This is a genomic window from Methylobacterium isbiliense (assembly GCF_022179325.1).
GTDB classification, from domain to species: Bacteria; Pseudomonadota; Alphaproteobacteria; order Rhizobiales; family Beijerinckiaceae; genus Methylobacterium; species Methylobacterium isbiliense.
In genome coordinates, this window is the sequence record NZ_BPQQ01000028.1 from 1 (window position 1) to 42322 (window position 42322).

Consider the following 42322-nt stretch of genomic DNA (forward strand, 5'->3'; position numbering starts at 1 on the left):
CACACTCAAATCCGGATAGCCAAAATATCGGAAATGGTCGAGGCGAGGGCGGGCGAAGGTCCGCCCTTCGTCATGGGGAGGCTGGCTCGGGCAACTGCTCGCAATCCGAGGCCTCTGATTCAGGCTTCGGAGACGCCCGCCTTGGCGCCCGCGATCGTCGTCGGCAGCTTCGCGTCGGCGCAGAGGGGCAGGCCGGCGGGCCAGCGGAACGAGGTGATCTCGGAGCGCTTGAAGGCCGCGATGGTCCAGGCGTCCGACTGGTTGCCGCCCAGGCCGAACACGGTGTCCTTGTTGGCGCCGACCACGAAGAACACGTGCCCCTGCCACGAGGAGTTGCCCCGCCGCTTCGTGGCGATGCACCCGAGGACGGGCTCCTTGATGCCGACGCCCCAAGCCTCATAGCTGCGCGCCGCGAGGCTGCCCGACGGCTTGAAGCCGGCCCGCGCGAGCATGGCGCCCACCGCCGCGGCGCACCACGCCACTGAGTCCTGCTTGATCCCGGGGAAGCCAGCGTCCGCGAACAGCTTCACCACCCGCGGGTTGTTGGCGGCGCCCGCGCCTTCCTTCACGCCGAGCTCGGCCTCGGCCAGCACCAGCCACCCGGGCCTCTCCACCGGGTTGCGCCGCTCGGTGACGTCCACCTTCTGGAGCGCCGCCTGCGTCAGCGGCCCGGCGATGCCGTCCGCCACGAGGCCCGCCGCGCGCTGGAACGCGGTCACGGCGGCGATCGTCTTCGGTCCCGCGTCGCCATCTGCGCCGCCGGGTCCAAGGTCGTAGCCGCGCGCGATCAGCGCCCGCTGGATCTCAGTGACGACCATCAGGATCTCCTAAAGCCTATCCGCAGCAAAAGTGGTTTCCATCTCGCCGCAGGATTTTCGGGCGTGAGGATTGCCGACAACACCCGACAGCTTGCGCACCAATGAAATCCGCAATAGATATTGAGACTTCGCGATAGCCTGCCTGGCCCAAAATTATCCGGTGGAAGTAAATGTTCGCTAAGATTACGAGCCTCGGGGCGTGGTGCTCAACCGCACATCAAATCAAGGCGGCGGGCCTGAAAAGATCAAAGTCGCTGTTCGATTGGAACTTCACGCCCGTCAACACCACTCTCAATCTTATCGAGAATGACTTTCACGGCTTTTTCGAGCGCGAGCGCCTTCAGATTGTTCCCGACCGATACACGGTGCGGGAGGCGTCGGGCATGTACGTCCACCATATCTTTCCGCGTGACGTAGAGGGCCGCATTGACGCGGATCAGTTTGATGCCGCGTATCCTGCCGCGCGCGACACCGTTGCGGATCTGATCCAGGGGTGGCGCCAGGATTTAATCGACCCGGAGCCCCGCTTGTACGTCTGGGCGCTGACGCCGGAGTGGACGGTCGGCACGACGGCTCGCGCCGCCGCCGAGCGGTTCATGTCGCTGATCGGGGCTCGCGCCGCCCACCCGGCGACACTGCTCGTCGTGCAGGAGGAACGGTGGCACGAGCCGGATTGGGGACTGCCGAACGTCTTGCAGAGAGCGGTTCCGCCCTACGTCGGACCGGAGCACATGCGCTGGACAGGACACGAGGAAGGGTGGCGAGCCATCTTCGCCGGGCTCGCGCTGGCCCCCTCCCTGTCGCACGCGGCGTAAGTCACTCACGGGTTCAGGAGCGTGATGTACTTCCACCCGCCATTGATATAGACCCACAGTTTCTGCCCGCTGCTTGCGACGGCGAACGGCGCCGTCCCTCCGATCACAACAGGGGATCCTGTCGGGTCTCCGGGGATGACCGGCATGTAGGGGAACCCGGTTGTCGAGTTAGCTGGTAGAGACGGCCTGCCGAGAACAAGATTTCCCGTGCCATCATTATTGCCGATCAGTAGATTGTGCGTGGCGGTTGAGTTGTTGGTGATCTGATACGACGAGTTGGCCGAGACGTTGTTTGCGGCCATCGTGAGATAATCGACGCCCGAGCCGATGAGGATGCCGCCGACGTTCACGCCCCACTTGCCTGCGGGGCCGATGTGGTTGCCTGTCACGGTGATCCGTTGCAGGTTCGATCCCAGGACGATGCCGGCGCCGCCGTTGCCCGAGATCTGGTTTCCGGTGAGCTGCAATCCATCTACGGCCACAGCGCCAGTCGTATCGATGCCGATGCCGCTGTTGCCGTAGATTTCGCAGTTCGCCAGATGAACGCCCGATGTTACGCCGTTGATCTTGACACCGACACTGTTTGACGACGCCCACGAACCCGTCATCATCACATTTGTGATGGCCCGCGTGTTGTCCGGCCCGGCATCAAGCCACATCCCCGGACCTGTTGATGTGTCGAAATACGATGCGGTGATGATGAGCGACGTGATGACGAAGTTCGGGTTGGGCTTCACCCACAGGGGCGTGCCCATCTTCTGAAGCTGCGTGCCGGTGATGATGATGCCGGCGCCGCCCGTGATGTAAATGCCGGCTTTCGCATCCTGCCCGCCTGCATTCTCCATATAAGGCGCGTAGATGTCGCGCGCCTCGGCGGGGCCGTCTAACTGAATGCCTACGCCTGTCGCCGGCGCAATATTGGTGATCTTTGGGCGCCAGAAATTCGTTCGCCCACCCTTGCTATAGATGCCACTATGACCGCCACCGATCTCAAGATTTATGATTACGAGGTCCGCAGATCCGCCGGTCGTATTGTCATGGATGGCCCAAACCTGTGTGGCGGTGGGGGCGCCGTACTGCGCGATGCGAAATTCGGAAAATCTGTGATAGTTCTCTTCCAGCTCGAAAACGTTGAAGGTGCTCGATGTCGTGATGATTTGTGAGACGTGCTGACCCGCCCCGCGCACATGGATGATGGGCTTGCGCAGTCGGAGCGGGGCGGTGACGACGCACCCGCCCTGCGGCAGCCAGACATCCCCCCCGTAGGTCGGATGGACCGCGTCTAGCGCGGCTTGAATAGCGACCGTGTCATCGGTGGCATAGTCGCACTTCGCGCCGTGGTCCTTGACGTTGATGATGTCGAGGAGGCGTTGGGCCGCCGATCGGGCAACGCCGCCGGTCCTCGGCACCGTAACGGACAGGGGAGAGCCGTCGCATGTCGAGCCGGCGGCGCAGGTGATGCCGCCGCCGAGGCGTAGGCTCTTGGCCGTGATCGGCGGGGTCTTGGCCGGATCTACCTGCGCCAGGACGGGAGAGGCGGCGAGTAGTGCCGCCAGGAGAAGGAGGAAGCGCATCAGGTGTTCGTCCCGGTGATCGCGAGGGTGTAGCCGCCGGAGGCGTCGCCCATCCGCCAGGGCTGACCAGGGCCGAGGCCGTCCGGTGATGTCGGAAGAGAGAGGACCCAGGCCGTGACCAAGGCGCCGATGCCGGTCTTGTCGGCCTTCAGCGCCAGGGCGGCATCGACAGCCGCCGCGTCGGCCTTGTTCGTCGCCAGCTTCCCGAGCGTGTCGTTTGCCGTGGCAACGCCGCCGCGCACAGTCGAGACGGCATTGGCCTCCGCCGCATTGGCTTTCGCCGTGGCGTCCGACGCGGCTGTCGAGATGGCCGCCGTCCGAGCCGTGTCGGCCTTGGTCGTCGCGTCGTTGGCCGCAGCGCTGATCGCCGCATCCCGGGCAGTGTTCGCCTTGCTCGTCGCATCCGCAGCCGCGGCTGAGATTGCAGCGTCCCGGGCGCTGTCCGCTTTCGCCGTGGCGTCCAAACCCGCCGTCGTGATCGCGTAGCTCTGAGCGGCGGTCGCCTTGGTCGTCGCGTCGGAGGCGGCCGTGTTGATGGCTGCGGCCCGCGCCGCGTCGGCCTTCGTCGTCGCGTCGGCGGCGGCGGCACTGATGGCCGCGCTCTGCGCGTTGGCGGCCTTGGTGCTGGCGTCCGTCGCCGCGGCAGCGATGGCGGCCGCCTGTGCATTGCTCGCCTTCGTGGAGGCGTCGGTGGCCGCGGCAGAGATCGCCGCCGCCTGCGCGGCGCTCGCTTTCGTCGTGGCATCCGTCGCTGCTGCCGAGATGGCCGCAACTCGGGCGGCCTCGGCCTTTGCTGTCGCGTCCGCGGCCGCCGCCGAGATGGCGTTCGCCTGGGCTGCGCTCGCCTTCGAACTCGCGTCCGTCGCAGCGGCCGTGATGGCGTCGGACTCAGCCGCATCCGCCTTGCTGGTGGCGTCCAGTGCCGCGGCCTCGATCGCAGCATCGCGCGCGGCTTCGGCCTGGGTGGCAGCATCGGCCGCAGCGGCTGTGATAGCGGCGTCGCGGGCCGCATTGGCTTTCGCGCTGGCATCCGTGGCAGCAGCCGCGATGGCCGCGGCCTGGGCCGCGCTGGCCTTCGTGGCGGCATCTGCGGCCGCAGTGGCGACGGTCTGCGCATCACCGGCCGTCAGGGCGTCGGACAGGCCCTTGAAGGTCTTGCGCCCCGCCGGCGCGCCGCCGTCGAGCGCTGCGATCTTGGCGTCGGTGTAGCTCTTGGCCTCTGCCGTAGAGGCACCGCCGCCCACGTCCGTCACGATGACGTCGACGGTCACCGCCACATCGCTCACCGTGAGGTCGAGCATCTGCAGGCCCGGCCCCGGCTTCGGCGCCGCGATGCCCGTCACCGTGCCGGTCAGATACGTCTTGCGCTGGAGCGTGGACGGATAGCGGATCAGGTCGAAGGTGCCGACCCGGCCGAGCGCGATCTTGCTGGCTTCCTCCAGCGTGAGCGCGCGGCGCAGGACGGTCTGGTCTTCCGTGCTGTCGAGGATCAGCCCGGCCGGCGAGGTGTCGTCGGTACGCGCTGAGATCGTAAGCGCCCCCGACTTCAGCACGAGGCCAAACACTTCCCCCGGTCCAAGCACGAGCGGCGCCTTCTCGGAGCCGTTCATGGTCCACAGCCTGAAGATGAGCGGCGTCGTGTCCCCCTTTTCGAGGACAAGATCGGTGCGGGCAGGCTGCATGATGTCTACTCCGCCGCTGCCGCTGCTTCCGTCATCTGCCGGAAGATTTCGGTCGGCATTTCCATGACGCGCGGCGGCTCAGAGCCCTCCACGACGTAGCGAACCGTGCCGAACTGATCGCTCAGCACGACGTAGACGGCCGCCGCCGGATCGCCCGGCATGACGAAGCGCTGGTCGCGGGCCAGATCAGGTTGCTTCTCAATGGCCATCGCGGCGCCCTCACGAGATGACGTTGGAGAGTTCGGTCGCGCTGAGAGCGCGCGGGAAGTAGACCACGCGGCGCAGAATGCCGTTGAGCTGCGAGCCGCCGTTGTAGTGCCCGAGATCGAGCGTGGTCAGACCGGATGGCACGGCGCCCGAAGCGGTCAGAGCAGAGCCATAGATGTAGTCGTTGCCGCCGCCCAACTTGACGCCGACCCACCCGGCGCCGGAATACGAGAAGCCGGCGCGCACCGAACCGAATTGCGGCGCCCCGTACATCGTCATTCCGAGACCAGGGGCGCTTACCGCAATCGCGGGTCCGAATTGACTGCGGGACAGACCCATGACGCCGCCGCCGTTATTGCGCACAGCCAGGATCTGTTGGTCTGCAAACGGGGAAGCGTTGGTGATGATCTCAGCGAAGAAAGAGCCTTCCAGCGGATTGAACCAATCACCCATTGGCAAGGAGGCCGTCTCGGCCGCCCGCGTCAGGCCCGTCGCGTCGGACCGGATCAGGGAGGTGGCGGCATCCCGCGCTTCGAGAGACGCCGCGAGCAGATCATAGCCAGTGGTCGGATCGGACGGCCACCGCCGCAGGCCGACCGCCAAGCCCGAATTGCCGTTGGTGTTGTAAGCTCCAATGATGCAGCGCCACGAATTGCCGGGCGCCGGGAGCATGCCGTAGTACACGCCGGATGCTGACACGACGCGACCGAGCACCAAGTCGAAAACGACACTGCCGCCCTGGTCGCCTGATCCACCAGCGAGATAAACATTGATCTCGATGTATCGAGCGCCGCCCAGGACCGCGCGGGCCACGAAACTTGCGGTGTACGCGGCTGCTCCCGTGGCGATGCCGACTGTTCTGCTGATCGACCCCGGCGTGGCGCCGTTGTCCACGACGCGAGTGCCCGAGTTGATCCCGGAGAGGCCAGACACCGACGTCGAGAACAGCGACACGCCCGACTTGCCCCACACCCCATCGGTGAAGGTCTCGGTCCGGCTCCACATGTCGGTCGATCCTGGCTCGATCAGGAGGCCGAGCGGCAGCCCCGAGTGCGGGTCGTAGGCAAGGCGCATCTCATCCGCGGTCGCCTGCCGAAGCAACCCGCCGATGTCATAGTTCCACGCCGCGCTCTCGCGATCGAAAGCAAGAGCCGCCTCGACGGCAGACTTGGACTTGCCGACGAGCGCCTGCCCGGTGACAAAATTCAAATCGAGCGACGCGCTGGCCGGCGTCAGCGCGCCGAGGCGCCCGAGAGCTACCATTGAAAATACTCCGAATGAACTTGGGTCAGGCCGCGATCAGGCGCGAGAACTGCACGGACCAATTATGCTGCTGGCCGCCGCCAACGATGGAGACGTGCGCCGCGCTGTCCCGCACGCACCCGCGGGCGCCCGTGAGCGGGCCGTCGTTCGTGTCCGCGTTGTCGTTGTCGCGGCGCTGCGCATAGTTGACGCGCAGATAACGAGAGGTTGGCGCCACGGCGAGGTCAATGTTGAGACGCGGCGCCCCAAGGAACTGCGTTGAAGGAACTGCGACGGAGACGGACGAGATCGGCACGACATTGCCCAAGTCGTCGTACACCCAGAAGCCGTAGCCGCCTCCGGTGCCGTTCGGAGCCGCAGCCGCGCCCGAGACGGCAATGACGTTGCCGGAGGTGTCGAGCACCAGGGGCTCCACGGGCACGCGGAACGTGGCACAGAGGCGGGCCGCGACGCCGTTCGGCGGGGTCGCGCGCCAGACGTCGATAGGGGTCAGCGCCGGAGAGCGGGCCGAGCCGTACTGCCGCATGAACACCGCGCGCGCGAACATCTGGCCCATTTCGTATGCGCCCCGGCTCGTCTTGTGGATGTGATCGGCCGAGTTGACGGCAAACGAATACGTTGGCCCCACGAGACAGATGAGAGGATTGCACGCCGCGGCGCGGATCTGGGCCTCTTGCAGCCGCTGATAGACTGTCGCGTCCCACGGGTTGATGTGGTTGGTCTGCGAGACGTAGAGGATGACAGGCTCGGTCTGGCCCGTGATCGCTTGGATACGCGCCTGCAGCCTCTGCTGGAGCTGGTGCAGCATCAAGTCGTAATGGTCGCCCCAACCGGCCGAAACGTCATTCTCGCCCTGTATCCAGAGCACGCCCGGCACGACGAGGCGACTACCCTTGAGGCGCTGCTGCTGATACGCCTGATGGATTGACCGCATTGCGAAGGTGAACTGCTCGGAACCTTCGGTGAGCTGGTAGTAGCTTCGCCCTCCAAGGGCCGAGATGAAGCTCGCGATGCGGAAGTTGTTGTTGGGGATCGCGGCATCCAGGTCGCGGATCAGGTGGCTCGCAAAGCCGCTGGCAATCGTTTCGTACTCAACGATGTCAACCCCTTCCCGCATGTCGATGAGATCGGAGAGCGAGCCGTAGGTATGCAGGCCTCCCGCCGGCATGAGCTGCCGGCCAGGGTAGGCGGTGGTGGTGGAGATGACCGCGCCAGTGGTGGCGCCGACCGCGAGCGACTGACCCAAGATCGGATAGAGCGCGATCGTGCTGGCAGCGTCGGGAATGACGATGCTGCGGGCGCGGGCCTCGTCTATCGCGAATGCGGTCGGCACAGGCCCCTTGGTGGACACGTCCAGTTGCGACAGCAGTCCGAGCGCGGTGCGTGACTGCGTGCGCGCGAGGATGGCCTCTGCCAGTTGCGCCCGTGCGAGTTCGGCCGCGTCGGCCGCCTGCCGGTCCGTTGTCTCCTGCGTGATCTGCGCGGCGAGTTCCGCCACGAAGTTCGGATCGACGCCGGCCAACCCCGCCAGATAGGCGACGAACACCTCGATCGGCTGGCGCCGAAGCACCATGACGCCACCGCCCAGATCGACGTGCCCCAGCACCTCGCGCAGGTTGCTGTTGTTCAGTTCGAGGTTGGTGGAGCGGATACCATCGGCCATGCGGCGAATCCCAGGACTGGAGAGGGCGCTCGGAAGCGACCCGGTCAGAGACGGTGCGGAGAGAGGCGGTGCGGGGTCAGGAGACGGTCACGTCGACCGGGCCGACAGGGACGCTCTCGATGGGGTCGTCCAGGCTGTCGAGCGCGACCGCCCAGAAGCGATAGGGGCCGCTGATGTGCCCGCTGAAGTCCACGGTCAGCGGCACGTTCGGGCCGCTGGCGACCGGCTCTCGGAATTTCGAGGCGGAGGAGAACGGCAGCGAGGAGTTGTACGTGGCGTAGAACTGGACGCCGACGGTCTGCGGGCTCGGCCCGCTCGTGACGCGCAGGCGGATCACCCCGGGGGCGGGGGACTCCGCGGACAGGTTCTCCGGCGGCGAGGGGGCATCTGGGTCGGTTGCGGCGACCACGTGGGTGAGGGGCGCCGTCCAGTCGCCGGCCGCGCCGTTCGTCCCGACCGCCCGGCCCTGCAACTCGACCTCGTCGCCACGATCGTAGCCCGGCAGCACCACCGCGCCCGCGGCGGCGGCCGCTGTCGTCGTGCTGTAGGCCCCACCGCTGCCGAGCGGTCGGTGCTGCACCTGGAACGAGGCGACGGGCAGCGTCTCGGCCGGGTTGGCGCGGAGCAGCACCACCACCGGGAACGGGTTCTCCGGCGTGGCGGCATCGGCCGCCAGTCGACCGGACTGGATCTCGTCTATGATCGGCACCAGCGGCGCGCCGGCCGGCTCCTGCGCCTCGCCGCCGGCGCGGCCGCTCCACGGCGGCGGGATCTCGGCATCGACCAGCGCCTCGATCTCCGGCGCGTGGTCGATCAGCGTGAGGCGGGCCGTGAGGTCGGTCATGGCCTCAATGCCCTTCACCGTGACCGCGAAGGATTCCCGCGCTGCCGGGCCGAAGAAAGCGAGGTTGCCCGCGGCCGGAGCATCGCCCGCGCCGGTGAGCGTGACGGACTGCGTCTCGCCGGGCACCGTAGCAATCGTGCGCAGGAGGCTCGATCCGTCGGCGCGCCGGAAGCGGATGGCGTAGGATCCGCCCTCCTCCATCTCGACCACATCGTCCAGCCACACGGTCGATCCCGACACGGACCGCACGCGAGCCGCTCGCATCGTCCGGTCGAGGACGTCATGCGAGAGTTGCGCGCGGTCGCCGCGCGAGACCTGCAGCGCCTCGAAATCCTGGTTCACCACATGGGTGTCGCGGCGGTAGAGCATCTCGTAGCCGCGGCGCTTGCCCTCCCGCCAGACCTGATCCGGGCTCGTCACGCCGGGCAGGTCGAGCTTCTCGGTGATCGTGACCGGCCCGGTGTGGCCCGGCAGCGGCACGATGCGCTCCGCCCGCGCGAAGGCATTCGTCTCGTCCAAGAACGAGATCCGGAAGGCGTGCGGCAGGATCACATAGGGCCGCTCGCCCTGGTAGCCCCACGAGTTCCGCGGCGAGATGTGCGCCGTCACCGTGTCGAGCGCCCGGTCGATCACCACGCCCCAGGCCGTGCCGCTGTCGTGCGGGCTCGCGCGCCCGGCCGCCGCGATGTCGGAGAGCACGTCGAGGACGGAAGCCTCGTAGTTGTGCACCCGGTTGTAGGTGAGCCCCTTGGCCACACAGAAGGCGTGCCAGTCCTGCAGCGCCGCCACCTCGTCCACGGTGAACGGGTAGGTGATCGCCGGGCCGGTGAGCACGTGGCGGAACAGCGAGGCCGGGTTGTTGGTCTCGCGCGGGGTCCACGTGCCGGAGTCCGCGTCCCAATCCGGGCAGATGGACACCACGTCGCCGTTGAGCGCGTCGAGCATGCCGTTGAGCTGCCCGGTCGCGCGGATCCGGACGTCCGTCGTGACCAGCGGCTTGTCGAAGTCGATCGGGTACTCGGGCCGGAACGAGCGCAGCACCGACCAGACCGTGCGGCCGTGGCGCTGCACCTCCTTCTTGGCTTGGTCCGCCTCGTCCCAATCGATGGTGGTGCGCAGCAACTCGATCTCGTACCGCCCACGCTCGGGAAACGTGATCGGGATCGTGCGGGTGAGCGCGCTCGCCTTCTTGGAGGTGATCGAGATGGCTGGACCCGCGGTCCAGGCATCGGTCCCGCTCCGGCGGTAGCGGCAGGTCAGGGCAACCGTGAAGTTCTGGTAAGCGCCATCCTTGTTCACGGCGAAGATGCCGCCCGGGGCCGTGATGTCGATCTCGCAGCCGGTGCAGTCCGAGGCCGTGGTCCGGATCTGCGGGCCGCCGGTCGGCACCGCTGGCGTCTTCAGTTCGACGGACAGCGCCTCCTCGATGACCTGCTTCGTGTAGAGCGTGTGCGGCGGCTCGTCCGGCAGCCCATAGCGGGTCTCAATCTGCACATCTGCGAAGCGCTCGATGGGCGTCTCGCCGATGCGGAGGTTGCGGATGACGAGCGGCGCGTAGCCCCACAGGAACTTCGCGACCACGAAGCGCTCGTCGCCCACCGCCTGCGTGTAAGGCGTGGCGGCGTAGACCGGCGCGACCCGGATCTTGCCGAGGATCAGCGGCACCGGCGCGTCGGGCGTCAGCTGGTTCTGGAAGCCCTGGATCGCGTAGGTGGGCTTGTTCTGCGCGTCCTGGCGCGGCGGCACCAGGGCGTTGACGAGGAGCGTGCCGGCGAGCAGCGCCGTGCCGGTGATGAGGCCCTGCGCCAGCGAGTTGCCGATGCCGAGGGCGCCCGCAAGCGCTGGGGCGTAGAACTGGCCCAGCGCCAGCGCGCCGACCGTCACCGCGATCGACAGCACGTTGCGCATGATGTCGCCCTGCGGCACAGGGCGGATCACGAGCTGCGCGCCGGGCTTCGGGCGGACCTGCGCCCAGATGGCCGGGATCACCTCCTGCTCGCCGATGGTGACGCGCAGGAGCGCACGGTGAGCCGGCAGGAGCGCCGGGTAGGCGCGCGTGACGATGTCCGCGATGCTGCAGCCGGGCGCCACCGTCAGGGCGTGCCGGCGCGAGGCGTCGAAGACGCTGTCGAGCGCGAGGACCGAAACGTCAGGCGGCACGGGCGCGCTCCATCATCTCGGCGTGCCGGTAGATGCCGGACAGACGGTGCGCCCAGCGGCCGGCGCGGTAGTCCACAATGGCGCTGTCCTGCCCGTGCGTGATGTGCAGCATGCGCCCGGGGCCGCAGATGAGGCCCACGTGGGCGTCGAGGCCGGCGACGGCGAACACGGCCACATCGAGATCGCGGGCGTCCTCCAGTGCCACCGGCGCCCAGGCCGGCCCGGAGGTCGCGCCGCGGATGATCGCCTGCACCTCGGCTTGCTCGGCTGAGCACGCGAACCGGTCGCCGTAGGAGGGCAGGACGATGCCGGCCAGGTCGCGGTAGACGATCTGGCATAGCCCCCAGCACGAGACGCCCGCGCGCGTGTCGCCCTTCTCCAGCCAGGGCAGGCCGACGTAGCTGGTGCTCCAGTGGTCCTGCATTGGCCTACCTGAAGAGACCCGGGAAGCGAGCCTTGGTCATCCGCCCGGCCGGCATCGGCTCGGACGTCAGCGGCTCGCGCGAGATGTCGAGGGGGACCTGGGAGGCGTCCCAGGATCCGCGGATGCCGCGGAGGTTGGTGTAGCGGGCCTCGACCACGTCCGGCGTGTCCGCCATGACGATGGTGAGGTCGACGTAGACCGGGTCGAGGATCGCCCGCAGCGGCGCGACCATGTCCCGGGTCACGTTGGCGAACACGAGTGTGGTCTTGGGCGCGGTCCGGTCCTGATCGTCGGGCCAGATGGCCGACATCTGGATGAACTCGTAGACGTTTCCGCCGTGACGGAAGCCGTAGACGAGGGGTTCGGTCGAGACGCGCACCGTCCAGTCCGTGGCGAGCCGGAGGGGCGTCACAAGCGTGCTGTGGCGGATCTCCGTCAGCACCACCGGCACCTGATCCGTGCAAGGCGCATTCACCGCCTGCCGGGCGTTCAGGCTGATGAGGCGGGGCATCAGGGCAGCACGGCGAGTTGCATGTTGACCTGCATCAGCAGGCCGGTGACGGGGATCTGCGTCGGCACCGTCTCGCCGAACAGGCAGAGCCACCACGCCGTGTTGAGGAGCGGCCGGCCCTGGTCGTCGAGCAGCACGACACCATCGTCGGTGAGCAGCGGGCGGCCGTCACGGCGCGGGTCGGGGAGAAAGAAGGGCAGCGAGCCGCCGGCGATCTCCTCCTCGAAGAACCGCTCGAACCGCGCGACGTCGTCTTCGGACCCCCGCCAGGACAGCGTGACCGGCTTGACGACGGCGGAGAAGCGTCGGCGCACTTTCGGCGGACCGGCATCCATCGGCGTGCGGAGCCGCCCATCGCCGAAGCCAAAGGATGAATCGGCCGCCCGGAAGCGCTGCGGGAGGTCGGCGGGCCAGACGGGGATCATCGGACGGCGACCGTCGGCTGAGCGCGGGCTTGGCGCATCTGCGGGCTATTCCACGTCCCCGCCACGAGCTCGCTCACCACGATCTCCGGGCGCCGCGGGTCGGCGGTCGGCCGCATCGTGACCTGTGCGTTCGGCACCTGGTTGATGATGTTCGGGGCGAGCACGACCTGGGGCGGCGGGTTCGAGTTGGCGGCGCCCATCAGCTGAACCGGCACGAAGCGGTTGCCGGAGAGCGGAATGACTGCCTCGCGCTGACCGGGCTCCTCGCCCGCAAGCGATGGTCCGCTTGTCACGCCGCCCTCCGCGAACTTCGGCAGCGCCGCGCCGCCGAGGATCGACGCGAGGCCGGAGAGCAGCCCGCCCCCGCTCGACCCCGAGCCGCCCATCAGCCCGCCGAGGATGCTGGAGATGACCCGGTCCGACGCGAGGGTCAGGAAGCGGTCGGCGATTCGGCCGGTCAGGTTGCCGATCGACGAGACCAGCGAGACGCCCTGACGCGCGTCGGTCAGGAACCCCGAGAGCGCGCCGTTGGCCGCCGACTTGATCTCGCGGAAGCCGGCGGTCATCTGCTCGGTCGCGATGATGCTCTGCGCGGCGGCCGAATCCGTGTCGCCAACGACGGACCGGGCGCGCGAGAAGGCGGCGGCCGTCGCCGAGTCCCGCCCGAGCTGATCGCGCTCGAACCCGGAGTCGAGGCCGTACTGGAGCATCCGCTGTCCCGAAATGATCCGGGCGCGCTCCGCCGCTTCCGCCCGGAGCGAGGCGGCGTATTCCTTCGAGACGTCTACTCCGCGCCCCTGCTCGCGGATGATAGCCTGTTGGGCTTCCGTGCGGGCGCGCAGGCCCTCGGCGTCGCGCCCGTTGGCCTCCGTCGCAAGCCGGAGCGCTTCGGCGTCCTGGCGGATCGCCGTGCGCCGCTCGCGCTCGGCCGAGACGAGATCGCCGGCCTCAGGGCGACGCTGAAGCACTTCCGCGATGAAGCCTCGGGTCTCGGCGGGGAAGCGCGTCACGTCGCCACCGACCCTGTTCACGCGACCTTGGCCCCAGTTCCAATCGCCAATCGCGAGCGCTTCGTTCCCATTGCGCGCGTCGAGGCGCTCACGAAGCATACGTGCGGCGCCGAAGGCGGAGCTCGTGAAGTCGCGAGGGTTGACACCCATGGCGGCGGCAGTCTCGGGCATGAACTGGAACGGCCCGATCGCGCCTGCGGGACTGAGCGTTCTGCCGCTGATCACATCCGGTCTGAACCGCGACTCCCGCCGGAAGATAGATGCGAGGAAATCCGGCTCAAGGCCTTGGCTGACCGCCGCATCGTAAACCGTGTTTCGGTACTGCTCGGGCACGTCACGGATACTGGTCCCGTAACGGCCAGCAGATCGATAGGTCTGCTGGCGCGTCGTGTCGTTGCCGAGGTCGCGGATCCGCTGAAGCGCCTCCCGCTCGGCGACGGCGCGCAAGGATTCCTCGCGCGCGTTGGCGATCGCCTGGAGCTCGCGCGGGCCCAGGTTGTCGTTGGCGAGCTGCGGGTTGAACCGCTCCAGCACCGTATCCCGGGTCGCGTTCGGGTCGAGCCCGCGGTTTATGAGCGCCTGCCGATAGGCCTCCTCGCGCTCGGCGACCGAACGGGCCGGCCCCGCCATCGTCGCGGTCCGGTTCTGCAATTCGGCCGCGCGCACGGCGGCCGCGGTGCCCGCGTCGCCGAAGCGCTCGACGTCCATCCGCAGCGCCATCGCCTGCCGGCTGATCCTCTCGAACGCCGCCTCGGTCGCCGCGAGCGCGGAGGCATCGAGGCCCCACTTGATCGGGTCGGAGATCGCCGCGCGCAGCTTCTGAGCTTGGTTCGTCAGGTCGCGCAATTGCTCGCCGGCCGGGTCGAGCGAGCGCCGCAGGTTGCCGATCTCGATCGAGTTGAGATTGGCCTGAACCTGCTGCGTGCGGCGGTTGCGGTCGTCGCGCTGCATCCGCAGCTGGTCGACCTCGGCCTGGATCTGGGCTTGAAGCGACGAGGCGGGCCCGAACAGCCCGGGCCGGGCGTTGTTGCGGCTGACGTTGCCCAGGCGCGCCTCCGCGTTGGCGAGCTGCTCGTCGAGCGAGCCGCCGGTCACCGCGCGGTCGACGGCCTGCCCGATGCGATCCCATGTGTCGGAGACCGCCGTGCCGGCGGCTTGGGTCAGCCTCGCCCAGCCGGTCGTCAGTTCGCTCGCGCGGGCGAGCGAGCCATTCATGGCGTCGATGAGGATCCGCTGCGCGCCGAGCCGGTTGCCCTGCGCCGCGAGCGTCTCGATGTTGCGCTGCTGCGTGTCGTTGAGGATCCCGAGCCGCTGGTTCAACTCCGCGGCACCCTTCGCGGGATCCGCGAACGCCTTGGCGAGATCGCCGCCGGCCGCCTCAAGATCCTGCCCCGTCGTCGCGGCATAGTCCCGGGTCCGGCGGATCAGGTCTTCGAGGACGTCGCCGCTGATCTTGCCCGTCGCCGCATAGGTGCCGGCAAGGCCCCGCGCGGCGCGCTCGGAGATCCCCGAGGCGGCGGCGGCGGCGGTCGCGGCCGCGTTGAGGCTCGCGACCGCCTCTCCCGAGGCGCGGCCCGCCCCCGCGAGGCTGCGCGCGAGTTCGGTCTGGCTTGCTGAGTATGACTGCTGCGCCGAGACGGCGACGAGCACCGCGCCGGCAAAGCCCGTCATCGCGCCGGCCGCGCTCGCGATGAAGCCGGCGGCCCGGGACGCGCCGGTCGCGATCGCGCCGAAGACGTCCGCGCCGGAGAGGCCGTTCGGCCCCATGAAGCTCTGGGCGATCTGCGGCCCCTGCTGGAGCGCGATCCGCCCGAGCCCGCCGCCCGAGGCGAGCGAGGCGATGACATCGCCGCCCTGGAAGGCGAGGTTCTGCAACTGGAAGGCCCGGCCGTTGTCATTCGCGACGGACGCGCGGCCCGGCCCGGGCGCCATCGGCACGCCGCCGGTGCTCGACAGTCCCCCGAGCGCCGCGCTCGCACGCCGGTTGAGATCGAACGACTGCACGGCCTGCCGTCCGGCCTCGCCGTAGGCGCGCCACTGCGCGGCCGCGCGCTTGACGGCCTCGGCCTCGCGATCGATCTCGGTCGCGACGCGAGGCGCGCGCGCAACGAACTGGTCGACGGCGCCGCTCGCGGCTCGCACCTGGGTTCCGAGATCGGAGTAGGACCGGCCCGCCGCCGAGAGCGCGACGACGGTGTTGCGGGTCGCGGCCGCAAGCCGGTCCGCGCCGCCTTGCAGGCCTGCTGCGCCGGCCTCCGCACGGCCGGCGGCCTCCGCCATATCGTCCATGGCGGTAGACGCCTCGACCAGCGGGCGGCTATCGATCGCAAATCCGAGGGAGGCCAGGTCAGCCGTCATGCAACGCTCGCATTCGATGCTTCTGGTGCCGCTCGCCGTCGTCCTGGCGAGCGGCCTGTCGAGCGGCGGCGCCCGCGCCGGCGATGCGGAGGCGCTTCGCTTCGCCCGGGATCTCGGGGTAGCGATCGGCGGCGCGACCGCGTGCGGGCTCTCAGCCGCGCGCGCGTCGGCGACCGGCCGGAAGGGGTTGGAGTTCGCCCGGACCGAAGGCCCCGGCGTGCCGGCCGCGCGGCTTGAGGCCGTCCATGCGGAGGCCGTGCGGGCCGCGGCCCTCGATCAAGTGAACGGCCGCAACCCGCCGTGTGCCGATGTCATCCGCGCCTACAAGGGCCTGGAGGACCAGCTGACCGTCCCCGGCGCCTACCGCTGACCTATCCGAACAGGGCGTCGAAGGCGTCCGCGGTGAGCGGCGGCCCGAGCGGTGCGTCGCCCTCGCCCTCCCGGCCCGCCTCCGCCTTGATCCTCGCCACGATCACGTCGCCGTAGACGCGATCCATCGCCAGGATGGCGTCGAGCTCCCACCTCTTGAGGCGGATCCGCTTGAGGCGGCCCCACGCCTCGATTTCGCTGAACGGCAGGGCGTTGGGCCCGGATCCGGTCCCGGTGCGCTGGTTGCTGAGCGACCAGAACCAGCGCCAGACGTGCGCGCCGGCTGGGGGAATCGCGGCCGGCTGCTTGTTCAGTTCGTCGCGGACGGCTCGGCAGAGGCGGTCGGTGACCGCCGAATAAAACGCGCGCGGTTGGCCGCCGCGCCGTCGACCGCCGCGCGGATCGGCCGGTATCGCCGGAACAGCTCGACGGCCGCCTCTTCGGTGAACGGGATCGCGGCGCCGCTCGCCGGGTCCCTGGCCGTCCAGGCCGAGCAGCACCGCGCGAGGAACACGAGATCCTGCTGGAGGATCTCGTCGCGCGTGAGCGGCATCTGCTGACCGCGCAACGCGCTTTCCTCCGCCTGCCGCTCGCGCGCGCGATCCTGCTGCGCGCTGTCCGGGCCGTGGACCCGGATCGTGAACAGCACCGCGTCGCTGCCCGGGTTGTAGACGGGCACGTCGACGCCGTCGTCCTGGGACCTCTGGAGATCGTCGTAACTGGAAAGGCCGAAGTCGATCACCTGTCGCTCGGGGATGCGGCCGCCATGGCGACCTGGTGGCGGAAATGCGGGAACCGCTGGAGGAGCGCGAGCGCTCGCGCCCTGGAGAAGGTGTAGGTCTCGCCGTCGACGACGAGCTTCGACCAGCCCTGGACGCGGGCGGCCAGCGTCTTGACGCCGCTCGGATCGTCCTCGGCCGGCTCGTCGGGCACGGGGCCAAGGCGGAGGGTCACCCCGATCTCCCCGCCGCGCTCGTCGCGCAGCGGGATCTCGATCACGTCCGAGGCCGACGCGGCCTCGCGCTCACGCGCCTTCGTCATGACGCCCTCCCGATCAGCTCGCCGACGCGGCGACGCGCACGATCTTCGAGTTGATCTCGATAGTCGCGGAGAGGCTGCGGATGTTGTTGGCCGTGCCGCCCGTCTCCTGCGCGGTTGCGACAAGGCCGACGAAGTAGCGCAGAGAGTTTTTCGGCGAGGACCCAGTCGCAGGCTTGTCGTTCATCTCCAGCTTGAAGCCGTAATTCACGTTGGTGCCGGCGGCGTTGACGAGGGCCTGCTGGCCCGCATCGGTCGGATCGTTCGAGAACAGGTTCTGCATCGAGCCGGCGTTCTTCGTGCCGAGCGCCTTGTGATCGCGCGCATCGCCGATGATCTGGTCCGTGATCACCTGCGCAGCGTCGCCGATGGAGCCCATCTCCTTCCAATTTTTGACCTCGGTCCACGTAATGGCTGTGAAGGCCGTTGCATCCAAGGTCTCGTCCGGCTCGTCCATCGCTGCGGTGCTGATGAAGAACTTGCAGCCTGCGACGGGGTAACGCTTCGCCATGGTGGTATCCTTTCAGGCGCGCGGAGAGACCGCCTAGAGGCGGTCGGATCGGGCTGGGCGCCCGGGTGGAGATCAGGCGTTCGGCGGCGCCGAAGCTCGCCAGCGGATGGTGACGGGCACGCGGGTCCAGTCCGATTCCTGCAGCGGCGCCGCCACCTGCGGCTGCTCCTCGAACCGGATCTCAACGTCGTTGCGGGCGATCACCGTGCCCGGCTTAAAGCGCAGGACGACCTGCCCGGCGACCTGCATGGGCTTCACGTTGCCCTCGCCCGCTGGCCACATCACCGCAATCTGCAGCAGACCAACGGCCTCCACGGCGCTGTCGAAGGCGTGGCCGATCAGTTCTGCCCCATTGGGGATGACCGCCACGTCGAGGTAGGGCTTGCGCAGCTTCGGGCTGAACGCCACGCCCGGGAAGCTGACATCCTTACCCAAGGCTGGGTCGAACGGCGGCGTGAGCTCGAGCGCCTGCTGGCCGATGAACCACGCCAGCGCCTCGTAGATCTGCGCCTCAGTGCCGCTCACCGCCATGTGGTACGCTCCCGGCGATGACCGACGCCGACCGCCCCCTCACCGACGAGGACGTGCACGATCGCCTGCACGCTGCCCTTGAGGCGCTCGGTGACGGGCGCCCCGAGACGATCCGCGGCTACACCGCACACACGGCGGCGCGGCGCGCCCTGGCCCTGCTGCAGTTCGCCCTTGTCGCGGCGATGGAGGCGGGCAGTGATCATCTGCCCGGCGTCGCCCCGCCACTCAGCGAGCGGGATTGAAGTTCGCCCGAGACCCGGGCCACGATCGCGGGCCACTGCTGCGCGGCGGTGCGCATGAAGGCGTCCGGCGCCTGCGATGAGGTCCCGTACTCGCGGTGCCGGGCGTAGGAAGCCGTCCAGCCGAAGTGGATCGTATCTCCGATCCCGGCGCCGGCGATCACCAGCGCCGCCGCTGCCGGGTTGTAGACGAAGGTCCCCTCGCCCGGCCGATCCCGCGTCGCGGGCGGCAGGCCGTTCAGGGAGGCTGTGCCGCTCGCGCGCAGGAATCCGGTGTCGACCCGCATCCGGCCGCCCTGCGCGACCGGCTTCTGCGCTTCGGCGATGACGCGCTGCGCGCTCTCGCGGAAGACCGCCGTCATCCGTTGCTCCGTCTCACGGACCCAGGCCGAGACCTGTGCGGCGAATCCGAGCGTCTGATCAGCCATCAGGCGATGCCCGCGAGGAAGTCGATGCGGGTCTCCATGGTGCACCTGCAATTGTGAACAATAACACCCTCTGCTATAATGAGATTTGTGACAGTCTCGAAGTTGTAGACCACGCCGGAGTGCCTGAGATGTCGAATGCCATCAACGCGGACGGCCGAAAAAACGAGAGCACCCGTGCCGCCACCAGCGCTCGGTTCGCAGCGCGACGGGCGGAGCATTTCGAGCGGGTTCGAGCGCTGCACGCTGAGGGCGCCTCGACTGGCGCCATCGCAACCGCGCTTGGCATCTCCTATCAACTCGCTCAGAGGTGTCTCTCCGATCTCGGGTTGGCTCCTCTCGGGCGAGCCGAAGCGCAGGCTCTCAAGGGGGCTCGGTCGGCCGCAGACAGCCGAGCGAAACGACTCAAGCTGCATCCCGAGGTGTCCCGTCTGTACGCGGCCAGCTACCCCGTGAATAGGATTGCCAAGCATCTCGGCGTCGGCCGCGCCTTTGTTTACAGGTGCCTTGACGATCTCGGGTTGGCTCGCCTCAACGCCTCGGAAGGGAACCGACGTGCTGCTGCATTGGCCGATCCCAGCCAGCGCATTGCTCGCGTTCGCAGCGCTCATACCGCGATCCGAAAGCTGGGACAGCGCGCTGTTGTTCGCCATGAGCAAGCGTCGGTAAAGCGTCTCACCGGTCAGTACATCGGCGCGGGCGAAACCGAGGTGGCCAAAGCATTGGTAGCTCATGGACTTGAAGTCGTCGCACAAGCCGATTGGGAAGGTTACAATATTGACATCCTTGTCGGGCACCTCGCCGTGGAAATCCACGCGACGAAATCCCGCCCCGAGGTGATCACCCAGCGTGCTTGCCGCATTGCTGAGATGCTGAGCGCTGGCATGAGCGTGATCTACATTCATTGCCCGCGGGGCGGCGAAACGATCATGCCCGCTGCAATAGACCAAGTGGTCGCCTTCTATCACGCCACTCGCCGGAACCCATCCTCGCTGGGTCAGTACCGGGTGGTTCGGAGTGACGGCCAGATTGACCACGCCTCCGGCCGTCAACTCGACAAGTTCGCCCGAGTATTCGCGCGCTACCACAGCCTTCAGACCAACCATACTGATCGTTGACCAGGGGGCGAAGCAATTCACGATCTCGGACGCGGGCGCCAGCGGATCGCCCGGGAAGCGCAGGCGCGCGCCGCTCGCGCTCACGAAGGCGCCGTTGAACGGCACCGCCTTGCCGTTGAGGCCGCGGTGGGTGTCGCGCACGCGGCCGTCGCCGGCCGACCGCCACACCTTCATCACCCGGCCCTCCTGGATCTGGCCTGCATCGATGGCCTGCTGCATCGCCTCGTCCTGGCTCTGATGCAGCGCCGCCATGGCCTCGGTCCGGCCGATGGTCTCGGCGCGGTAGCGGAGCGCCCGGTTCCGGTAGGCCGCCACCATCGCGGCGATCTGCTCGGCGGTGAGCGGCTTGCCGGCGGCCACGGCCTTCCTCACGGTGCCGTCGAACCGCTTGTCGCGCAGCTGCCGGTCGAGGGCCGCGAGGTCGCCGCGGGCGAGCTCGTCGGCGTAGCGGCGCACCCACGCCTCCTGCGAGGACGTGAGGCCGATCGCGCCGCCGTCGCGCCGCTTGGTCTTCGGGTCGATCCGGCCGACGAGGTCGAGCGCGACGTCGCGTGGGTTGCGGCCGGCCGCCATGCCGGCGTCGAGGCTAGCGCGGATGAGCGTGCGCTGATCGTCAAGGATCTCGCGGACCGCCGTCGAGGAGTGGTCGCGCAGCCATGCCTCGGCGCGCGGGTTGCGGACGTCGAACCGGATCTCCAAGCGGTAGCCGTCCGGCTCGCGCAGGGCCGGCAGGCGCACGGTGGTGTAGTTTCCGCCCTCCTCGAAGGCCTGAACGAGGGCGGCGTCGAGCGCGCGGAAGGCCGCCGAGTCGAGGCCGACCGCCCGCACCGCGCCGTCGATGTCACCGCGTTCCAGCATCGTGACGATGACGCCGATCCGCGCGCGGTCGCGGATGTCGGCGACCGCGGCGAGGAACGCGCGCTGCAGGCGCGGCGCCCAGGCATCGATCAGCTGGTCGAGGCGGTTCGCGGCGGCCATCAGTTCGCTCGGGCTCGCATCATCGCGTCGGCGGCGGTGAGCCCGGGCACCCACGGGATGCGAGCGCAGAACTCGCATGCCTCCATGCGGCCGACCGCACAGTCGGCCCAAGTGCCGCGGCAGATCACAACATTGTCGCCAGCCTCGCAGGCGTTGATGGCGGCTTGCACCGCCTCTTCCTTCGTCGCGTAAAGATCCGCGTCGATGTTCTCGGCAGCGCTCACAGCCTGCACCTCAGCTCCCACGTGGCGGTCGCCGGGTCGCTCGTGACCGCGGGCTGCCCCTCGCCGTCCGAATAGACCTGCAGCGTGACGCCCTGGATCGTGACCCGGTCGCCCTCCTGCGGCTCGACGGCGAGCGTGCGGGCGAGGATCACCACCTTCCAGTCCCGCGCCGCGACGAGGCCGCCCTGGCGCGAGTAGGCCGACCACTCGTCGCGGAATCCGCGGCACGGGTAGGCCTGCGGGGCGCCAATCGACGGGTCGTAGGCCGGGCCGGTCGCCGCGCCGTCGCGGTGCAGGGTGACCGGCAGCATGGCGGGCGAGAGTGCCTTGGCGATGGTCTTGGCGAGGGAGCCGGCGAGGGGCGAGGGCATCAGCCAAACATCATCGCGGGCATGCTGACCTCGACGACGCCCCGCCGCCACTCGCGGCGAAACTCATCGCCATTGACCACCGGGCAGTCGTTCTCGTCGAACACCTGCACGAGCACCTCGCCGAGTTCCTCATCGGCGGTGATGCAGCCGAATACCTCCTCGCCGTTCAGGGTGACGAGGATGCCGGCGGTCGGCCCGCCCCACTCCACGAGCGTGCGATAGCCGCTGTCGCGCTCGTCGACCGAAATCCGCATCAGCCTTCGACCTCCATCAGCGCCTTCTTGGCCAGCTCGAGGAGCCACAGCACCGCACCGCCGTCCGCCCGGGACGACGCGAAGAACGGGTCTCCCGCCTCGTCGAAGCCGATCACCACGACCTCGGTGAGGTCTGCGTCCTGCGCCTGGGCCAGCGTGCGGGCCGGCGTCATGTCGAGGCGGGTCAGCACCCGCACGGCAGCCACATTGCCCTCGTCGCGCAGGAACTCGCCGCGCTGGCGCACGCGGCGACGGCGCGCGGTCGGCAGGCGGGTGACCGTTCCGTTCATCACGCGCGCTCCCGACACGGCCCGAGGCCGCACAGCCCGCAGGTGCGCGGCGCCGGCTTGCCCTGCGCGGACAGGATCTCGCGGCAGACCGCCGGGCCGGCGTTCACAGCCGAGGGCGAGGACGTGACGAGCGCGACCTCGCACCTCACCACCGTCCGGATTGCTTCGGCGACGCCCTGAGCCGCGGCGTGGCCTTCGGGTCCGGGGTCGGGCACGATGAGCACGCGCATGTCAGCCCCTCACCGCCCGGCCGCTGTAGGGATTTGCCGGCAGCAGCAGGCTCGCCAGCGCCAGCCCGATCGCCTGGAACGTGGTCGAGGCCGGCGCGCCGCCCGCATACTCGATCTCGACCGAGCCGGCCGCGAGCCGCTTGATCGCGCCGCCGCGCTCAAGGTCCGGCGAGAGCGAGCCGGGCTCGGTGAGTTCGCGCAACGCCGCCTCGCAGACCGCCGCGACGACCTCGCGCGGGATCTCGGTCGAGGGGATCGCGTCGACCCCGCTGCGGAACAGCGGATCCTGACCGGGCAGGAAGGCCGCCGAGCGCCCGTTGTCGGGCACGAGGGTGAAGGCGCTGACCCGTGGCCATTCGAGAGCCTGCACGCGCCCTTGGACGCGATAGCCGGGAAAGCGGTCGCGGTAGGTGGCGTCGATGAACGCCGTGGCCCGCACAAGCGCCGCCTCGCGGAACTCGTCCGGCACCTCCGGGTCGAGCCACGCATCGTTGCGGCGCGCGAGGTGATATGCACAGGCCTCGGCCACCGACACGTAGCTCTCGGCGTCCGGCAGGCCGGTGCCGTTCTCGACGATCAGCATGCGGGCCTCAGTTGCAGATCACGCGGATGGTGAGCGCCGTGTTCGGCGCCGCCTCGAAGGGGCCGGAGGACAGCGCCAGCGTCCCGCGGGAGCGCATCACCGCCACGGTCGCCCCGGTCAGGGTCTGAGCGGTGACGCCGCCCGAGATCATCTGCGTGCCGGCCCAGCCGAGGATCACGTCAACATCGGGCGTCGCGGCGCAGGCGGGCCACGTGTAGGTGGCCACGCCGCTGGCGTTGCTCGTCGCGGTGTAGCGCTCCACGCGGCGCGGCGTGCCGGCCGGTCCAGTGGGACCCGTTGCGCCGGTTGGGCCGGCGGGTCCAGTCGCCCCAGCCGCACCCGTAGGCCCGGCGGAGCCTGCTGAACCCGTATCGCCTTTTGGGCCTTGGATGCCCTGAAGTCCCTGCAAGCCTTGAGGGCCGGCGGAGCCTACGGCGCCCGGATCACCTTTAGGGCCAGCGACACCAGAAGGGCCAGCAGGACCAGTTGCGCCAGAAGCACCCACAGGTCCGGCAGGCCCAACGGGGCCAGTAGGACCGGCAGCGCCGGCAGGGCCGCGATCCCCAGCAGGCCCCATAGCGCCAGCCTGCCCGGCATCGCCCTTCTCTCCCTTCGCGCCTGCGGGGCCGGCTGGCCCGGTCAGTCCTGTGGCACCTGCGCTGCCTGCAGGGCCGCGCTCACCCTGCGGGCCGGTCGCTCCAGCGGGTCCGGCTGGTCCGATAGCACCCGTGGGGCCAGCGGGCCCGGCGACGCCGGGGTCGCCCTTGGCGCCTGGCGCCCCTGCGGGACCCTGCGCTCCGGTCGCTCCTCGTTCACCCTGTTCTCCCTTCGGACCGGCCGAACCGGGGATTCCCGTTTCGCCCTGCGGGCCGGGCGCCCCGATGCCTGGGCTGCCCGTGCCTCGCGCCTGAACGGCGACCGGGGCGAGCGCGAGGATGAGCGCGAGGACGAGCGCGCGCCTCATTGCCCGGACCCATAGGTGAGTTCGAACGGGCAGGAAAAGCCCGCCGGGATGGCTGGCCCGCCCGCGTGGGGCACGACCATGATCGAGACGACACGCGGGTTCGTCATCTGCGGCGAGGACGCCAGCACCTCGCTCGTGCGGGCGAGGAACCGCGTGCCGGTCGTCGCCGTGACCGTATCGCCTATGGCCATCACGGACTTGACCCGGATGTCGTGCACGCACGGATTCACGCCGCGGTATGAGGTGGCGCCGACCGGCTGCGTGATCTGGTACTGCTGCGGCGCCGCCGTGGCGACGAGGATGTTCGGCTCGCCCATCCGGAAGAAGGGCGTGGTGTCGGCGGCGCGGGCAGCCGCCCCGAGGGCCAGCCAGAGCGAGAGCAGCGAGAGCAGTCGGCGCATCACTGATACCCCAGGAAGCCCGAGACATCCCCGGCCGCGGGCGCGGTGGTGTCCGCATCGCCGTTCGCCGCCGTCACCGACATGCTGATGCCTGCCGTGAAGGCGAGCCCGAAGGACGTGGTGAACTGCTGGCAGGAGCCGGCCGAGAGGGCGATCGCGCCCGCGGCGACGGGGGTGGTGCCCGTCACGGCCGCAGGGCTGTCGTAGAACCGCACGTAGCGCGTCGCCGCCGCGTTGTTGCAGAGGTTGAAGCTGTAGAGCCGGCCCGGACTGGTCTTGACCGCCGTGGCTGCCGCGCTCGAACCGCTCATCACGCGATAGATCGACAGGCCTCCGGCCGGCGTCGCGCTCGGCGGCGCGGATCCGATGCACAGCCGCCCGTCGGGCGTGACGGTCTGGGCGGCGAAGTCGCCGGGCCCGTAGGTGACGCTCCCGCAATTCGGGACGATCCGCGCGCCGGTCTGCGCCCACGCCGAGGCGGGCGCGAGCGCCAGCAGCAACGCGAGGAGGCCCGCGCGGCGCATCACGCGGCCTCGGCCGTCATGCGGCTCATCTCGGCGTCGGCCTCCTCCTCGGTGCGGAAGCCGGCGCTGACGCGCTCCTCGCCGCGCATCACGAACCAGAGGCCGCGCGGCCCCTTGCTAGTGCGGAGATCCGCGGGCGAAACGGTGGAGCCAGGCGCCGGCTCGGGCTGGGCCGGGGCGGGAGAGGCGGGCTCGGTGCCGCCCACCGGCTCGTCGGAGCGCCCGCGCTCCTCCTCGGTCCGCTCGCGGGCCTCGTAGACGGCCGCGCCCTGCTCGATGTCCTCGGCCATCTCGTGCAGCACGGCGAGTTGCTCGGCCGGCGACAGCTCGGCGAAGGGCAGTCCGGCCATGCGGCGCTTCAGGCCGACCACGCGCAGAGTGATGGCGGCCGCGGCGTCGCGCACCGCCGGGTCGAGGAGCGGGGCCGCCGAAGCCGCCGAGGCGCCGGCCGCGTCATCCCAGAGCACGTGCTCGGGCCGCCGGTCCGCCTCGTTGATCGTCATCATGGTGCCGGGCGCGGCCGGGTTGTGGACGCGGATCGTGGGGATGCGGGACATCGGCGGCTCGGGCTACAGCGGCGGTCGGAAACGGTCGGAAACGGTCGGAAACTAGGTTTCCGACCGAAGGGGCGCCGTGCGCCTCAGCCGCGGGACCAGCCCGCGCGGAGATAGTCGCCGACCATCTCGGGGTGCACGTAGGCCACCGCCGGCTCGCCCGCGGCCAGGGTGTCGGAGGTCGTGAGGACCAGCTTCACCTTGCCCTCCGCGTCCGGGCTGAGGCCGGGCGCGAGCTGCGGGTTCTCGGGGGTGTTCGAGAACTTCTGCGCGTGGTGGTCGCCCACCGCGCGGTCGGGCTCGACGACGGCCGAGAGCGCCTTGGCCTCCGCGGCCGTGGTCGCTTCGGTGCTGGTCTCCTCCTCGGCGCGCGCCTGCTCGGCCGCCGCGCGCTTGTCGTCGGCCTCCTGGTGCGCCTTGTCGGCGGCGATCTGCTCCTTGGTCTTGCCGGCGTCGGCGGCGGCCGCGTCGGCCTTCTCCTGCGCCTCGCGGGCCTTCACGTCGGCCTTGTGCGCCGCGTCGTCCGCGCGCGCGGCATCGGTCTGCTTCCGGGTTTCGTCGGCCATCGCGGCCTCCTGCTCTCGATTTTGCGGGATAGGCGGGGGCGAGCCGGCCTCAGGCCGGCCCGAGGCAGGATCAGCCCTGCAGGACGGCGACGAAGTCCGGCTTGACGACGGCCGCGCCCCAGGCGAGCGCGATCTCGTACTGGACCTGCCGATATTGCATGTAGGTCGAGATCTCGAACGCGATGCCGGAGACCGGATCGACGACCGTGATGCGATCCAGCGCCGAATCCTGCGGCACGCCGTTGACCACCGGCAGTGCCGGGGCGCGGGTCGCCAGCACGATCGAGGACCGGCTGAACGCGAGGTTCGGGGTGTAGCTGTTCGACAGCGTCACCGCATCGCCCGCGGCGTGCGCCTGCCGGAGGCCGGGCGAGCCGATGGTGATCGTGCCCGGGGCGGAAATGTCCGTGCCCACGACGACGTACTTGTTGGCGTCGCCCGCGAGCGTGATCACGTCGCCCGGGTTCACGGTGCCGGTGCCGGTGGCGAGCGCCAGCCAGGTCGTGCCGACCGGATAGGAGCCCGCGCCGAGCACGTAGCTCGCACCCGTGCCCTTCACGATCGGCTTTACGCCCGCGGAGTTGTGGATGTCGAACCCCTCGACCCGGGCGATGATGCCGTCGCGCAGCAGCTGATCCGTGCCGGCCTCGTTGGCCTTGAACAGGACCGACTGCTTGCCGCGCAGGTTGTTGATCGCGGCCGAGCCGAGGATCATCTGGCGGTCGATCATCGGCGCGCCGTTGTTGTCGAGGATCATGTGCATGTTCGAGAAGTCGGTGAAGTCGCCGGCCGTCCCGAACGGCGCCGTGCCCGGCGTGCCGTAGGCGCGCGAGGCGGCGCGGACGGCCTTGGTGACGACGTCCACCTCGATCGCGTTGGCGAGGGTGCGGAAGCCCTGCGCGAACTGGTCGGCGAGGACGCGGTTCACGCCCGGCCCGCCGGTGTTGAGGCCCAGCTGCTCCTCGCCGTTCCAGCGGATCGGCACGCGCTTGGCGTTGTCGATCGTCAGCTGCAGGCTGCCGAGGGTCTGGTCGCCGTCGTTCGGCGGGGTCACCGCCGGCACGATGTCGCTGGCGGTCACCGCCGGGGTGATGAACGAGGTCACCTGTTGGCCCTTGGCCGCGCGCGAGACCTGGCTGTCACGGTTCACCGCGGGGATGATACCGATCATCTCCCGGGAGACCTGGTCGAGACCTTCGTAAATGGTCGGGATCAATCCCGTCAGGGTGTTGGCCACGGTGTGGATCCTCTCGGATGGGGAGGTTGCGTCAGGGGTCGGGCCATCCGGCCCAGGCGCCGCTCCCCATCCGGGTGACGGCCGATATGCCGCGCCTCAGGCGCGCGGCTGATCAGTCGACGAGGGACGCTTCGCCCTTGCGGACGGCGACCATCGCCGCGGATTGCTGAGCGGGCGGGAGCTTGTCGAACTCGGCCCGGGTGTAGGTGCGGGCGCCGCCGTTGCCGTTGCTCGGGCGGGCGCCGGAACCCGACGAATTGGTGCCCTTGAGGATCGAATCCCGGTAGGGATCGGCCGCGATGAGGTGTTCGAGCGCCTCGTCGAAATCCGCGACCTCGCCCGGCTTCGCCCGGGAATAGATCGGGTTGCCGGCGTGATCCTTGGCGATGATCTTGCCGTTCTCGACGGCGAAGTGCTTGCCGAACTGCGCCTGCAGGAAGGTCGGCGGAATCGCGACCTTCTCCGCGACGAACTTCGAGCGGCTGAACGAGCCGCCGATCTTCTCTTCGTAGAGCGCCGACTGCAGGCCGTTGCGCTCGCCCTCGAGCTTGGCGATCTGCTCCGCGCTCGCCATGGCGACCGCCTCGACCTGTTCGCGGGCGGCCTTGGCGGCGGCGTCGCGGATCTCCTGAACCTTGCCGGCGGTGACGAGCTGGCCCTGGTCGAGGTTGCGGACGGTCTCCATGGCCTTCCGGGCGGCCTCGGCGTCCTCGATGCCCTCGAACGCCTTCAACCGGCCCTCGGCCGCCTCCTTGGCCTCGCGGTGGGCCTTGGCTTCGCCGTTCAGCCGCGTGATCGTCCCGATGGTGTGCGGGGCGTCGAAGGCGATCTCCTTGCCGGCCTCGTCGACGTAGACGGGCTTCCCGTCCTGCACGGCCGCATAGGTCGCGCCGTTCACCTCGATGGTCTTGAGCTTCATCGGTCTGGCTTTCTCGGGCATCCGCCCGGGTGGGTGGGGCGATCCCGCCCCGGTGCGCCGCTGCCTATCCAGGCGTGCGGCCTCATGGCCCCGGCGTTGGCCGGGGATCTCGTGGACGCCTCAGCGCGCGAAGGCGGCGAGGCCGAGCGCCAGGACGGCGAGCCCGAGGCAGAGCAGCATCACGCCGACGGCGATGCGGTCGCCCTCTGTCATCCGCCGCTCACGCGGCCTGCGGCGGAACACGGCGCGGCGGAGGGGCGGGCGGCGGCACCAGCGGCTCACCGGTGCGCGGGTCGATCTCTTCCTCGGGTTCGAGGCCGCGCTGCTCCTCGGCCAGGAGAGCCACCTCGTCGTCCGCGTTGAACTCGCTCGGCAGCACGTCGAACCGGCGTAGTCCGGCCCAATAGGTGCGCTGGCTGATGTCGCGGTCGGCCCGCGCGTCGCGCAGCGCCTGCAGCGGCGCCTGGGCGAACGGCAGGGCCGAGAAGTCGGTCGAGACCGTCACCTCGGCGGTCTTCTCCTCGCCGAGCCATTCCGACGTGAAGACGAGCGCCTGTTCGAGGGCATCCTTCAGGGCGAGCGCCCACTGCTGGACCGCGCTGTGCGCCTTGGCCGCCTCGACCGAGGTCGCGGTGGCGGTGGGCGCGCCGCTACCTGGCGTGAGCGGCTGCATCCCGAGCCGGCGCATGGCCTCGGTGATGGCGGCGACGTGGTTGCGGATCTCGGCGATGTTCTCGGCGGCCGGCTGGATGTAGTCGAAGTCCCGAGGGGCCTGATCGGCGCCGGCCTCGCCCGTCCAGAGGATGCGCTTCGGCCCGATCTCGACGGTGGGCGCCGGCGCCATGCCCTTGCCCTTGAGCATGGGCGAGCCGGCGAAGGTCAGCACCTCCTCCTGCCGGCTGAGGGCTTGATACAGCTCGATCTGCATCCCGGCGAGTTCTTCGAGCGGCGGCTTCACCCGCAGCACGCCCAGACGGCGCCCGGTGCGGAACAGGTGCAGCGGCACCGACGAGGCCCTCTTGGGCCCGCGGGCGATCACGCCCGAACTCACCTCGCGATAGTCGTGCTCGTCCGGCGCCTTCTCCCAGACCGCCCAGCGGCCGGGCTCGTAGACCCGCACGCGCTCGGTCTTGGTCTCGCCGAATCCGGCTTGGTCGACCGCGCACTCGCGGATCCGGACGTGCTGGATGACCTCGCGCCCGCCCTGCCATGTCGTGTAGAGCGCGACGATGTCGCTGGCGTCGATCTGCAGCCAGTAGGGCCGCGCACCGGCCGCGCGCTCCTCGGCGATCGTCAGCGGGCGGCTCGCGCCCATGCCCTCGGCGGCCGAGCCGTCGGCGCGGCGGTGCATGTCCGGGTAATCGACGAAGATGCCGTGCAGCCCCTTCGCGATGCCCAGCGAGAACGACTCGGCGGCGAACTGCGTCAGGTTGTGGCCGCACCCGTCGATGTCCTCGGCGAGTTCCTTGATCCGCGGCGAGGTGCCCTCGCTCAGGCCGACGTCCTCGCTGAACGGCTTCGACGCGAGCGCGCGCAGCGCGTCCTCGAACTCCGGCCGCCAGGGCGCGGCGGCCTTGCGCCGCTCGTATTCGCCATCCGGCTCGCCCTCGAACCGGGGCAGGTACTTCACGCCGGCTGCACGGATGGCCGCCGCGCCCGCGAGCACGTCGCCGATGAGCGTCCAGGCCCGTTCCATGGCCTGCCGCTCCGACGACAGAGCCGCCGGGTTGGGCTTCGCGTCCACCACGATCACCGCCTCACGACCTGCAAGCCGGAGCCCGGCGGCGAGGATTGGCGCTCGACCATCAGTTCAGTCAGCGCCCAGACCAACGCATCAACGCGATCTGGCGAGCCCTCACCCACGAAACCATCATGCGTGATCGCGCACATCTGGTCCTCAAGCGGCGCCAGCCCCTCGCCGCAGTGCGTGACTCGCCCTTGCTCGTACAGCGCCGCGATCGGCTCGGCGCGCAGCACCTTGCCTCGCGATGCGTTAACCATGGTCACCGGCACCTTGGGATCTGCTGTCCTGATCACGCTCTGGACCATGGCTCCGCCGAAGTTCTTTTCCGCTACGATGCGGTCGCCCTTGAAGGTGCCGAACGCCTCGACGGTCCTGCGGCCCCAACCGGCAGGTGACAGCTTGCAGGTCCAGTCGCCCAGCACGTAGGCGCGGCCGTCCACGCCTTTGCCGGCGATCACGATGCCGATGCCGTCACCCTTGTCCTCACCGGTTGTGCCTGATGGGTCGACCCCGACCACGACCCGCTGCATGTCCGGTAGATCGCAGCGCGTCCGGGCCGTGTCGATCATCGCGCGCGTCCAGAGGGCGCCGGGCACATCGTCGAGCAGTTCCGCCTCAAGTTCTTGGCGACCGAGCCGGGTGCCGCCGTAGCGCTCTTGGATGGCCGCCAGAAACGAGGCGGCCAAATTGTCGGCGTTGTCGAGGGTTCGACCTCGCGTGACCACCGTGCGGGCATCAGTCAGCAGGGCGCGCACAAGGGGGATGGGCCGCGGCGTCGTCGTCACGACCTGTCGCGGATGGGCACCGAGGCGCAGTCCGAACTGCAGCTGATCCCAGGCCTCCTGCGCATAGCGCCACTTGGCCAGCTCGTCGCACCATGCGCAGTCGAATTGCGGTCCGCGAAGCTGGTCCGGCTCGACTGCGTTGAAGAGCGTCGCTGTGGCGCCGTTCGGCCACGTCAACCGCCGCTTGGACGGTTCGTATTCAGGCCTGCTCCAAGGCGGCGAGATCGCGAGCAGTCCACTCTCGCCCTCCACCATGACGTCTCGGGCATCCGCTGCGGTCTCCGCCACGAGAGCGATGCGGCCTGCCCTTCCGGCCTCGACCTCGCCGCGAATCCACTCGGCCCCGGTGCGGGTCTTGCCCCAGCCTCGACCAGCGCTGATCAGCCACGTGCCCCAGTCGCCGGGCGGAGCCAGTTGATCGGGTCGCGACCACGCCCGCCAGTCGAACTCCAATTCTTCCGCATCGCTGTCGGGGAGGTCGCGGAGGATCTCTGGCCTATGCCGGGAAACCCAGCCGAGCAGCGAGGCGGTCGAGGGCACCCCCAGGCTTGTTCTGAGGCTCGTCAGGATGCTCATCGAGGTTGTGAGCTTGCCGCTCCAGCGGGATCAGGCGGGCCGTCACGCGAGAAAGCTTCTCCAGCAAGTCGCCGGGGCTCTCCCGTTCGCCGAGCAACGGCCCGTCGGGCTGACCGCCCTGCAGGAACGTCGCAAGGCGATCGGCGAGGACGCGCTTCAGCCCGTGAAGTTGCTGCAGATCCCTGCGATGGGAGGTGACAACATCGAAACCGGCTTGTGCGGCTTGCCCGATGATCTCCGCATCGGTTCGCGTGCGTTGAGAGTGAGAACCGTCAGCGCGAACCAGCTTCTCGCGAACCGCTTCGCGAACCTTGTCGGCCAGGGCACGGGTCCATCCCTCAGCCTTCGCACGCTTGCGGATAGCGGTGTCGGAAATCCCGTGCCGCTTGGCAATCTCGCGAAGGGAAAGCTGCCCGGCGCGGTACTCGGCCTCGATGGCCTCCCAGTCGAAGCGCTTGTCTGTCATGAGCGAACGCGAAAAAGCCCCGTCACGATCACTCGCGCGGGGCCACCAAAGCTACCGCACGGGATGACGGTGACATTTATGCCACAGCCGGCCCGTGCGAACGCATCCTGAATATCACGCGGCTGCCGCGAACTTCAAGCCGGCTGCCTTCGCCTGCCTGTGGGTCCATACGGCCTGTGGCGGCAGATCGCCGTTCCGGATCAGGTATGCAATCAGGCGCGGCCACGGGCGCTCCGGATGGCTCTGGCGCAAGGTCGCATCGAACTCGCCTCGCAGAATGCGCAGGCGCAGGTCGAAGACGTCATCCTCGGGCAGATCCGCCCACGCCAGGGAGGCGCCTCTCACGACGCGCTCCAGCCCCTCGATGCCCGCGATGCTTTGAAAGCTGTGATCCAGGCCGAACACGACCGTGCGGGCCAACAAAGGGCGCTCTGCGACGAACCGCTGCCGGGAGCGGATTCGCCAGAAGCGGATCATCGGCAGCACGGTGTCGATCTCGCGCCTCTGCATCTCGTCCCTGACCTTGATCTCGCATCCCGGGAATGTGACCGCAGCGTGCCAGCGCAGTGGGTTCGGCTCGCCGGCAGCCTGCGCCATGGCGGCCGCCCGGCGCGTGTCCCGAGGCCATCGGCAGCGCTCGCCGAGGCGCAAAGCCGGGTCGGCCGGCAACGCCGGAACGTCCGTCGCCTCACCGGCGGCTTGGGCGAGGGCAGTACCACGGCGGGACATCGCAAACTCCACGCTGCAGGATGAGGGCCGGCACCGGAGCGCCGGCCCGGGATGTCAAGGCTTGCTGAAGCAGGGACCAAGGCCGCAGCGCGGGCATAACCGCGGATAGGGCAGCCCCTGCGCCTTGAGTTCACAACTAGCCGCCACACCCACGTTCGAGGCCTTCAGGGGCGCTGGCTTCTCGGGAGGGCGCGGCGCCAGTCGCAGCAGCGCCGGTGACAGCCATGCGGTCTGCAACGCGCCCGCATTGGTCCATGTGACCTCGATCTGCGGCATCTCGGTGCGCATGGAGAGCGCCGTGACCGTCATGGACAGGGCGTCGCTCTCGTCGTGCACGAGCATGACCCGATCCCCGATGGCGAAGGGGGATGCGAAGGTGGCGCGAGGAGGCTCTTGGCCCCCTGGTGGCATCGCGACGCCGACGGCGAAGTGCAGGAGGCTGTTGCCGGTCGCCATCACGCCGCCTCGCTACCCACGAGCCGCGGCCCGGCCTTGCGCCCCAGCCCCGCCGCCTTCGCCAGCTCGCTCCGCTGCGCCGCGTAGTTCGCGGCGGTCATCGGGTAGTTGTACCCCAGCCCGAACCGCGCCCGGTACGCCTCCGGCGTCATCCCATGCGTGCCGAGGTGGCGCTTCAGGGTCTTGTACGGCTTGCCGTCCAGGAAGCTGATCAGGGCCTCGGGCGTAACCGAGCGGCGGATCTCGGCGGGGGTCTTGTGCTCGCTCGGCGCCACGGGCTCCGCGGGCTGGCCCAAGCCAGCGAGCGCGCCGTGCACCGAGGCGATCAGCCCGGGCAGGTCGGCGGCGGGGACGGCGTTGCGCTGGACGTAGGCCGCGACGAGGGTCGCCGTGGTCATGACCAGCAGCGGCCGGGAGGCGTCGAGGGCGAGGGTGAGCTTGTCATCGGGCATACACGATCTCCTAAGTCGTTGATCTGCTTACGTTTCCCACTTTTCCCGGATTTTTCCCGCGCTCAATATCCCCTAAGTGCTTGATCCATTTATCTTTCCCGTTTTCCCGTTTTTCCCGGAGGTAGAGGAGATACTAAGGGGCGTGTTTTCGTCCGGGATCACGGATCTCCATTGCTCTCTCGCGTGCATGCGCACGCGCGTCGTGTCTCCTGTCAGGGCGGGAAAAGCGGGAAAACGGGAAACCCTTCTGGATCAATGACTTGATCCATTCCCGATCCGGGAAAATCGCGGGAAAAACGGGAAAATCGCCCCGTTCGGGCTTGCCTCATGAGGCCGCCCTCCCCTGCGACGGGTATTGAACGACGTTCGCGGCCTCACGGCCGAACTCCGGCCGCTTCAGCGCGTAGGCCTGCACCTTGCCGAGCCCCTTCACGTACCGGAGGTACGGCCGGCCATCCTTCTCCTCGCGCCAGAGCAGGCCGTCCCGCCGCAGCAGCCCGGCGGTCGCCTCCTCGGTCATGACGTTGCCGGCCGCCGCCCGCAGCTTCTCCCGCAGCACGTAGACGGCATCCTCATCGAACCAGCCCTCGGCCTCGCGGGAGCCGCCCTGGGCGCCGACCTCCCGGATCGTCACGCCCCAGCGCTGAGCCACCCAGGCCCGCAGCGCCGCCAGCGCCTGCTCCTCAGGATCGAGCGCCCGGGCATCGCTCGATTTCGAGAACCGGCCCCACGCCCACGCCACGCAGGAGCGCACCGGCGTCTCGCGCGGCAGCAGCCCGTAGGCCACCGCCATTTCACCCGCACGACGCAAAAGCGCGAACGAGGTGGCCGCACGCACCCGCGTGCTGTCGGCTGTCGTCCCGGCGATGCGCCTGGCATCGGCCAGGATCTCTTCGCGAAGGGCGACCGGGTGCAGGTGCAGGCCCTCGCCCAGCAGTCCTCGGATGAAGGCCGGGCCCGCGTGTCCAAAGTGGCGATCGACGGCCGCGATCCGGTCGAGCGTTTCGCGCGGCACTGAGCGGTTGACCGTCGTGACGTCGATGTCCGCGAAGCGCGCCGCCATGCCGGCGATCCAGTCGCCGCGCTCGTCGGTCTTGACCTTCTCCTCCAGCGAGCACTCCGCCGAGAGGATGACGAAGGTCGACCACGTGTAGATCTCCTTCAGCGTCGCATCCGCCGTCATCCGGCGGCGGCCGGCGCCGCTCGCGAAGGTGTAGATCATCTGGGCCACCTCGGGCCCGGTGACGTTGGCGAGATCGTCGAGCGACAGCACCGTGCCGTTCGCGCGAGCGGCGAGCGCCTCCATGGCGTTCACGGTCGACTTCGCCGATTGAGCGAGCCCGGGCTTGCGCAGATCCGGCGTGGACCATGCCGACACGGCGAGCTTCTGCGCCGTCGTCTTCCCGCTCGTCGAGAGACCCGAGAGGTTGATGCCGTGCGTGTCGATGCCGATCAGCGAGGCGATCACGCCGGCGAACGCGGCGCAGGCCCCGAGCGTCCAATGCTCGCAGGCCTCGGCGTTGACCGCCTCCGCGACCGCGTCGCGCCAGCCGTCGAGCGTGCCGCTGCGCGCGATGGCGGGCGGCATCCGCGTCGTGACCGACAGCTCGTAGGCCAGATCGGCCAGTGTGCCGATCACCTCGCCGTCGGGGCAGACAAAAAACGGGTCGGGCACGCCCGGCAGCTCGTGCCAGCCGGGCTGGGAGACGACGAGAATCTCGGCCTTCGGGTCCGCCGCCTTGAGCGCGCGCACCGCGATGTGCTCGCCGTCGTCCTCCGTGCGCAGACCCGCCGCGAACAGCAGGGCGCGGATCTCGCCGCCGCCCTGTCGAGCAAGGTCGCCGCGCTCGATGTCGATGTGGCGCGGCCGCCCGTTCATGTCCTCGACCGCGATGCGCAGGCCGTAGGCGTCCTCGCGATCCAGATAGCGGATGCGGGCCGTCATGCCGAACGGGGTGGCGACCGGCACGACGACGGCCGGGGCCTCCCGGCGCTTTGCGGGCACCTCCTTGTGCACCATCACCCGGCCGCGGTGGCGCTCGTAGAACAGCGGCGGCGATGCGAGGCGCGGCAGGGGATAGAGCGCGGCGATCCGGTCGAGCTCCTCGTCGCCGGTCCCGTCGTCCTCAGCGCCGCTCGCCGCAGCATCCTCGCGGCGCTGGCGGCGGCGCTCGTCGCGCTCTGCGCGCGCCCGGACCTCCGACAGATCGCGCGGCCGACGCAGACCGGCCCGCAGGCCCGAATCGATCGTGTCGAGCGCGGCCTTCAGCCCATCGTCCTTCACGAGCCCGCAGGCCTCGGCCGCGCCGCGCAGGGCCTCGCGCACCTCACTTTCGGCGAGCGCACCCACCGCCACGAGGCCGCCGAGCTTCAACGCTGCGGTGTTGAGCGCGTTGTTGCGCCCGCCGCCCGGAGCCCCCGAGACCGCGGCGACCTCCTTGTCGAGCGCGCCCCGGCCGTAGCGCAGCACCGCCGCTTCACCGAGGCCCAGCGCCGCGGAAGGCTCGACGTTCCGAGGCTCCCGCGGCGCCCACGGACCGCGCGCGCTCGCCTCTGCCTTCGCGTCGCGCGCCGCCTTCGCTTCCTCCTTGCGCATCAGCCGCGCGAGCGCCTCGGTCGGCGGGCTCAACCCATCCTCCGGCCCGGGACACCACGTGTAAGCCCGGCCATCCTCCCGCACCGAGGGCGGCACGATGACGTAGCCGCCCTCGCCGCGCACATCGACTGCGGCTCCTTTCGGCTTGCGCCCGTCCTCGCGCGTCGCGCCCTCCGGCGGCGGGATGTGGAGCGCCGGGCTGACGTTCGCCCCGTTGCCGATGGGGGCCGCAGGATCCGAGGCGAACCAGAGGTGGAAGCCGCCCGACCCGGTCTCGACCATCGCCGTGTCGGGAAGCCCGCCGACATGATCGCGCAGCCGCTCGACATAGGCCGCGCCGGTGATCACCTGCGGGTCGCCGAGATCGAGATCGATGACGTCGCCGGTACGGGATCCGGTCGGCACGCCGATCATCGCCTTGGGGTGCTTGCCCCACCACGCGCGGATCTGCTCCACGTCCGTGGTCGCGAGATAGAGCCCGCCGTCCTTCGCGCCGGGCGCGCTCTCCTTGCGCGTGAGCGGCTGCTTGGTCTTGGGCGAGCACGGGAAGACGGGCCAGCCCCGATCGGCGTAGGCGAGCGCCGCGAGCAGCAGCGCGTTGTCGGTCGGCGCCGTCATGACAGCACCACCGTCACGCGCTCGGCGGCGCGCGTCAGGCCAGTATACAAGTGCCGGGATCTGTTATCCCGGAACGCACCGCTCTCATCGATGAGCAGCACGTCGTCCCACTGCGAGCCCTGCGCCTTGTGCACGGTGAGCGCGTACCCGTAGGTGAACTCGTCGGAGCTGCGTCGCTCCGCGGCCGGGATGGTCTCCTCGCACCCCTCGAAGAACTCGTGTCGGACGTAGACGTCGGCGCGCTGCCCCTCGACGTCGCACGAGGCCACGCGCAGGTCGACGCCGTCCTCGTCGAAGCCCTCGACCTCGGCGACGTCCCAGAGGCCGCCGTTGAGGAGGCCCTTCTCTTTGCTGTTGCGCAGGCACACGAGCCGGTCGCCGACCTCCGGGTAGTCGGGATCGCGGCCGAGCCTCCGCCGCGCCCTCGCGTTGAGCGCGCGGCGGGTCCGGTTCATCCCGACCAGGATCTGATCGGAACCGGCCTCGACCTCCGGCGTGAAGCGCGCGATGTCGATGACGCGGCTGTTCCCGTACTCGCCGCGCGCGAGGCGACCGCCGTTCCGCACCTTCGTCGACAGGTGGATGATCGGGTTGTCCGCCGCCTGACGGTGGATCTCGGTGAGCATCACGTCCGGGTCGGCGGCGATGAAGTAGCCGTCGCCCCGCACCGGCGGCAGCTGCGCGGGATCGCCGAGCACCAGGATGGGCGTGCCGAAGGACAGGAGATCCTGGGCGAGCTTCTCGTTCACCATCGAGCACTCGTCCACGATGACGAGCGCGGCACCGGCCACGGCCGAGAAGGGGTCGAGGCCGTAGCGGATCTTGACGCCGACCACGTTGCCCTGCGCGTCCCGCTCCTCGATCTCGAAGGCGCGGTAGATCAGGCTGTGGATGGTCGAGGCGCCCTCGCAGCCCTTGGACCGCAGCACGAGCGCGGCCTTGCCGGTGAAGGCGGCGAACAGGACGGCGCCGCGCACGTCCGCCGCGGCCGCGCGGGCGAGCGTGGTCTTGCCGGTGCCGGCGTAGCCGAACAGCCGGAAGATCTGCTGTCCGCGGGTGCGCCGCCACGCCGCGATCTCGCGGAGCGCGCGGTCCTGTTGAGCAGACCACGTCATGCGGCCGCTCCGTCGGTGCGCGTGTCGAGCGCCCGCAGCACGGCCGCGCTGAACGCGTCGCCGACCGCCTTCGAATCGAACTCGAACACCGCCGCGTACTGGATCTTGCCGTCCTTGCGGACGAGCTCCTGGTCACGGCTGATCTGCGCCTTCGAGGGCAGGCCGATCCAGCGCTTGCCGTGGCTCTCGTGCACGGTGCAGTCGCGGATGGTGAGCCGCATCGCAGGGATGCGCACCGTCACGAATCCCTTCAGGCTGTTGCGCTCCATCGCCTTAAACGAGACGATCTCGACCGCGAGCTTCCCGGTCTCGCTCATGCGGCAGCTCCCGACGTCGCCTGCGCCGCCTCGAGCTGCGCGATCTTCTCGTGAATGACTTCGCGGACGCGGCGCTCGCCGCCCGGCATCAGCGCGGCGAGGCGGGCGAGGTCGGCGAGCAGCTCCAGCCCGTCTTCCATGGCCTCGGGGATGTCGACCCAGCGCCAGGGGTCGACCTTGAAGGCGTCGTTGTCCCCGAACCGCGCCAAGTACGACCAGTAACCGAGCGGCTTGGACTTGATGGCGTAAGTCGTGCACTCAACGATCCGGCCGATGGGCACCGGACGGCTCGGGTGCTTGGGGTCGTAGGCGGTGGCCATGGCGCTACTCCGCGGCCGTGAGAAGGGGAGCGGCGGACGGCGCACCGAAGCGCGCGGCGTCGTCGGGCCGGGTGAGCGCGTGGCGCTGCCCGGGCGGGATGTGCAGGATCGGCAGCGGATCGACGAGGCGCGACCAGCAGAACCACGCGTAGGCCGTCGCCGTGGTCCCGTTCGGCTCCCACCGACCGCGATGCATCGGCAGGCGCTCCACGTAGGGAGCGAACAGCGTCGGCGGCCGGTGCCGGAACAGGCGCGCGTAGCGCTCGGCCCCCTCGTTCCAAGCCGTGCGGCAGAGGCAAGCGACGATCGGCGCGAGATCCAGCGCGCGCAGCACGAAGTCGACCGCCACGTTGAAGGGCGGGTTGAAGATGATCGCCTCGACGTCGGTGCGGATCACCGTCGCAGGGTCCAGAAAGTCGGCGACCGGGTAGCCGCGGCCGTAGTCGAACACGTCCGAGGCGTGGATCTCGGGAATCGCCTCGCGCAGCACCTCGGCCATGTGCCCCTCACCGCAGCAGGGATCCCACGCGGTCGCGATGGCATGCGGCGACAGGCGCGGCAGGACATGGCGCACGAAGGCGCGCGTGCCCCACGGGGCGGTCGGGAAAAAGTCGAGGCTGTCCGGCGGCTCGCGCCGGGACGACATGACGGACGCGCCGCCGGAGGGGACGATCACCGACATCCGAGAATCCCCTTGATCTGCTCGAAGGCCCGCGGCGGATCCCCGACCACGCCATCGTTGAATGGCGGCAATCCATTCCGCTCCCGCATCAGCGCGATCCGCCGCCCGATCAGGCTCAGCAGGTCGTGCCGCGCGTTCCGGTCCATGCCCTGGATCCACTCGGCCGCCGCGACGCGCGCGACCAGCACCGGCCCGTCGGCCAAGCCCATCGCCTTCATGAACCGGTCCAGCTCGCGCACCTGCGCGCCGTGCGGACCGTCGAGCAGCGCCTGCAGCTTGCCCCGCTTCCACGCGCGGTACTGCTTCGACAGCTGCTCGTCCTCGCGCAGCTTCTTCTCGGCCGCCAGCCCGAGGCTCATCTGGCCCGGGCGGCCCGCAGCGCGCGGCGCGGCGCGGCGCTGACGGTGCTCGGCGTGAGGCTGGAGCGCCGCCATGCTCAGAACTCCGTCGCCGGCTCGGGCCGGGCGCCGCGGCGGGGCGCGAGCCCGAAGGCGGCCCCGGCAGCGATGGCGTCCTCGACGGTGTCCACGACGGCGACGTGGAAGCCGCGCTCGCGCAGGTCGGGCACGACGCGCTTCTGATCGGTGGACAGGCTGGCGAACCGCTCGCCCGGCGCTACGGCGCGCTCGCGCGCCTGCACCTTGTCCTTGACCTCGAGATGGAAGGCGCGGCCGTCGCGGCCGTAGACGATCAGGTCGGGGTGACCGGTGAGCAGCCCCATGCGCTTCGTCGCGCCGGCCTCAACCAACCCGCGGCGGCCTTGGTTCGGCACGTGCGAGATGAGGCAGTCGAAGCGGTGGTGCAGCGCGATGACGATCGCGATCTGGAGGTTCTGCTCGGGGCGCGTCATGCGGCGTCCTCCGCCGCTGCCTCGACCTCTGCGGCGGCCAGCGTCAGCCGCTCCGCGAGGTGCCTTGCATCGACCGGCTCCAGCACGACATCCGCGCAGCCACCGCCCGCCTGAGAGGCAGCGAGCAGCACGCGACCATTGTCGAGGATGAGGGTCACGCGCGAGACGCCGCGCTCGGTGATGAGGGCGAGGCCGGCGCCGTCATGCCGGATGAGGGCTTGCGCGCCGTCAGCCACGGGTCACCCGCGCGGCGGCCGTCGACCCGTACGCATCCATCGCCTCTTGCGCGTCCAGAGCCGCGGCAGCCACTCGGGCGGCGCTTCCGCCCGCACGCGCCGCTCCTCGGCGCGCCGGACCGTCCACGCCATCACGAGCCGGGCGACCGCCCTCCACAACCGCATGGCGTATGCTCCTCAGCACGTCTGCGCGTGCCTCTTCGTGTTCTGCTGCGGCCTCGATCCGGGCGCAGAGCCGGTCGTAGAGCGCTGCGATGTTCAGGGCGTCGTGCAGGTCGATCCGCACCAGCGGGCTGCGGCCGATGACGCGGCGCACCCAGGTCGGCGACCGGGCAATCTCCTGCCCGACCGTCTGATAGGCGCGCATCTTGGAGCCGTGCGCAGAGGCAAGCACGTCGACGATGCCGACGAGCTTGGAGCGCTTCTGCTCTACGGCCTGCTCATAAGTGATCATTCGCGCTGATCCACTCGGCTTTGACCACACTTGATCAACCCTCCGTGCCACGTTCGTTGCGACACGGGAGGGATCAGCAAGTGCAGGAGGTGGACAGGAGAACGCAGGACTACACAAGCGCGACCGACGATGCTTGCCGGCTGGCGGTCACGCAGAAGAGGACGAGAAAGCACCCCCTCTCCACACAGGGAGAGGGGGCCAGTCAGGGAGGAGACGCCCAAGGAGGGCTGCGCACCTACCGGCTCAGAGGACACCGGCAGGGGCATCGCGGCGTGGGCGGTCAGGCCAGCGCGCTCGGAGAGGCGCCCGGCGAGTGCGGCGGGGGAACCAGCAGGGCCGGGCGCACCGTCGGCGGGGCCAGGGCGGCAGAGCCGACGGATTCGGGAATGGTGAGAGGCGGAGGCGGCGCGCATGTCAGCGCCCCCCGACCTTGATCCACCCATCGTCCACGAGTGCCCACCGCACGCCGCAGCGGCAGGTGTAGGCGCGGGCGCCGGCCGGGCGCGGCGTGTAGGGGGCGCACGTCATGCGGCGGGCCTTTCCTTGACCGCCGGCAGCGCCTCAGTCGTCGCTGCGGGCGGAAGCGCAAAGAACCACGCATCATTCCAGAGCAGACCGAGCCGCGCCGCGGCCTCGCGAACGCGCTCCAACGCGTCGCGCGGGGGCTCAGAAAGCCCCTTCTCCCAGCGAGAGACGGTGGCCTGTGTAGTCCCGATCAGCCTCGCCATCTCGGCTTGGCTCACTCGGAAAACCTCACGGCGGATGCGGAGCATGGGGCTCATATGCCAATACCTATACGTATCAGCATGAGCACGCAAGCCCCCTATGCGAGTTTGCATTTGCCTTCGCGCGCGTACCGTCACGGTATGCGCAGCATGGACGTGCCCGAGATCATTCGCGCCCTGATCCGCCAGAACGGCGGCAAACAGGGCCCCGTCGCCAAGCTGCTCGGCGTGGCGCAACCGACCGTCAGCCGGTGGCAGTCAGGTATTGCCAAGCCTGATTTTTATCAGTCTCAAAAATTAAGAGCGGTTGCAATCGAAGCTGGTTTGCTCACTATTCCAGAGCACGAGCTGGCCACGTCACGAACGGCTAAAATCGCTGGTTTCGTGGGGTTGGGCGAAGAAATCGACTGGATGGGCGAGGCGGACGTGGCGTTGGAAGAGGTTGAACTACCATTTCCTGTCCCTGAAGGTTGCGTTGCATTGGAAGCGAAGGGTGACAGTATGCATCCTCGCGTGAAAAACGGCGAGGTTGTAGTTATAAGGCCTAATGGTTACACAGCTAAAGACTTGATTGGTCAGGAGGTCGTGCTGAAGGTGCGAGAGGGTCCGTATCTTCTCAAGACTCTACGGCGAGGCACTGAGCCCGACCTGTTCAATTTGGAGAGCCACAACGCTCCCCTTCGGGAGGACGTGGAGGTCGAGTGGGTCGCCGAGGTCTGGGCGATCATTCCGAGCAGGCGATGGAGGCGGATGGCTTAACGGGCGACCTTTCGACCCCATACGCATACGCATAGTTTTCGCTTGACCGTCCATACTTATGCGCATAAGCATAGGCCATCCACCCACGGATGGCCGCTATGCCCACTGTCCCCTTCGAGATCCGAAACCGCTGGACCGGCGAGGTCCAGGTCACAGCGCAGATCGAGTGCGAGCCGGACACCCTGCCGAGCGTGAAGCTCGGGCTCGCGGTGCGCTGGGCGCGCGCGAACGGTGCCGACCTGCGCGGTGCCGTCCTGCGCGGTGCCGTCCTGAGCGGTGCCGACCTGAGCGGTGCCGTCCTGCGCGATGCCGACCTGAGCGGTGCCGTCCTGAGCGATGCCGACCTGAGCGGTGCCGTCCTG

53 protein-coding genes are annotated in these 42322 nt (G+C 69.5%); 5 read left to right on the plus strand and 48 right to left on the minus strand.

The annotated features are described in order from the left end of the window. Nucleotides 1-119 precede the first annotated feature (119 nt). On the minus strand, nucleotides 120-818 hold the full coding sequence (locus MFF61_RS12300) for an NlpC/P60 family protein (protein ID WP_238235417.1): 699 nt from the start codon (nucleotides 816-818) through the stop codon (nucleotides 120-122). Nucleotides 819-988: 170 nt separating this feature from the next. Here MFF61_RS12300 and MFF61_RS12305 point away from each other — a divergent pair, with 170 nt between their 5' ends. Next, nucleotides 989-1633 (plus strand): DUF1796 family putative cysteine peptidase, encoded by a 645-nt coding sequence (locus MFF61_RS12305; protein ID WP_238235418.1) that lies wholly within the window; start codon nucleotides 989-991, stop codon nucleotides 1631-1633. Between the two features lie 5 nt (nucleotides 1634-1638). On the opposite strand, the gene MFF61_RS12310 is transcribed toward MFF61_RS12305, so the two are convergent. From MFF61_RS12310 to MFF61_RS12355, 10 genes are all read right to left on the minus strand, one after another. Then, nucleotides 1639-3207: a right-handed parallel beta-helix repeat-containing protein gene (locus MFF61_RS12310; protein ID WP_238235419.1), complete on the minus strand. Its 1569-nt coding sequence runs from the start codon at nucleotides 3205-3207 to the stop codon at nucleotides 1639-1641. Further along, complete coding sequence (locus tag MFF61_RS12315) at nucleotides 3207-4889, minus strand: hypothetical protein (protein WP_238235420.1); 1683 nt, start codon at nucleotides 4887-4889, stop codon at nucleotides 3207-3209. Before MFF61_RS12315 ends, MFF61_RS12310 begins: the two co-directional genes overlap by 1 nt. A 5-nt stretch (nucleotides 4890-4894) precedes the next feature. Next, nucleotides 4895-5098, minus strand: coding sequence for a hypothetical protein (locus MFF61_RS12320; RefSeq protein ID WP_238235421.1), 204 nt, complete (start codon nucleotides 5096-5098; stop codon nucleotides 4895-4897). Between the two features lie 10 nt (nucleotides 5099-5108). Then, nucleotides 5109-6359, minus strand: a complete 1251-nt coding sequence (locus MFF61_RS12325) for a phage head spike fiber domain-containing protein (RefSeq protein WP_238235422.1) — start codon at nucleotides 6357-6359, stop codon at nucleotides 5109-5111. A gap of 25 nt (nucleotides 6360-6384) precedes the next feature. Continuing rightward, nucleotides 6385-8022 (minus strand): sialate O-acetylesterase, encoded by a 1638-nt coding sequence (locus MFF61_RS12330; RefSeq protein ID WP_238235423.1) that lies wholly within the window; start codon nucleotides 8020-8022, stop codon nucleotides 6385-6387. A 76-nt stretch (nucleotides 8023-8098) separates the two neighbouring features. Then, nucleotides 8099-11026, minus strand: coding sequence for a TipJ family phage tail tip protein (gene gpJ, locus MFF61_RS12335; RefSeq protein WP_238235424.1), 2928 nt, complete (start codon nucleotides 11024-11026; stop codon nucleotides 8099-8101). Next, on the minus strand, nucleotides 11016-11450 hold the full coding sequence (locus MFF61_RS12340) for an NlpC/P60 family protein (protein WP_238235425.1): 435 nt from the start codon (nucleotides 11448-11450) through the stop codon (nucleotides 11016-11018). The genes gpJ and MFF61_RS12340 overlap by 11 nt, the downstream gene beginning before the upstream one ends. A gap of 4 nt (nucleotides 11451-11454) precedes the next feature. Further along, on the minus strand, nucleotides 11455-11961 hold the full coding sequence (locus MFF61_RS12345; RefSeq protein WP_238235426.1) for a DUF1833 domain-containing protein: 507 nt from the start codon (nucleotides 11959-11961) through the stop codon (nucleotides 11455-11457). Further along, nucleotides 11961-12386 carry a hypothetical protein gene (locus MFF61_RS12350; RefSeq protein ID WP_238235427.1) on the minus strand — a complete coding sequence of 142 codons (426 nt, stop codon included), beginning with the start codon at nucleotides 12384-12386 and terminating at the stop codon, nucleotides 11961-11963. Before MFF61_RS12350 ends, MFF61_RS12345 begins: the two co-directional genes overlap by 1 nt. Then, complete coding sequence (locus MFF61_RS12355) at nucleotides 12383-15754, minus strand: phage tail length tape measure family protein (protein WP_238235428.1); 3372 nt, start codon at nucleotides 15752-15754, stop codon at nucleotides 12383-12385. The genes MFF61_RS12350 and MFF61_RS12355 overlap by 4 nt, the downstream gene beginning before the upstream one ends. Before the next feature lie 25 nt (nucleotides 15755-15779). Between MFF61_RS12355 and MFF61_RS12360 the strand changes: the two genes are divergently transcribed. Beyond that, nucleotides 15780-16124, plus strand: coding sequence for a hypothetical protein (locus MFF61_RS12360; protein ID WP_238235429.1), 345 nt, complete (start codon nucleotides 15780-15782; stop codon nucleotides 16122-16124). Nucleotide 16125: 1 nt separating this feature from the next. Here the strand turns inward: MFF61_RS12360 and MFF61_RS34130 are convergent, their stop codons facing one another. The 5 genes from MFF61_RS34130 to MFF61_RS12380 all read right to left on the minus strand — a co-directional run bounded on the left by MFF61_RS34130 (nucleotide 16126) and on the right by MFF61_RS12380 (nucleotide 18203). Next, a complete protein-coding gene (locus MFF61_RS34130; RefSeq protein WP_444543593.1) occupies nucleotides 16126-16536 on the minus strand; it encodes a phage tail assembly chaperone in 411 nt (136 codons plus the stop codon). After that, entirely contained in the window at nucleotides 16434-16865 is a 432-nt protein-coding gene (locus MFF61_RS12365) for a hypothetical protein (protein ID WP_238235430.1), read from the minus strand. The genes MFF61_RS34130 and MFF61_RS12365 overlap by 103 nt, the downstream gene beginning before the upstream one ends. Then, complete coding sequence (locus MFF61_RS12370) at nucleotides 16862-17164, minus strand: hypothetical protein (RefSeq protein WP_238235431.1); 303 nt, start codon at nucleotides 17162-17164, stop codon at nucleotides 16862-16864. Before MFF61_RS12370 ends, MFF61_RS12365 begins: the two co-directional genes overlap by 4 nt. Nucleotides 17165-17177: 13 nt before the next feature. Beyond that, entirely contained in the window at nucleotides 17178-17672 is a 495-nt protein-coding gene (locus tag MFF61_RS12375; protein WP_238235432.1) for a hypothetical protein, read from the minus strand. Between the two features lie 72 nt (nucleotides 17673-17744). Then, entirely contained in the window at nucleotides 17745-18203 is a 459-nt protein-coding gene (locus MFF61_RS12380; protein ID WP_238235433.1) for a phage tail terminator-like protein, read from the minus strand. Between the two features lie 17 nt (nucleotides 18204-18220). Between MFF61_RS12380 and MFF61_RS12385 the strand changes: the two genes are divergently transcribed. After that, entirely contained in the window at nucleotides 18221-18445 is a 225-nt protein-coding gene (locus tag MFF61_RS12385; protein ID WP_238235434.1) for a hypothetical protein, read from the plus strand. On the opposite strand, the gene MFF61_RS12390 is transcribed toward MFF61_RS12385, so the two are convergent. The 32 genes from MFF61_RS12390 to MFF61_RS12545 form a co-directional block, all read right to left on the minus strand. Further along, on the minus strand, nucleotides 18403-18804 hold the full coding sequence (locus MFF61_RS12390) for an HK97 gp10 family phage protein (RefSeq protein ID WP_306423391.1): 402 nt from the start codon (nucleotides 18802-18804) through the stop codon (nucleotides 18403-18405). The two genes, MFF61_RS12385 and MFF61_RS12390, sit on opposite strands and share 43 nt — an antisense overlap. Before the next feature lie 65 nt (nucleotides 18805-18869). Next, the gene (locus MFF61_RS12395) at nucleotides 18870-20963 is read right to left on the minus strand and encodes a hypothetical protein (protein ID WP_238235436.1); all 2094 of its coding nucleotides are present in this window, start codon (nucleotides 20961-20963) and stop codon (nucleotides 18870-18872) included. Beyond that, complete coding sequence (locus tag MFF61_RS12400) at nucleotides 20963-21187, minus strand: hypothetical protein (protein WP_238235437.1); 225 nt, start codon at nucleotides 21185-21187, stop codon at nucleotides 20963-20965. Before MFF61_RS12400 ends, MFF61_RS12395 begins: the two co-directional genes overlap by 1 nt. Next, complete coding sequence (locus MFF61_RS12405) at nucleotides 21184-21558, minus strand: hypothetical protein (RefSeq protein WP_238235438.1); 375 nt, start codon at nucleotides 21556-21558, stop codon at nucleotides 21184-21186. Before MFF61_RS12405 ends, MFF61_RS12400 begins: the two co-directional genes overlap by 4 nt. Next, nucleotides 21558-21812 (minus strand): hypothetical protein, encoded by a 255-nt coding sequence (locus MFF61_RS12410; RefSeq protein WP_238235439.1) that lies wholly within the window; start codon nucleotides 21810-21812, stop codon nucleotides 21558-21560. Before MFF61_RS12410 ends, MFF61_RS12405 begins: the two co-directional genes overlap by 1 nt. Further along, nucleotides 21812-22102, minus strand: coding sequence for a hypothetical protein (locus MFF61_RS12415; RefSeq protein WP_238235440.1), 291 nt, complete (start codon nucleotides 22100-22102; stop codon nucleotides 21812-21814). The genes MFF61_RS12410 and MFF61_RS12415 overlap by 1 nt, the downstream gene beginning before the upstream one ends. After that, nucleotides 22102-22332 (minus strand): hypothetical protein, encoded by a 231-nt coding sequence (locus tag MFF61_RS12420; RefSeq protein WP_238235441.1) that lies wholly within the window; start codon nucleotides 22330-22332, stop codon nucleotides 22102-22104. The genes MFF61_RS12415 and MFF61_RS12420 overlap by 1 nt, the downstream gene beginning before the upstream one ends. Nucleotide 22333: 1 nt before the next feature. Beyond that, nucleotides 22334-22915, minus strand: a complete 582-nt coding sequence (locus MFF61_RS12425) for a DnaT-like ssDNA-binding protein (RefSeq protein ID WP_238235442.1) — start codon at nucleotides 22913-22915, stop codon at nucleotides 22334-22336. Nucleotides 22916-22922: 7 nt separating this feature from the next. Continuing rightward, complete coding sequence (locus MFF61_RS12430) at nucleotides 22923-23177, minus strand: hypothetical protein (RefSeq protein WP_238235443.1); 255 nt, start codon at nucleotides 23175-23177, stop codon at nucleotides 22923-22925. Nucleotides 23178-23344: 167 nt separating this feature from the next. Further along, on the minus strand, nucleotides 23345-23512 hold the full coding sequence (locus MFF61_RS12435) for a hypothetical protein (protein ID WP_238235444.1): 168 nt from the start codon (nucleotides 23510-23512) through the stop codon (nucleotides 23345-23347). Nucleotides 23513-23875: 363 nt separating this feature from the next. Continuing rightward, the gene (locus MFF61_RS12440) at nucleotides 23876-24280 is read right to left on the minus strand and encodes a hypothetical protein (protein ID WP_238235445.1); all 405 of its coding nucleotides are present in this window, start codon (nucleotides 24278-24280) and stop codon (nucleotides 23876-23878) included. After that, nucleotides 24280-24804, minus strand: coding sequence for a hypothetical protein (locus MFF61_RS12445; protein ID WP_238235446.1), 525 nt, complete (start codon nucleotides 24802-24804; stop codon nucleotides 24280-24282). Before MFF61_RS12445 ends, MFF61_RS12440 begins: the two co-directional genes overlap by 1 nt. After that, nucleotides 24804-25361 (minus strand): hypothetical protein, encoded by a 558-nt coding sequence (locus tag MFF61_RS12450; RefSeq protein ID WP_238235447.1) that lies wholly within the window; start codon nucleotides 25359-25361, stop codon nucleotides 24804-24806. The genes MFF61_RS12445 and MFF61_RS12450 overlap by 1 nt, the downstream gene beginning before the upstream one ends. Before the next feature lie 83 nt (nucleotides 25362-25444). Next, nucleotides 25445-25924, minus strand: coding sequence for a hypothetical protein (locus MFF61_RS12455; RefSeq protein ID WP_238235448.1), 480 nt, complete (start codon nucleotides 25922-25924; stop codon nucleotides 25445-25447). A 70-nt stretch (nucleotides 25925-25994) separates the two neighbouring features. After that, nucleotides 25995-27161 (minus strand): major capsid protein, encoded by a 1167-nt coding sequence (locus tag MFF61_RS12460; RefSeq protein ID WP_238235449.1) that lies wholly within the window; start codon nucleotides 27159-27161, stop codon nucleotides 25995-25997. Between the two features lie 112 nt (nucleotides 27162-27273). Then, nucleotides 27274-28080 carry a DUF6651 domain-containing protein gene (locus tag MFF61_RS12465; protein ID WP_238235450.1) on the minus strand — a complete coding sequence of 269 codons (807 nt, stop codon included), beginning with the start codon at nucleotides 28078-28080 and terminating at the stop codon, nucleotides 27274-27276. A 220-nt stretch (nucleotides 28081-28300) separates the two neighbouring features. Then, nucleotides 28301-29776 carry a DUF4055 domain-containing protein gene (locus MFF61_RS12470; RefSeq protein ID WP_238235451.1) on the minus strand — a complete coding sequence of 492 codons (1476 nt, stop codon included), beginning with the start codon at nucleotides 29774-29776 and terminating at the stop codon, nucleotides 28301-28303. 53 nt (nucleotides 29777-29829) lie between these two features. Beyond that, complete coding sequence (locus tag MFF61_RS12475; protein WP_238235452.1) at nucleotides 29830-31185, minus strand: DNA-packaging protein; 1356 nt, start codon at nucleotides 31183-31185, stop codon at nucleotides 29830-29832. Further along, nucleotides 31106-31651, minus strand: coding sequence for a hypothetical protein (locus MFF61_RS12480; RefSeq protein WP_238235453.1), 546 nt, complete (start codon nucleotides 31649-31651; stop codon nucleotides 31106-31108). The genes MFF61_RS12475 and MFF61_RS12480 overlap by 80 nt, the downstream gene beginning before the upstream one ends. 114 nt (nucleotides 31652-31765) lie before the next feature. Further along, complete coding sequence (locus MFF61_RS12485) at nucleotides 31766-32380, minus strand: transcription termination/antitermination NusG family protein (RefSeq protein WP_238235454.1); 615 nt, start codon at nucleotides 32378-32380, stop codon at nucleotides 31766-31768. A gap of 54 nt (nucleotides 32381-32434) precedes the next feature. Continuing rightward, nucleotides 32435-32836, minus strand: a complete 402-nt coding sequence (locus MFF61_RS12490; protein ID WP_238235455.1) for a hypothetical protein — start codon at nucleotides 32834-32836, stop codon at nucleotides 32435-32437. Next, nucleotides 32836-33288, minus strand: coding sequence for a Ros/MucR family transcriptional regulator (locus MFF61_RS12495; protein ID WP_238235456.1), 453 nt, complete (start codon nucleotides 33286-33288; stop codon nucleotides 32836-32838). Before MFF61_RS12495 ends, MFF61_RS12490 begins: the two co-directional genes overlap by 1 nt. A gap of 325 nt (nucleotides 33289-33613) precedes the next feature. Beyond that, nucleotides 33614-36502: a bifunctional DNA primase/polymerase gene (locus MFF61_RS12500; RefSeq protein ID WP_238235457.1), complete on the minus strand. Its 2889-nt coding sequence runs from the start codon at nucleotides 36500-36502 to the stop codon at nucleotides 33614-33616. Beyond that, on the minus strand, nucleotides 36499-37617 hold the full coding sequence (locus MFF61_RS12505; RefSeq protein ID WP_238235458.1) for an ATP-dependent DNA helicase: 1119 nt from the start codon (nucleotides 37615-37617) through the stop codon (nucleotides 36499-36501). The genes MFF61_RS12500 and MFF61_RS12505 overlap by 4 nt, the downstream gene beginning before the upstream one ends. Next, nucleotides 37614-37934: a hypothetical protein gene (locus tag MFF61_RS12510; RefSeq protein WP_238235459.1), complete on the minus strand. Its 321-nt coding sequence runs from the start codon at nucleotides 37932-37934 to the stop codon at nucleotides 37614-37616. The genes MFF61_RS12505 and MFF61_RS12510 overlap by 4 nt, the downstream gene beginning before the upstream one ends. After that, nucleotides 37931-38254, minus strand: coding sequence for a hypothetical protein (locus tag MFF61_RS12515; RefSeq protein WP_238235460.1), 324 nt, complete (start codon nucleotides 38252-38254; stop codon nucleotides 37931-37933). The genes MFF61_RS12510 and MFF61_RS12515 overlap by 4 nt, the downstream gene beginning before the upstream one ends. 4 nt (nucleotides 38255-38258) lie before the next feature. Next, complete coding sequence (locus MFF61_RS12520; RefSeq protein ID WP_238235461.1) at nucleotides 38259-38936, minus strand: hypothetical protein; 678 nt, start codon at nucleotides 38934-38936, stop codon at nucleotides 38259-38261. After that, nucleotides 38927-39370: a hypothetical protein gene (locus tag MFF61_RS12525; RefSeq protein ID WP_238235462.1), complete on the minus strand. Its 444-nt coding sequence runs from the start codon at nucleotides 39368-39370 to the stop codon at nucleotides 38927-38929. Before MFF61_RS12525 ends, MFF61_RS12520 begins: the two co-directional genes overlap by 10 nt. 2 nt (nucleotides 39371-39372) lie before the next feature. After that, entirely contained in the window at nucleotides 39373-39786 is a 414-nt protein-coding gene (locus tag MFF61_RS12530) for a VRR-NUC domain-containing protein (RefSeq protein ID WP_238235463.1), read from the minus strand. Then, nucleotides 39783-40022: a hypothetical protein gene (locus MFF61_RS12535; RefSeq protein ID WP_238235464.1), complete on the minus strand. Its 240-nt coding sequence runs from the start codon at nucleotides 40020-40022 to the stop codon at nucleotides 39783-39785. The genes MFF61_RS12530 and MFF61_RS12535 overlap by 4 nt, the downstream gene beginning before the upstream one ends. Then, nucleotides 40015-40476 (minus strand): hypothetical protein, encoded by a 462-nt coding sequence (locus MFF61_RS12540; RefSeq protein ID WP_238235465.1) that lies wholly within the window; start codon nucleotides 40474-40476, stop codon nucleotides 40015-40017. Before MFF61_RS12540 ends, MFF61_RS12535 begins: the two co-directional genes overlap by 8 nt. Nucleotides 40477-41000: 524 nt before the next feature. Beyond that, nucleotides 41001-41249, minus strand: a complete 249-nt coding sequence (locus MFF61_RS12545) for a helix-turn-helix domain-containing protein (protein ID WP_238235466.1) — start codon at nucleotides 41247-41249, stop codon at nucleotides 41001-41003. A 102-nt stretch (nucleotides 41250-41351) separates the two neighbouring features. On the opposite strand from MFF61_RS12545, the gene MFF61_RS12550 reads away from it, so the two are divergent. Next, complete coding sequence (locus MFF61_RS12550; protein ID WP_238235467.1) at nucleotides 41352-41960, plus strand: XRE family transcriptional regulator; 609 nt, start codon at nucleotides 41352-41354, stop codon at nucleotides 41958-41960. Between the two features lie 98 nt (nucleotides 41961-42058). Then, on the plus strand, nucleotides 42059-42322 hold a 264-nt coding region (locus tag MFF61_RS12555; RefSeq protein ID WP_238235468.1), incomplete at its 3' end, for a pentapeptide repeat-containing protein.

Coding starts and splice junctions, on each gene's coding strand:
- MFF61_RS12475 (WP_238235452.1), bottom strand. CDS start 31,185: ATGAGCATCCTGACGAGCCTCAGAACAAGCCTGGGGGTGCCCTCGACC.
- MFF61_RS12485 (WP_238235454.1), bottom strand. CDS start 32,380: ATGTCCCGCCGTGGTACTGCCCTCGCCCAAGCCGCCGGTGAGGCGACG.
- MFF61_RS12505 (WP_238235458.1), bottom strand. CDS start 37,617: ATGACGTGGTCTGCTCAACAGGACCGCGCGCTCCGCGAGATCGCGGCG.
- MFF61_RS12495 (WP_238235456.1), bottom strand. CDS start 33,288: ATGCCCGATGACAAGCTCACCCTCGCCCTCGACGCCTCCCGGCCGCTG.
- MFF61_RS12540 (WP_238235465.1), bottom strand. CDS start 40,476: ATGATCACTTATGAGCAGGCCGTAGAGCAGAAGCGCTCCAAGCTCGTC.
- MFF61_RS12310 (WP_238235419.1), bottom strand. CDS start 3,207: ATGCGCTTCCTCCTTCTCCTGGCGGCACTACTCGCCGCCTCTCCCGTC.
- MFF61_RS12390 (WP_306423391.1), bottom strand. CDS start 18,804: ATGACGGCGGTCTTCCGCGAGAGCGCGCAGCGCGTCATCGCCGAAGCG.
- MFF61_RS12345 (WP_238235426.1), bottom strand. CDS start 11,961: ATGCCCCGCCTCATCAGCCTGAACGCCCGGCAGGCGGTGAATGCGCCT.
- MFF61_RS12530 (WP_238235463.1), bottom strand. CDS start 39,786: ATGACGCGCCCCGAGCAGAACCTCCAGATCGCGATCGTCATCGCGCTG.
- MFF61_RS12375 (WP_238235432.1), bottom strand. CDS start 17,672: ATGGCGAAGCGTTACCCCGTCGCAGGCTGCAAGTTCTTCATCAGCACC.
- MFF61_RS12510 (WP_238235459.1), bottom strand. CDS start 37,934: ATGAGCGAGACCGGGAAGCTCGCGGTCGAGATCGTCTCGTTTAAGGCG.
- MFF61_RS12405 (WP_238235438.1), bottom strand. CDS start 21,558: ATGCCCTCGCCCCTCGCCGGCTCCCTCGCCAAGACCATCGCCAAGGCA.
- MFF61_RS12445 (WP_238235446.1), bottom strand. CDS start 24,804: ATGCGCCGCGCGGGCCTCCTCGCGTTGCTGCTGGCGCTCGCGCCCGCC.
- MFF61_RS12470 (WP_238235451.1), bottom strand. CDS start 29,776: ATGGAACGGGCCTGGACGCTCATCGGCGACGTGCTCGCGGGCGCGGCG.
- MFF61_RS12440 (WP_238235445.1), bottom strand. CDS start 24,280: ATGCGCCGACTGCTCTCGCTGCTCTCGCTCTGGCTGGCCCTCGGGGCG.
- MFF61_RS12425 (WP_238235442.1), bottom strand. CDS start 22,915: ATGCTGATCGTCGAGAACGGCACCGGCCTGCCGGACGCCGAGAGCTAC.
- MFF61_RS12490 (WP_238235455.1), bottom strand. CDS start 32,836: ATGGCGACCGGCAACAGCCTCCTGCACTTCGCCGTCGGCGTCGCGATG.
- MFF61_RS12545 (WP_238235466.1), bottom strand. CDS start 41,249: ATGCTCCGCATCCGCCGTGAGGTTTTCCGAGTGAGCCAAGCCGAGATG.
- MFF61_RS12330 (WP_238235423.1), bottom strand. CDS start 8,022: ATGGCCGATGGTATCCGCTCCACCAACCTCGAACTGAACAACAGCAAC.
- MFF61_RS12515 (WP_238235460.1), bottom strand. CDS start 38,254: ATGGCCACCGCCTACGACCCCAAGCACCCGAGCCGTCCGGTGCCCATC.
- MFF61_RS12305 (WP_238235418.1), top strand. CDS start 989: ATGTTCGCTAAGATTACGAGCCTCGGGGCGTGGTGCTCAACCGCACAT.
- MFF61_RS12385 (WP_238235434.1), top strand. CDS start 18,221: ATGACCGACGCCGACCGCCCCCTCACCGACGAGGACGTGCACGATCGC.
- MFF61_RS12520 (WP_238235461.1), bottom strand. CDS start 38,936: ATGTCGGTGATCGTCCCCTCCGGCGGCGCGTCCGTCATGTCGTCCCGG.
- MFF61_RS12550 (WP_238235467.1), top strand. CDS start 41,352: ATGGACGTGCCCGAGATCATTCGCGCCCTGATCCGCCAGAACGGCGGC.
- MFF61_RS12315 (WP_238235420.1), bottom strand. CDS start 4,889: ATGCAGCCTGCCCGCACCGATCTTGTCCTCGAAAAGGGGGACACGACG.
- MFF61_RS12370 (WP_238235431.1), bottom strand. CDS start 17,164: ATGACGAAGGCGCGTGAGCGCGAGGCCGCGTCGGCCTCGGACGTGATC.
- MFF61_RS12455 (WP_238235448.1), bottom strand. CDS start 25,924: ATGGCCGACGAAACCCGGAAGCAGACCGATGCCGCGCGCGCGGACGAC.
- MFF61_RS12500 (WP_238235457.1), bottom strand. CDS start 36,502: ATGACGGCGCCGACCGACAACGCGCTGCTGCTCGCGGCGCTCGCCTAC.
- MFF61_RS12395 (WP_238235436.1), bottom strand. CDS start 20,963: ATGGCCGCCGCGAACCGCCTCGACCAGCTGATCGATGCCTGGGCGCCG.
- MFF61_RS12525 (WP_238235462.1), bottom strand. CDS start 39,370: ATGGCGGCGCTCCAGCCTCACGCCGAGCACCGTCAGCGCCGCGCCGCG.
- MFF61_RS12340 (WP_238235425.1), bottom strand. CDS start 11,450: ATGCAGGACCACTGGAGCACCAGCTACGTCGGCCTGCCCTGGCTGGAG.
- MFF61_RS12325 (WP_238235422.1), bottom strand. CDS start 6,359: ATGGTAGCTCTCGGGCGCCTCGGCGCGCTGACGCCGGCCAGCGCGTCG.
- MFF61_RS12300 (WP_238235417.1), bottom strand. CDS start 818: ATGGTCGTCACTGAGATCCAGCGGGCGCTGATCGCGCGCGGCTACGAC.
- MFF61_RS12415 (WP_238235440.1), bottom strand. CDS start 22,102: ATGAACGGAACGGTCACCCGCCTGCCGACCGCGCGCCGTCGCCGCGTG.
- MFF61_RS12435 (WP_238235444.1), bottom strand. CDS start 23,512: ATGCCGGGCAGGCTGGCGCTATGGGGCCTGCTGGGGATCGCGGCCCTG.
- MFF61_RS12450 (WP_238235447.1), bottom strand. CDS start 25,361: ATGTCCCGCATCCCCACGATCCGCGTCCACAACCCGGCCGCGCCCGGC.
- MFF61_RS12410 (WP_238235439.1), bottom strand. CDS start 21,812: ATGCGGATTTCGGTCGACGAGCGCGACAGCGGCTATCGCACGCTCGTG.
- MFF61_RS12350 (WP_238235427.1), bottom strand. CDS start 12,386: ATGATCCCCGTCTGGCCCGCCGACCTCCCGCAGCGCTTCCGGGCGGCC.
- MFF61_RS12355 (WP_238235428.1), bottom strand. CDS start 15,754: ATGACGGCTGACCTGGCCTCCCTCGGATTTGCGATCGATAGCCGCCCG.
- MFF61_RS12320 (WP_238235421.1), bottom strand. CDS start 5,098: ATGGCCATTGAGAAGCAACCTGATCTGGCCCGCGACCAGCGCTTCGTC.
- MFF61_RS12465 (WP_238235450.1), bottom strand. CDS start 28,080: ATGAAGCTCAAGACCATCGAGGTGAACGGCGCGACCTATGCGGCCGTG.
- MFF61_RS12420 (WP_238235441.1), bottom strand. CDS start 22,332: ATGCGCGTGCTCATCGTGCCCGACCCCGGACCCGAAGGCCACGCCGCG.
- MFF61_RS12380 (WP_238235433.1), bottom strand. CDS start 18,203: ATGGCGGTGAGCGGCACTGAGGCGCAGATCTACGAGGCGCTGGCGTGG.
- MFF61_RS12480 (WP_238235453.1), bottom strand. CDS start 31,651: ATGACAGACAAGCGCTTCGACTGGGAGGCCATCGAGGCCGAGTACCGC.